At 51.9% G+C, this 49,552-nt stretch carries 57 protein-coding genes and 2 tRNA genes; 32 read left to right on the top strand and 27 right to left on the bottom strand.

The features are described from left to right. Positions 1 to 208, bottom strand: a 208-nt coding sequence (locus tag ABI361_10890; protein MEO9321169.1) for a TCP-1/cpn60 chaperonin family protein, incomplete at its 3' end; no start/stop codon positions are given. 224 nt (positions 209 to 432) lie between these two features. On the opposite strand from ABI361_10890, the gene ABI361_10885 reads away from it, so the two are divergent. The 6 genes from ABI361_10885 to ABI361_10860 all read left to right on the top strand — a co-directional run bounded on the left by ABI361_10885 (position 433) and on the right by ABI361_10860 (position 4,175). After that, positions 433 to 1,116, top strand: a complete 684-nt coding sequence (locus ABI361_10885) for a hypothetical protein (protein ID MEO9321168.1) — start codon at positions 433 to 435, stop codon at positions 1,114 to 1,116. Next, a complete protein-coding gene (locus tag ABI361_10880) occupies positions 1,117 to 2,766 on the top strand; it encodes a hypothetical protein (protein MEO9321167.1) in 1,650 nt (549 codons plus the stop codon). A gap of 47 nt (positions 2,767 to 2,813) precedes the next feature. After that, entirely contained in the window at positions 2,814 to 3,068 is a 255-nt protein-coding gene (locus ABI361_10875) for a hypothetical protein (GenBank protein ID MEO9321166.1), read from the top strand. A 3-nt stretch (positions 3,069 to 3,071) separates the two neighbouring features. Next, positions 3,072 to 3,527, top strand: a complete 456-nt coding sequence (locus ABI361_10870) for a hypothetical protein (protein ID MEO9321165.1) — start codon at positions 3,072 to 3,074, stop codon at positions 3,525 to 3,527. A gap of 55 nt (positions 3,528 to 3,582) precedes the next feature. Continuing rightward, a complete protein-coding gene (locus ABI361_10865; protein ID MEO9321164.1) occupies positions 3,583 to 3,804 on the top strand; it encodes a hypothetical protein in 222 nt (73 codons plus the stop codon). 143 nt (positions 3,805 to 3,947) lie between these two features. Continuing rightward, positions 3,948 to 4,175, top strand: coding sequence for a hypothetical protein (locus ABI361_10860; GenBank protein ID MEO9321163.1), 228 nt, complete (start codon positions 3,948 to 3,950; stop codon positions 4,173 to 4,175). Here the strand turns inward: ABI361_10860 and ABI361_10855 are convergent. The 6 genes from ABI361_10855 to ABI361_10830 form a co-directional block, all read right to left on the bottom strand. Further along, positions 4,157 to 4,231, bottom strand: a tRNA-Gly gene (locus tag ABI361_10855). The two genes, ABI361_10860 and ABI361_10855, sit on opposite strands and share 19 nt — an antisense overlap. A gap of 50 nt (positions 4,232 to 4,281) precedes the next feature. Next, positions 4,282 to 4,905, bottom strand: coding sequence for a hypothetical protein (locus ABI361_10850; GenBank protein MEO9321162.1), 624 nt, complete (start codon positions 4,903 to 4,905; stop codon positions 4,282 to 4,284). A 48-nt stretch (positions 4,906 to 4,953) separates the two neighbouring features. Beyond that, positions 4,954 to 6,048, bottom strand: a complete 1,095-nt coding sequence (gene hemB, locus ABI361_10845; protein ID MEO9321161.1) for a porphobilinogen synthase — start codon at positions 6,046 to 6,048, stop codon at positions 4,954 to 4,956. Further along, positions 6,020 to 7,354 (bottom strand): glutamyl-tRNA reductase, encoded by a 1,335-nt coding sequence (gene hemA, locus ABI361_10840; GenBank protein MEO9321160.1) that lies wholly within the window; start codon positions 7,352 to 7,354, stop codon positions 6,020 to 6,022. The genes hemB and hemA overlap by 29 nt, the downstream gene beginning before the upstream one ends. Beyond that, on the bottom strand, positions 7,351 to 8,019 hold the full coding sequence (locus tag ABI361_10835; GenBank protein MEO9321159.1) for a bifunctional precorrin-2 dehydrogenase/sirohydrochlorin ferrochelatase: 669 nt from the start codon (positions 8,017 to 8,019) through the stop codon (positions 7,351 to 7,353). Before ABI361_10835 ends, hemA begins: the two co-directional genes overlap by 4 nt. A 71-nt stretch (positions 8,020 to 8,090) precedes the next feature. Next, positions 8,091 to 8,759 carry a transcription elongation factor Spt5 gene (locus tag ABI361_10830; GenBank protein MEO9321158.1) on the bottom strand — a complete coding sequence of 223 codons (669 nt, stop codon included), beginning with the start codon at positions 8,757 to 8,759 and terminating at the stop codon, positions 8,091 to 8,093. 241 nt (positions 8,760 to 9,000) lie between these two features. Here ABI361_10830 and ABI361_10825 point away from each other — a divergent pair, with 241 nt between their 5' ends. The 3 genes from ABI361_10825 to ABI361_10815 all read left to right on the top strand — a co-directional run bounded on the left by ABI361_10825 (position 9,001) and on the right by ABI361_10815 (position 10,673). Further along, on the top strand, positions 9,001 to 9,387 hold the full coding sequence (locus ABI361_10825; GenBank protein MEO9321157.1) for a hypothetical protein: 387 nt from the start codon (positions 9,001 to 9,003) through the stop codon (positions 9,385 to 9,387). Between the two features lie 86 nt (positions 9,388 to 9,473). Continuing rightward, positions 9,474 to 10,313 (top strand): D-aminoacyl-tRNA deacylase, encoded by an 840-nt coding sequence (locus ABI361_10820; protein MEO9321156.1) that lies wholly within the window; start codon positions 9,474 to 9,476, stop codon positions 10,311 to 10,313. Between the two features lie 33 nt (positions 10,314 to 10,346). Further along, a complete protein-coding gene (locus tag ABI361_10815; GenBank protein MEO9321155.1) occupies positions 10,347 to 10,673 on the top strand; it encodes an MGMT family protein in 327 nt (108 codons plus the stop codon). Here ABI361_10815 and ABI361_10810 read toward each other — a convergent pair. From ABI361_10810 to ABI361_10800, 3 genes are read right to left on the bottom strand one after another with little or no spacing between them, the layout of a single operon-like run. Then, a complete protein-coding gene (locus ABI361_10810) occupies positions 10,670 to 11,116 on the bottom strand; it encodes a 50S ribosomal protein L19e (GenBank protein MEO9321154.1) in 447 nt (148 codons plus the stop codon). The two genes, ABI361_10815 and ABI361_10810, sit on opposite strands and share 4 nt — an antisense overlap. After that, complete coding sequence (locus ABI361_10805) at positions 11,116 to 11,577, bottom strand: 50S ribosomal protein L32e (protein MEO9321153.1); 462 nt, start codon at positions 11,575 to 11,577, stop codon at positions 11,116 to 11,118. The genes ABI361_10810 and ABI361_10805 overlap by 1 nt, the downstream gene beginning before the upstream one ends. A gap of 40 nt (positions 11,578 to 11,617) precedes the next feature. Next, positions 11,618 to 11,920 carry a hypothetical protein gene (locus ABI361_10800; GenBank protein ID MEO9321152.1) on the bottom strand — a complete coding sequence of 101 codons (303 nt, stop codon included), beginning with the start codon at positions 11,918 to 11,920 and terminating at the stop codon, positions 11,618 to 11,620. Positions 11,921 to 12,067: 147 nt separating this feature from the next. Here ABI361_10800 and gvpD point away from each other — a divergent pair, with 147 nt between their 5' ends. After that, the gene (gene gvpD, locus ABI361_10795) at positions 12,068 to 13,543 is read left to right on the top strand and encodes a gas vesicle protein GvpD P-loop domain-containing protein (GenBank protein MEO9321151.1); all 1,476 of its coding nucleotides are present in this window, start codon (positions 12,068 to 12,070) and stop codon (positions 13,541 to 13,543) included. Between the two features lie 29 nt (positions 13,544 to 13,572). Here the strand turns inward: gvpD and ABI361_10790 are convergent, their stop codons facing one another. The 4 genes from ABI361_10790 to ABI361_10775 all read right to left on the bottom strand — a co-directional run bounded on the left by ABI361_10790 (position 13,573) and on the right by ABI361_10775 (position 16,725). Beyond that, complete coding sequence (locus ABI361_10790) at positions 13,573 to 13,872, bottom strand: winged helix-turn-helix domain-containing protein (GenBank protein ID MEO9321150.1); 300 nt, start codon at positions 13,870 to 13,872, stop codon at positions 13,573 to 13,575. 70 nt (positions 13,873 to 13,942) lie between these two features. Next, positions 13,943 to 14,245 (bottom strand): winged helix-turn-helix domain-containing protein, encoded by a 303-nt coding sequence (locus tag ABI361_10785; protein ID MEO9321149.1) that lies wholly within the window; start codon positions 14,243 to 14,245, stop codon positions 13,943 to 13,945. A gap of 76 nt (positions 14,246 to 14,321) precedes the next feature. After that, positions 14,322 to 16,001 (bottom strand): hypothetical protein, encoded by a 1,680-nt coding sequence (locus ABI361_10780; GenBank protein MEO9321148.1) that lies wholly within the window; start codon positions 15,999 to 16,001, stop codon positions 14,322 to 14,324. A 22-nt stretch (positions 16,002 to 16,023) separates the two neighbouring features. Further along, positions 16,024 to 16,725, bottom strand: a complete 702-nt coding sequence (locus tag ABI361_10775; protein ID MEO9321147.1) for a PIG-L deacetylase family protein — start codon at positions 16,723 to 16,725, stop codon at positions 16,024 to 16,026. A 168-nt stretch (positions 16,726 to 16,893) separates the two neighbouring features. On the opposite strand from ABI361_10775, the gene ABI361_10770 reads away from it, so the two are divergent. The 4 genes from ABI361_10770 to pelG are packed head-to-tail and all read left to right on the top strand — an operon-like array spanning position 16,894 to position 21,657. Continuing rightward, a complete protein-coding gene (locus tag ABI361_10770) occupies positions 16,894 to 17,559 on the top strand; it encodes a hypothetical protein (GenBank protein ID MEO9321146.1) in 666 nt (221 codons plus the stop codon). Continuing rightward, the gene (gene pelF / locus ABI361_10765) at positions 17,537 to 19,024 is read left to right on the top strand and encodes a GT4 family glycosyltransferase PelF (GenBank protein ID MEO9321145.1); all 1,488 of its coding nucleotides are present in this window, start codon (positions 17,537 to 17,539) and stop codon (positions 19,022 to 19,024) included. Before ABI361_10770 ends, pelF begins: the two co-directional genes overlap by 23 nt. Next, positions 19,024 to 20,013, top strand: a complete 990-nt coding sequence (locus ABI361_10760; GenBank protein ID MEO9321144.1) for an NAD-dependent epimerase/dehydratase family protein — start codon at positions 19,024 to 19,026, stop codon at positions 20,011 to 20,013. Before pelF ends, ABI361_10760 begins: the two co-directional genes overlap by 1 nt. Continuing rightward, positions 20,014 to 21,657, top strand: coding sequence for an exopolysaccharide Pel transporter PelG (gene pelG, locus ABI361_10755; protein MEO9321143.1), 1,644 nt, complete (start codon positions 20,014 to 20,016; stop codon positions 21,655 to 21,657). A 35-nt stretch (positions 21,658 to 21,692) separates the two neighbouring features. Here the strand turns inward: pelG and ABI361_10750 are convergent, their stop codons facing one another. Beyond that, a complete protein-coding gene (locus tag ABI361_10750; GenBank protein MEO9321142.1) occupies positions 21,693 to 22,763 on the bottom strand; it encodes an ATP-grasp domain-containing protein in 1,071 nt (356 codons plus the stop codon). 122 nt (positions 22,764 to 22,885) lie between these two features. On the opposite strand from ABI361_10750, the gene ABI361_10745 reads away from it, so the two are divergent. Next, on the top strand, positions 22,886 to 23,836 hold the full coding sequence (locus tag ABI361_10745; protein MEO9321141.1) for a metallophosphoesterase family protein: 951 nt from the start codon (positions 22,886 to 22,888) through the stop codon (positions 23,834 to 23,836). On the opposite strand, the gene tfb is transcribed toward ABI361_10745, so the two are convergent. Continuing rightward, complete coding sequence (tfb, locus tag ABI361_10740; GenBank protein ID MEO9321140.1) at positions 23,825 to 24,781, bottom strand: transcription initiation factor IIB; 957 nt, start codon at positions 24,779 to 24,781, stop codon at positions 23,825 to 23,827. The genes ABI361_10745 and tfb overlap by 12 nt on opposite strands. Before the next feature lie 218 nt (positions 24,782 to 24,999). On the opposite strand from tfb, the gene ABI361_10735 reads away from it, so the two are divergent. Next, positions 25,000 to 26,364: a glycosyltransferase family 2 protein gene (locus ABI361_10735; GenBank protein ID MEO9321139.1), complete on the top strand. Its 1,365-nt coding sequence runs from the start codon at positions 25,000 to 25,002 to the stop codon at positions 26,362 to 26,364. Positions 26,365 to 26,413: 49 nt separating this feature from the next. Here the strand turns inward: ABI361_10735 and rnz are convergent, their stop codons facing one another. Both rnz and ABI361_10725 read right to left on the bottom strand, forming a co-directional pair. Next, entirely contained in the window at positions 26,414 to 27,334 is a 921-nt protein-coding gene (gene rnz / locus ABI361_10730) for a ribonuclease Z (protein ID MEO9321138.1), read from the bottom strand. Positions 27,335 to 27,374: 40 nt separating this feature from the next. Then, the gene (locus ABI361_10725; GenBank protein MEO9321137.1) at positions 27,375 to 28,313 is read right to left on the bottom strand and encodes a ribose-phosphate pyrophosphokinase; all 939 of its coding nucleotides are present in this window, start codon (positions 28,311 to 28,313) and stop codon (positions 27,375 to 27,377) included. Between the two features lie 179 nt (positions 28,314 to 28,492). Between ABI361_10725 and ABI361_10720 the strand changes: the two genes are divergently transcribed. Next, entirely contained in the window at positions 28,493 to 29,776 is a 1,284-nt protein-coding gene (locus tag ABI361_10720; GenBank protein MEO9321136.1) for a CFI-box-CTERM domain-containing protein, read from the top strand. Here ABI361_10720 and ABI361_10715 read toward each other — a convergent pair. Further along, a complete protein-coding gene (locus tag ABI361_10715; GenBank protein MEO9321135.1) occupies positions 29,760 to 30,320 on the bottom strand; it encodes a DUF309 domain-containing protein in 561 nt (186 codons plus the stop codon). The genes ABI361_10720 and ABI361_10715 overlap by 17 nt on opposite strands. Positions 30,321 to 30,469: 149 nt before the next feature. Here ABI361_10715 and ABI361_10710 point away from each other — a divergent pair, with 149 nt between their 5' ends. The 9 genes from ABI361_10710 (at position 30,470) to ABI361_10670 (ending at position 36,287) form a co-directional block, all read left to right on the top strand. Beyond that, positions 30,470 to 30,640 carry a hypothetical protein gene (locus tag ABI361_10710; protein MEO9321134.1) on the top strand — a complete coding sequence of 57 codons (171 nt, stop codon included), beginning with the start codon at positions 30,470 to 30,472 and terminating at the stop codon, positions 30,638 to 30,640. A 31-nt stretch (positions 30,641 to 30,671) separates the two neighbouring features. Next, entirely contained in the window at positions 30,672 to 31,760 is a 1,089-nt protein-coding gene (locus ABI361_10705) for a hypothetical protein (GenBank protein MEO9321133.1), read from the top strand. A 16-nt stretch (positions 31,761 to 31,776) separates the two neighbouring features. Then, positions 31,777 to 32,013: a hypothetical protein gene (locus tag ABI361_10700; protein MEO9321132.1), complete on the top strand. Its 237-nt coding sequence runs from the start codon at positions 31,777 to 31,779 to the stop codon at positions 32,011 to 32,013. Positions 32,014 to 32,392: 379 nt separating this feature from the next. After that, positions 32,393 to 33,487 carry a multicopper oxidase domain-containing protein gene (locus ABI361_10695; GenBank protein ID MEO9321131.1) on the top strand — a complete coding sequence of 365 codons (1,095 nt, stop codon included), beginning with the start codon at positions 32,393 to 32,395 and terminating at the stop codon, positions 33,485 to 33,487. Between the two features lie 73 nt (positions 33,488 to 33,560). Continuing rightward, positions 33,561 to 33,899, top strand: a complete 339-nt coding sequence (locus tag ABI361_10690; GenBank protein ID MEO9321130.1) for a hypothetical protein — start codon at positions 33,561 to 33,563, stop codon at positions 33,897 to 33,899. Between the two features lie 105 nt (positions 33,900 to 34,004). Beyond that, positions 34,005 to 34,961 (top strand): EF-Tu/IF-2/RF-3 family GTPase, encoded by a 957-nt coding sequence (locus ABI361_10685; protein ID MEO9321129.1) that lies wholly within the window; start codon positions 34,005 to 34,007, stop codon positions 34,959 to 34,961. Positions 34,962 to 34,985: 24 nt separating this feature from the next. Further along, complete coding sequence (locus tag ABI361_10680; GenBank protein ID MEO9321128.1) at positions 34,986 to 35,594, top strand: DUF99 family protein; 609 nt, start codon at positions 34,986 to 34,988, stop codon at positions 35,592 to 35,594. A gap of 51 nt (positions 35,595 to 35,645) precedes the next feature. Further along, positions 35,646 to 35,736: transfer RNA gene (locus ABI361_10675), tRNA-Cys, on the top strand. Between the two features lie 83 nt (positions 35,737 to 35,819). Then, positions 35,820 to 36,287 (top strand): SRPBCC family protein, encoded by a 468-nt coding sequence (locus ABI361_10670; protein ID MEO9321127.1) that lies wholly within the window; start codon positions 35,820 to 35,822, stop codon positions 36,285 to 36,287. On the opposite strand, the gene ABI361_10665 is transcribed toward ABI361_10670, so the two are convergent. After that, entirely contained in the window at positions 36,284 to 37,351 is a 1,068-nt protein-coding gene (locus tag ABI361_10665; GenBank protein MEO9321126.1) for an NAD(P)-dependent glycerol-1-phosphate dehydrogenase, read from the bottom strand. The genes ABI361_10670 and ABI361_10665 overlap by 4 nt on opposite strands. 724 nt (positions 37,352 to 38,075) lie before the next feature. Between ABI361_10665 and ABI361_10660 the strand changes: the two genes are divergently transcribed. Continuing rightward, the gene (locus ABI361_10660; GenBank protein ID MEO9321125.1) at positions 38,076 to 39,959 is read left to right on the top strand and encodes a beta-CASP ribonuclease aCPSF1; all 1,884 of its coding nucleotides are present in this window, start codon (positions 38,076 to 38,078) and stop codon (positions 39,957 to 39,959) included. Here ABI361_10660 and sepF read toward each other — a convergent pair. From sepF to ABI361_10640, 4 genes are all read right to left on the bottom strand, one after another. Further along, complete coding sequence (gene sepF / locus ABI361_10655) at positions 39,951 to 40,229, bottom strand: cell division protein SepF (protein ID MEO9321124.1); 279 nt, start codon at positions 40,227 to 40,229, stop codon at positions 39,951 to 39,953. The genes ABI361_10660 and sepF overlap by 9 nt on opposite strands. A 137-nt stretch (positions 40,230 to 40,366) precedes the next feature. After that, positions 40,367 to 41,404, bottom strand: a complete 1,038-nt coding sequence (locus ABI361_10650) for an asparagine synthase-related protein (protein ID MEO9321123.1) — start codon at positions 41,402 to 41,404, stop codon at positions 40,367 to 40,369. A gap of 132 nt (positions 41,405 to 41,536) precedes the next feature. Further along, positions 41,537 to 43,249: a phenylalanine--tRNA ligase subunit beta gene (pheT, locus tag ABI361_10645; protein ID MEO9321122.1), complete on the bottom strand. Its 1,713-nt coding sequence runs from the start codon at positions 43,247 to 43,249 to the stop codon at positions 41,537 to 41,539. Further along, the gene (locus tag ABI361_10640) at positions 43,237 to 44,778 is read right to left on the bottom strand and encodes a phenylalanine--tRNA ligase subunit alpha (GenBank protein MEO9321121.1); all 1,542 of its coding nucleotides are present in this window, start codon (positions 44,776 to 44,778) and stop codon (positions 43,237 to 43,239) included. Before ABI361_10640 ends, pheT begins: the two co-directional genes overlap by 13 nt. Before the next feature lie 56 nt (positions 44,779 to 44,834). On the opposite strand from ABI361_10640, the gene ABI361_10635 reads away from it, so the two are divergent. Then, positions 44,835 to 46,001, top strand: a complete 1,167-nt coding sequence (locus ABI361_10635; protein ID MEO9321120.1) for a tryptophan--tRNA ligase — start codon at positions 44,835 to 44,837, stop codon at positions 45,999 to 46,001. After that, a complete protein-coding gene (locus ABI361_10630) occupies positions 46,002 to 46,325 on the top strand; it encodes a hypothetical protein (protein MEO9321119.1) in 324 nt (107 codons plus the stop codon). Here the strand turns inward: ABI361_10630 and ABI361_10625 are convergent. Further along, positions 46,322 to 46,660 carry a hypothetical protein gene (locus tag ABI361_10625; GenBank protein ID MEO9321118.1) on the bottom strand — a complete coding sequence of 113 codons (339 nt, stop codon included), beginning with the start codon at positions 46,658 to 46,660 and terminating at the stop codon, positions 46,322 to 46,324. The two genes, ABI361_10630 and ABI361_10625, sit on opposite strands and share 4 nt — an antisense overlap. A 260-nt stretch (positions 46,661 to 46,920) precedes the next feature. Here ABI361_10625 and ABI361_10620 point away from each other — a divergent pair, with 260 nt between their 5' ends. The 3 genes from ABI361_10620 to pstS all read left to right on the top strand — a co-directional run bounded on the left by ABI361_10620 (position 46,921) and on the right by pstS (position 48,855). Continuing rightward, positions 46,921 to 47,274 (top strand): response regulator, encoded by a 354-nt coding sequence (locus ABI361_10620; protein MEO9321117.1) that lies wholly within the window; start codon positions 46,921 to 46,923, stop codon positions 47,272 to 47,274. Continuing rightward, entirely contained in the window at positions 47,267 to 47,545 is a 279-nt protein-coding gene (locus tag ABI361_10615; protein MEO9321116.1) for a hypothetical protein, read from the top strand. The genes ABI361_10620 and ABI361_10615 overlap by 8 nt, the downstream gene beginning before the upstream one ends. 167 nt (positions 47,546 to 47,712) lie before the next feature. Further along, entirely contained in the window at positions 47,713 to 48,855 is a 1,143-nt protein-coding gene (gene pstS, locus ABI361_10610) for a phosphate ABC transporter substrate-binding protein PstS (protein ID MEO9321115.1), read from the top strand. Between the two features lie 39 nt (positions 48,856 to 48,894). On the opposite strand, the gene ABI361_10605 is transcribed toward pstS, so the two are convergent. Together ABI361_10605 and ABI361_10600 are read right to left on the bottom strand one after the other, a co-directional pair. Next, entirely contained in the window at positions 48,895 to 49,383 is a 489-nt protein-coding gene (locus tag ABI361_10605; GenBank protein ID MEO9321114.1) for a pantetheine-phosphate adenylyltransferase, read from the bottom strand. A 35-nt stretch (positions 49,384 to 49,418) separates the two neighbouring features. Continuing rightward, positions 49,419 to 49,552 (bottom strand): 4Fe-4S binding protein (locus tag ABI361_10600; protein MEO9321113.1); only part of this gene is annotated, 134 nt, incomplete at its 5' end.

The raw sequence follows: 49,552 nt of genomic DNA, 5'->3' as shown, positions 1-49,552 counted from the left end.
CTCCGTCGTTTGTTATTGTCACGTCGCCCAGAGTATCCACAAGCATCTTGTCCATTCCTCTTGGTCCAAGGCTTGTCTTGACTATCTCGGCAACCAGCTTTGCGGCTGTTATGTTATTCTTTTGCGCATCGCGGCCTTTAGTTTGCGATGAGCCTTCCTTCAGAATCAAAACCGGTACTCCACCGGCGGTAGCTTGTTGTATGGACATTTTTCTTCACATTCCTCCTAAAATTGTAAAATTACTTGACTTGATCCGGATATTTTAAATTTGCCCCAATTATGATCGAAATCTCTCTTTAGCGGGAAGAAAGATACTCGCCGTGAGGGAACTCGAAGCAGAATGGGCGGTATGCGGTGAACAAATGTTCACAAAGAATTCCGTTCGTTGTCGCTTCCTTGCTTAAATACGAACTTTTGAGACCTACACCAAATATGAGTTTAGAGAAGAACCTCGTCGAGCGCACACTCGCTGCGGGTACTTATGGCATAAAAAAAACAGACCTGCGCAAGGAATTTGGCGACCAGTTCGAGGCAGCCCTTGACAGCGCCCTCCAGAAGGGAGCCGTGTTTGTAGAAAAGAGAGGAGGCGCGTACTACTGCTGGCACAGGGAATTCTATGTGCAGAGCCTTCTAAACTCTGACCCGAAATTCAAGTTGACCTACGACCTTATCACGTCGCTGCAGCAATCCATCGAGAACTCGTCTGCCCAAGTTGCCAAGAGCCTGGAAGTGCTCTCTGGCAACGTGTCCAACCTGGCAAAACTCGTGCTAGAGAGGGAGGGCTACTACTCTGCGGCAGGCCAGGCATCCGCTCAAGCGGACTCGTCTGCACAGCGCGGCGGAAATACAGCGCCTGCCCCACGGCTAAGGGCCGCTGATTTTCAGAAGGAGTTTGACACTATCCTTGCGAGCAACTCGTCTTCAATCGGATGGGTTGAGCTGGCAAAAATCAAGAACGAACTGTGCGAAAAGTATGACCTTGGGACCGACGAGTTTTACCGGCTTGTAAGCGAGATTACGCTCCAGCAGCAAAACAGGTATGAACTTTCAACTGGCGGAGGCGAAGGCGTTATGGTACGCGGCCTCCTGCACGGCTTTGTGAGGTGCATAGCCTAGATGGCTTACCCATACAGCCTTGAAAGGAATCCGTATCCCAGCAGCCCCACTCCCACGATTGCAGATGCGCAGGTTCTTGGTGGAAAAAGGCACCGGGATGCAAAGACGGCCATCGTGTCATGCGTCTCCGAACTGCATGGAAAAGTCGTTGAAAAAAGGTCGTCAACTGAGCGGGACTTTAGGCTCATTACCGTAATCCAAGATGTCGGCTCAGGGAAAACCCACCTCGCACTCCACACAAAGACCTCCAGGGAAATTTCCGAGATGACGTGCGCAGCGTATGCCGACCTGTCACAAATTTCTCCGCGAAACATTCAGAGCCTATTTGCAGGAATGATAGCCGGCTTCTCGGAGGAGCACCTCCAAGAGATTAGGAGAGCCGCGGTAAAACTTTTGCTCGCCAAGGCCGACAAGAACATCGGAATCGCCAAGAGGGTTTTCAACTACGGCTTTTTCGACGCCCTCAGGGGCAAGAGCCTCCAGGACAAGGCAAGTTTTGTCCTGGCAGGAGAAAGCGAGCCTAGTTATCAGGCCATCTCTGAATTGCTCAGCTCCGAGTACACTCCGGGCGAGATTTCCGTTATCAACCTGATAATGCAGAGAAGGTTCAACCCAGAGGGCGTCGGCACCTGTTCGACGCTCGAAGACGCAATCGATAATTTGGCAACTATCGCCTCGGTCAATCTTAAGCTGCTTGGAAAAGTCACGTTCTTCCAGCTGGACGAGTTCGAGCCGGACAAAGAGTCTACCGACTTTGTCAAGGCAGTGATTAACGCGCATCTCCCCTCAACGGTAATGATGCTTATTTTCACTCCGTCGTCATACGATGCCCTGAGCAAAGCCAACGTTTCGGTGTTTGACAGGCTGGAAAAGGCCAACTACAAGATCGACCTTGCAGGCTCAAACAGCGTCGAAGAAGTCCTTGACATCGTGCTCGAATACATCCGCCACTACGACAAGTCAGGGAGCGTTTTTTCTGAAGACGAGCAGCGCGACCTCGCCGCAAAGATTCGGGTCATTTACGACGAGTTCCCAGACTTTCGCAACGTGCGGTCAATGCTAAACATCATGTATCATGCAACAGAAAACGCCGCGAGAAGAAATCTGACGGTTATCGACGAACAGGCAGTGGACGACACGATCAAGAGCGCATATCCCGGCCTTCGCATCCGGGGAAGCGTTATGGACGTTCCGATATCTGACTTTATCCGCATTCGCAGAAACTGTGTCGACCCCCAGACGCTTGAATCCGGCGTGAGAAACGCAGTAAGGGACCTCGTCAACTATGCCCACGAGTTTGGATTGGTCGCAAGGCCGCTGGCCGCCGAAGGCAAGGGAAATGGCGTCGACGTCATATTCAGCGATCCTTACGGAACAAAGGTTGCCGTTGCCGTCGTGATAAACAAGGAGCACGCGCGGAGCTTTGAGCAAATCTCAAACACCCTAAAGTCTACCGGCTTTGTTGATAAGCTGATAATACTCACCAACGCCAACACCGCCGGAGGGGCAGGAGGGAGTACTGTGGTCAACATCGACCGCTGCAAGATGATAGACCTCATCTACTTTAGCAACAAGTACCAGAACCACGAAATGGTCCAGGACGACTCGGAAAGGGCGCTGCTGCTGGCAAAGTCCATACGACTCTGCTGAATGACGGCCCCTGCAACTCTTTTATCACAAGTTCTCCATGGGATGTCGTGGGAAGAACAGGCGTCTGGTCGCCGGGGTATCCTCCGGGCGGTCCCGTAAAGTGCAACATTTGCGGTAAAAACGCAGAGTATATCGTGCAGCTGGAACTTGTCAGGCGAAGAAACAGCTACTATGGCAACATTCTTCACTCCCATGAGATGCCTTTTTACTTGTGCACCAGGCACGAGTACCTTTACAAAAAGATGCACGGCAACATTGACCTCAAGGATTATTTCACCGAAACTATAATAGAAAACCAGTAATCGATGCCAAAGAGAAGTTTCTCTACTATCGAGGAGTTTAGAAACAACCTTCACCAGGATGGCGCCACCCTCGCAGAGGTCGAGCGAAAAAAGGTTCCCTGCATCTTGCTAAGTCCGAGGGTCTATGAAGAGCTGCTATCAAAGATTCAAGGCAAAGTCTTCAGGGCAGAAACCCTCCTTGACATATTCTATGATGGCATGGATGTATTTGTCGACGTGCAGATAAATTTTCGCGACAACAGGACGTCCGAGAGCCTGTATGAGGCAAACTATCTCTATTACGCAAACGACATGCTCGAGTTCTTTGAAGCACTGGCGGAGACCGGTCTCTTGGCGCTCGCCCCCTCCATGGGCTCGTACACCGGCCTTCCCATGATCCAATTGCCGCAGCTCGATGCTGCAAGAAAAGCCCTTCAAATAATCAAATCAAACGCCAAGCGCGCCCCTGGCCGGGTATAGCGATACTATATGAGCATTACAGTCTTTAACTTCCTGATTGGGGTGGAGCTTCGCATTGCCTTCTAAAACCTCCAAAGACCGCCTGGCGAAAAAGACCACACCGGCTGACTCGGACAAGCAGCTAGACGAGTTTGCGGGGCAGGTTCCAAAAGAAATAGATTCACACCTGCACCTCTATGGAAAACACGCCTGGGAGGTCCAGTACGGCGAGCGCTGCCCGATATGCGACAAGCGAATCGACGAATTTGGCTTCTGCGCCTGCGGAAGCACCCAATGAACTCTTGACTATAGAAATTTCACGCGAGTGTTAAATCGCTTGTTGAGCCATAGCTGACAGTATGATATGGACAATAGTATGGGCAATAATCGGGATAATCGTGCTCATAATCCTGCTCAAGGTTTTGTTTGGGTTGATATAAAATGCTCGACAAATTCATGGAAAAATTGATGCAAAATGCAGCAGCCGCCTACAAGCCTGCGCTGGAAAAAATGGCGAAGCAAAGGGCTGACGAACTGCAGGCCATGAAGGCAAAGGTCAGGACATCGCCTGAAGAGGTTGAGGCGTGGTTCGATGCGGAAATCTCCAAAGTGGGAAATGTCGACATCCAAGATACAATGAACAAATTCAATGCGACGGCCGGGATTTGAACCCGGGTTACCAGATTGGCAATCTGATGTCCTAGACCAAACTGGACGACCGTCGCTCCGCTACATGGTCGCGTTAACATCACGCCATACGACAACGTAATTTAAATTATGTCAGGACGATGAGTGTCGAAAGACCCCTGCTCTCTGTGACGTGATCTTCGTCGAATTCCTCGACGACTACTGTAAGCGAGATTACGTCGCTTCGCTTGCACTGGCTCGTATCCAGAACAAAGATGTCGTTTAGCATGTCGCCGCCCCTTTCACTTTCGGCGCTGACTGCGTACCTGACGTCTGCAGACGAATTTAACAGGACGGTCTGGTCCTTCTGGTATCTTCCCACCCTGACTTTTCTTTGATTTCTTGGAATAGCTTTGAGCATTAGCTGCAACTGGCTTGTCAGAGGCTGCTGGACGTAACGGCTGGCGCCACCGATTACAATTTCAAACGCAAACGGATACCCTGCCGTATTTTCGGCCATTTTATTGACGCCGTCGTTCATGACAATATCCACCTTCTTGATGGTTCCCGCATAATTGAATATCCAATCGCGCGTTGTCGCGGCAATTGATTTGATTAGAGACTTTCGCCTGGCCGTCTCTGTCTCGCCCAGGTTGTACCTATCAACCCAGTCCATGTAGTCCTTGCTGATGTCTGAGATGAATTCCGCGCAGGTGGTCTGGTAGTCCAGGATGCTTGTTGCCCTTTCAGACGAAGAATCAGCTGCAAACATTGTCCTTGCTACTACACAGAACAGGCGCACAAGCAAATAAAAAGTGAGTTATTTCCGCGTCTCTTCCGACAGGTATCTGGCGACCTGCTTTGCTTGGTATGTAATTATCATGTCAGCCCCGGCTCTTTTTATTGAGGTCACAAACTCAAGCGTGACGGCCCTCTCGTCAAGCCAGCCCCTCATTGCAGCCGCCTTTATCAATGCGTATTCTCCCGACACGCTGTATGCACATAGCGGCAGGTCGCTTGCTTGCCGCGTCCTGTAAATAATGTCGAGATATGGAATTGCAGGTTTTACCATGAGGATGTCTGCGCCCTCTGCAATGTCCTCCGCCACTTCGCGCATTGCCTCCCGCGCGTTTGAGTACGGCATCTGGTACGTCCTCCTATCGCCGAACTCGGGAGTCGAGTGAGCAGCGTCCCTGAAAGGGGCATAGAGCGGGGACGCCATCTTTGCAGAATAGGACATTATTGCCGTTTCAGAATTGCCCGAGTCATCCAGCGCTCTCCTTATAGTTGCCACCTGGCCGTCCATCATTGCCGATGGTGCAACGATGTCGGCGCCAGCAGAAGCATGGCTTGCAGCGACTCGGCCGAGTGTTACAATGCTGCCCTCATTGTCGATGGAATCATTGATAATCAGACCGCAGTGGCCGTGAGACGTATACTGGCATAGGCAGACGTCGGTTACGATCGCAACCTTGTCCCCGAAGCTGCTTCTAATTTCCTCAATTGATTTTTGCACTATTCCCTTGCCTGAATAGGCTGCAGACCCACTGTCATCCTTGCTTGAAGGAATTCCAAAGAGGATGACTGCCTTTATTCCAAGGCCAAGGGTCTGTTCGATCTCTCGCTGAAGGTCAGAAACAGGGATGCGGCTAATGTCCGGCATCGAGCCTATGACCTCAGGCTTTCTAATTCCTTCCTGGACGAAAATCGGGGCAATAAGATCCTTGGGCGACAGCCGGACCTCCTGTACAAGCTCCCTGATTGCCGCTGTCCTCCTGAGGCGCCTCAGCCTGACGTCGGGAAAACCCGCGTGTAAAAATCCTGAACTGTTGGTGCCTGCCTCTTTTACTGGCGGAGTTGCTGCTGGCAACCGCCCGGCGGCAGTCCTACCGTTGGCCTTGCTGCTCGTCTTCATAATTAAAGAGCCTGGCGACGAGTTGCAATATCTCTTCATTGTACTTGTCTGACTGCGAGAGTTGCCTGCGCAGGTTGTTCATAGGTCCGGAAAGGATTCCCTCCACTATCGCATAGGACAGCTGTTCAATGGTCTTTAGCTGCCTTTCGCTGAGGACCTGGTCTTTGCCGAGCATGAGGAGGGCCTTATCAAGCTCCCTCTGCCTAATCGCGTCGACTGTTTTGAAAATTGAAACGATTGACGGCTCTGCCTTCATCCGCCTCAGGTTGGAGTCTATTGATTTAAGCTCGCTTACAACAAGTTTTTCCGCCGACTCGTATTCGCTAATTCTGAGGCGAAGGTTCTTGTCCGCAAGTTCGCCTATCTGGTCCATTGTGACCAGCTTTACCCCGTGAATCTTCTCCACCCTCTCGTCGACCGTGCGCGGGTTGGAAAGATCGAAAATTAGCATTCCCCTTCCGCTATCTGACCTGCCCTGCATGGCCAGTTCAATCCGCTCATTGGTTACGAGCAGGTATGGCGCGGTAGTGGCAACAAATACGATATCCGCGTCGTGAAGAGTTTCAAGGGCCTCATCAAACTGGACGGGGGTACCCGCGATGGTCTCGGAAAACCACTTGGCGCGCTCAGCCGTCCTGCTTGTAATCATAAATTCCACGTTCTGGGTCTTTAGCAGTTTTGCAACCAGAGTAGCAGCCTCGCCTGTTCCGATGAGGATTATCCTCTTATTCTTCAGATCGTCAAAGTATTCCTCGGCGATGTTGATGGCGATAGAGGCGACTGAAACGTTGCCTTTGTTGATGCCCGTGGCGGACCTTATGCGACTTCCTGCCCTTATTGCCTTTTCAAAAATCGCTGCCAAAGCCTGGCCGGAAAACCTGTTTGTGCGCGAGAACTCGAAGGCTCTTCTAACCTGACCCAGGATCTGGTCTTCTCCGACCACAAGCGAGTCCAGACCGGATGCCAGCCTGATTAGGTGATTGACGGCATCAAGCCCCTCGCTAACCCTGACGTCTGCAAAGTCTCTCGGCTCAAGGCCGATGATCTTGCACCACGTTTCAAGCAAGTATTGGCTGTCCTGATTGCCGTTGCTTGAAACTGCATAAACTTCAACCCTGTTGCAGGTCTGGAGGAGCACGCACTCCGAATAGCCGCTTTCACGGAACATGGTGTGTGCCTCTCGCATGTCCTTGAAGCAGAACTTTTCGAGGACATGCACCGGCGCATTCTTGTATGTTATTCTCGCACTGATGACCGGAAAGCTGACGGAGTGATCGGGAGACTTAGATTTTTCCTCGACTGTCAATCTTGTTTATCACTCCACAATTGTAAAAGATTCAGCGTCGCCCTTTTAGCATCTTCAATCCTCTCTTCTTTAATAAGCTTCTGTATCGCTTCGTCGCTTATGAGCGAATAGAGGAATTCCTTTCTCCGCGCCACGGTCCTGATTCTCGGCTTTGCAGCTGTGCGGGCAAACTCCTGGAGCCTCGCATTGTCAATGTCTGTCTTGCGTATGACCCGTCTCAAAACGCGCTCGGCCCTGATCCTTACCTTTCTTGCGACAATGGGGCTCTTGCCGGATGTCGAGACGGCAACCTGCATCACGCCTTCTATGTTAATGACGGATGCATATGAAAAATCGCTGACAGCGGGGTCGTCTGCTGCATACACAAATGCGCCTTTTGAGCGGCCTTTCTCGACCAGCTGGCGGTTGAGGTGCTTGTCGTTAGTTGCAGCCAGCACGACGAACAGGTCGTCAAACCTGTCCAAGATTCCCGGTCCGTCGAGCCTTGCCTTGACCAGTTCTATGGCCCCTTTCTTCTGGGCATCAATCAGAAATCTGTTTAGTCTGTTGCTGATTACAGTTATCCTGCAATCCTGGCCAAGCAGGCCCTTGACCTTACGGGTGCCCTCGGTGCCGCCTCCTATGACAACGGCGTGCTTTCCCTTAAGGTTAAGGTCAACAATCATTTCTCATCAGTCTGCCGCTGCCTAGACTGCAGTGCCTATCAGCGCCACGGGTCGTCATGAAAATCCCAATGTCAATGAGGCACTTTCTTGAGATAGTTCGCATCAACGGTTACAGGTATCTGATATGGCGAATCAAGCAGCACCACCGTCGCTTCCTGCTTGTCATAGTCCACGCGCGTAATCTTTGCCCTCATGGCCTTGAACGGACCTGCAATTATTTCAACGGTGTCGTCGATGCTAAGCTCCGCAACCACTGGTTTCTTGATGAGGTAACCTTCAATATCCTTGAATGGAAGGTCGCCCCGAATCTGGCCCCTCACATGGCGAATGCCCGAGAGTGCCTCATAAGCCAAGTTCGCGTCTGCGGCCTCTACTATAATGTATCCCTTGAAGGAGTCGAGAACCAGGATTGACCGAATTCCTATTTTCTTGCTGCCCATCTTGCTCTGCAGCATGTTCACGACTATTCTTTCCTGTCCGCCCGTAGTCCTGATGGCAAAGAACCTTGAGTCGCTGGCGGGTTTGTCCTGAGTGATTTGGGCAGTAGCCCCTGCCGGAGGCGAGCTGGAAGTAACTGCTAATTCGGCTTGCACCGACCGGTCGGCTGTTAGCTTGGCACCCTTTTTGGACGCAACACTGCCTGACGGTTCGGACTCTGCTTCCGACTCTGCGGCCTGGTCGGAATCGAGATCCCTGATTTCGAGATTCTCTTCCTCGAAATCGTCAACCTTATCACTCATTTAATCCAGTGATGCCGGGCACCCTTCAATTTATAAATTTACTTGGTTAGGGAATGCGATCTCGGACTTCGAAGGCATTAGGTCAAGGCGACAGATTGAACAAAACAATCGTCAGGCTGAATTTATACTGTAAATCTTACCGGTTTCTACTATAGAAATGGAAGGCCAGACCATGATTTGTGAAAGTTTTTTTACTATATATAATATGTACGAGTGGTGTATATAGTTCATTTAGTCAGATTTGGTTGCATATTCTTCTGTAAGCAATCAACGAGGAATTACTGAACTAAAGATAATCGCCGTCGTCGGTGGGCTGGCATTTATGGACGTCCTTACTACCTATGCCGCCTCGTTATCGCTCGGGGCAAGGTTCGGAGAAATGGGGCTTGTCTCCGGCTATCTCATTCGCTCGTTCCCGAACACATGGCCCTATTTCACGTTCTGGTCCGAACTTGCAGTGTTCGGACTTACTGCCCTGTATTTTGCGAGAAAGGGCTCCAGTAGTTCTGTAAAGTTTGCGCGGTACTCGCTCCCGCTTGCCTATCTGCCGTCATTGGCCCTCGTCATGCTGATATCAAACAACTCGCTGGTGGTTCTGTTGTTTAACGCCGGATTTTTTGGCCGCTAAATTGAATGCGGGCAATTCCGTCTAGCGTTTATTGACCTGCAAAATCCGTCAACATTATAATTACAAGCCGCGGCTTGACGAACCGGTTGGCCTTCAGAAGGAAATCCGGCTTCGTCTTGGCGGCTTCGAATACGGATCCTGCCGGCATTACGCTTGGGCAGAGCCTGATATCGGAGGGACGGTTCGAGCTCGCCGAGGAAACGGCCGGCTCTGGCAAGATTTTCACATCGGGACTCTATGATAACGCGATACTTTACACTTCCAACAAGAGCGTTCTGTTCATGGATGATCTTGATGAGTTGTTTCCCTTGGCCGAAGCATTCCTGTTTTTGTCCAAGCACAAGTCTGACAGCGCCATCCCGACGCTTACCTGCCACAGCGTTGGAAATTTTTCCGACAATCCGTACGGGGGAAAACCCAGGGAACTGGGGATTGCGTTTCCAAGCATGCAAAAAAAATACATGCAGACGATCTTTAATGGAAGGTCGAAGGTGCCCGGCTATGACATTGTGATAGAGGCTACGCACCACGGGCCGACCTCGCTCAAAAAGCCTGCCATATTTATCGAGCTTGGCTCGTCCGAGCCCCAGTGGGTAGACGCAAAAGCCGCCGACTACGTCTGCTCGTCGCTTCTTGGTTGTATTGGTGAAAAGTCCCAAAGTTGCGGCAGAGTCGCGATAGGGTTCGGAGGGACGCATTATCCGTCAAAATTCAACAAGCTGCTTCTCGAAAGCGACATAGGGCTTGCCGCGGTGGCTTCAAAGCACAACCTGGAATCAATAGACGAGGACATGGTGGCACAGATGATAGAGCGGAGCTCCGAGCAGGTGACTCATGCTCTGGTTGACTCAAAGGGGTTAGGTGGCCAGAAGGACAGGATACTCGCCATGCTAAAGAATTCCGGCCTTGAGCAGATTAGCGCCTAGAGTTCAAATACCGCTGCGGGCTATTTGAGACCGTTGAGCAAGCCCGCTGCAAATCGAACCTTGGAAGCGCAAAAGATCTATGCTCTCTTGGCACAAATCCCTGAAGGAAGCGTTACCACTTATGGGGACCTTGCAAAAGCTGCTGGCTGCCCCGGTGGCGCCAGGGCGGTGGGCAGAATATTGAACGCAAATCCCAACCTTGTCATTGTTCCATGCCACAGGGTCGTAAAGTCCGATGGAAGCATCGGCGGTTACGCCGGCGGAATTGAAATGAAGAAAGACCTGCTGAAAAAAGAAGGAGTCAAATGCTCGTCGGACCGGATTGAGCGATTTGACGAAATCCGCGCGGTACTTTTCTAGCGGGTTGTTGCCTGTTTTACCAGTTCTCGAAGGTGTGCCAGCGTCCTCACCTGACCGCCGTTTACCTTCTTGTAAATCTGCCAATATACATCCCGGCTGATGTCGTTGCGATCCTTCATTACTTTCAGGTGGTAGCGCATTGACCTTACTCTCTTGACGTAAACCGACTTTTTGCCGACACGCGCAGTCTTTCGACCCTTTTTCGAACCCGGTCCCTTTCCGCGAATCCTTCCTGCCTCGCGCTTGTCTTCTGCCCGCCGCCTTGACGTGCCTTTTGGCTTTACTGTCCAAATGGAGCCGTTGTCAATGAGCGAGCGGATGTTCTCGCGGGTGATCGAGTCGGCCACGTCGTCAAGTTTGTCGGGCTCAAACCGTACCCTATTGGCGCCGACACCAAGAATCCTGGCGACCAGCTCTCTTTTCTTCCGAATGTTTACGACCATTAGGTTTCCTGCTCCTTCATTTCTTTACTCTTGACTTCACCGCTATCGCTAGATGCCGCCTCTGTTGCCTTTGCGACAGCTGCCCTTCCCGGGTTCAGGACCTTGAGGCCCATTTCCTTCGCCTTGGCCAGTATGTCGACTCGCTTTCTCCGTCCGACGGTCCCAGCAATCCGCACGGCATCCTTTTTCGGATCCAGGAGGCTCAAACCGTTAGTGTTGTAAACGAGGTTATCGGTATAACCGGAGGGATGAAGTCCTCTAGAGACGCGTGGACCTCTGTAGCCCACTTTGACGAGTCTTGGAACCCCAGCCTTCTGCTTTCGCATCTTGTTATCCTTGCCCTTGGGCTTCCTCCAGTTCTCAGCCAGCCTGTCGTATCTCCAGCTTTCCTGCCTTACAAACCGGGGCCGCCTCGAGGAGACTTTTTTCCTCGCAGCAAGTAATTCTTCGTTAATCACCATACCGTAGGTACGACAGTTCTCTAGTTTTACAATAAATACGTTACTTCGTGATGAAAAGGGCCACTTTGTAGCTCTTGCCCTCGTAAGACACGAAGGCACAATATTCGTCGCCCAATTCATGGTGGTAGACTGAGCCAAAAATGCCATGGTGCATCAGGTCGTCACATTGCTCGCTGTCGATCCGAATTGCCAGGTCCCATTGTGCACTGCCTGCAGCCTGATCTATCGTTTGCCTGGCCAGCTCGAAAAGTTTCTTGACAGGATCGGGTAGTCGCTGGTCATACGGTATGAGTGAACCGGACTTGGCCTCAGGCGACGGCGACAGCTCTATCCAAGCGTCCAATCCTGAAGCATCCCATCTATGCAGAATATTAACTAATAATCGACTAGAATATGAATTCAGAAACCGGTGTCGCAGCAATTACGCGTGAATTGAACGGATAGATTTACATAATCATAATTTCTACCATGGTTGCCTTTGTCTGAGCGCATGGCTGAAGAGTCTGTGGACTATTTTTCATTCATGCCAGACGAGCTTGTCAAGTTTATTAAGAGAGACACATACTCTCTTCTTATCAAGGGCCTCGCAGGCACGGGAAAAACAACACTGTCACTGACAATCCTCCGCGCGCTTGAGAGGCAAAGCAAGTTCTTTTATATTTCGACCAGGACATCGCCAAAGCAGCTCTTTCAGTATTATCCGTGGCTGGATTCGTTTGTGAACACGACTTCGTTGCCGGCAGAAGACTCAGCCGAGCATTCCACTGCCGTCCCCGCAAGCTTTGAAGACGCCCGACTCGACGAGCCTGAATCGCTCTTTGAGCGCATTACAAACCAGTTGATGGACATCAAGTCACCCGTGATTATTATCGACAGCTGGGATGCCATTGCCTCCTTCATGGATAAGGAGGCTCGCCTGAACAACGAACGCGTCCTCCAGACCTGGCGGGAAAGGGCTGGCGCGAAACTGGTCTTTATCAGCGAGCACCCAAGCGATACAACCCTCGACTTTCTGGTTGACGGGATTGTTGAACTAAAACAGGTGCATCACGATGGTGCGAGGCTCAGAGAGCTGACCTTGCTCAAGATGAGGGGCGTGAGGATAAACAGGCCGTCATATTTTTACACGCTCGAGGGCACAATGTTTCGTTGCATTTCTCCTTTTGTTCCGCTGGCATTCCTTCCCAAGGAAGCAGAAAAGACTAGACAAAAACCAAAGGCCGTTTCGCCGCAATTAAATGGCCCGACAAAAGCATCGCATCCCTCCGCAAACATACCGACATCCTACCCGGGCCTTGATGAAGCAATCGGAACCGGGTTCCCCCTTGCTGGAGTAGTGCTTGTTGAACTGCGCCAGCATGTGACAACGCGGGCAGCTCTCGAGTTTCTGGGCAGGCCAATCTCGGGTTATCTGCAAAGGGGCAATCCCGTCCTCGTCGATCCTTTTGACTCGATGGATCCAGTACTTGCATACAGGTTTCTGAGCCAATTCATACCCGCGGAGCCAGACAAGAGAAAGACCAAAAACGCACTTCGCGTGTTCGCCGCTGCCGGCCGGCCCGAAGCCAAGGACCCGCCCGATTACATCATGACCGGAAGCAAGTCGAAAGGGTCGGAGTACATTGATGCTGTCGAGAAGCTCAGCAGGGCTTTTGGCGACCGCCCACTGTTTGCTATCGCAGGCGGACAGTCGCTCCTGGAAGAAATCGGTATGGGCGCCGCCGGTGCCACTCTACCACGACAACTCACCTCTCGCATACGGTCGAACAAACATCTGCTTCTGGCAGTGGTTCGCACTTCCGACTCGCGAGCTCTTGATCACTTTTCTGAAATCTCCGACATTCATCTGCGATTGAACATGGTCAACGGAACCCTGATTCTTCAGACGATTGTCCCATCTTCTTCAGTCTTTGCAATGGTGTTTACGCCGCCGCAAAACGATCTCGTGCTACAGCAGATAGTCTAGCCAGGATGCCCGGCTCAAACCAAGCTGCGCTAGCTGCTTACATGATGAAAGTATTCGCCTGCCAGGTTCTCCTCGATACCCACAGGCAGAAGCTCTTTCATCTGGTCATAATAAGACAGGAACTTGTTTCCTTTCTGCGTGACCCTGTACACCGTCTTCTCGCCATTTGCTACCTCTTGCATCAAGCCGCTGCGCATCAACGAGTCGAGATAAAGCTTACACTGGTCGTTGCTAAGCATGGCCTTGTACATTATTTTGGTTCGCGTTTCTTCCTTACTGGCTGCCTTTAAAATTGCTGCTATAACCTCGTAGCGGCTGCGATTCTTCATTGACCTGAACGTTAAATCCATTCAGACATTTCTTTTAATTAGAGTGGAACTATCCGCTAGAAATATCGTATCAAGTGAGGGATGCGGGCGGAGGCTTGCTGAAAAGGTCTGCAAGCTCCTTGTAATGCGCGATGAACTTCTTTCCGAGCTCGGTTGTTTTGTATATGTATCTTTTCGAATTTGGTCGCTCTCGAGTCACTTCCAGCATTTTTGAGTCGAGCAGAAACTGCAGATACTGGTTGATTTGTTTTGAATTCAGGTTGCACCTGTACATGACATGGGTCTTTCTGGCTCCCCCTTCACACATCAAAAGGATAAACTCAATGATCTCAAGCCACCCTCGGTTGCTCCATCCGGCAGAATTTAATGGCAAGTTGCTACAGAAAGTCTTGTGTTATGGCTTTTAATACTAAACATACTTTGATCATCTACAAGAACCTAGAACATTTCTAAGACGCTGCCGCGACGCTGGCTGCTTGCATCATTACCGAGCCGGCAAGAGAGCCCCTTTCGACCAGGTGTTTTCTCCACTTCATTTCCGAGTGTTCGACGCCAAAGTTTACCGCGTAATCCACAAAACAAGGCGACAATGTCAGTATGTTACGCACTTTGGTTAGACCAGATAGTTCCGATCTTATCTCTCTCTGCTGCTGCTTGAGTGCAAAGATGCGGTCAAGCACGTCTTTCATGGCGCCCGGCGTTCCGACGGCTGCTGCACGCTCTTGCAGGAGCGGCCGTATGAGGTTTTCAAGCCGCTGATGCCTTCCGTTGAGCGCCGCTATTGCCGACACGATAGGGTCATTGAGCCTTGACGATACGGCAGCCGCCTCTCTCTGGCCTATGCCGATGTAATTGTCCTTGGAGGCCCACAAAAGGGTGGTGGGAAGCTTGATGCCCAGCTCCTTGGCTATCACCTGTCCATCGACAAGGTATCCTAGTCCACCGGTGCCGGAGGCATAGCCTGAAATTCCGATTTCCCTTGCCAGAAGCAACGGGATTGGGATTGCTTTTGGCGATAGCAGCCCCGCTGATTCCTTGATGTCGATGTGGTCGGCGTCTCCAAGGCCAAGCTGAAGCTGCTTGCCGCACGAAATGCACGAGCCCTCGAGGGCCATTTCTCTGCCAATTGCACGGAGTCTTGGCGAGGTCTTGCTTCCGCAGGAGCAGTGGAGCCAAAGCGGCGCGTGAAGGTGCGATGACGCGCTTATGCCCGTGTCAATGCCATGGGCCATGCAGACCCGCTCCGCCCTTCTAAGCCCTTCAGAATATTTTCTGAAATTGGCAAGCAGGAAAGTAAATCCATCGGCGAAAATCTGTGACAGCTCAGAGAGCCTGACAAACACTGTCGAATAGTTCCATCGTGCATTTACGATCCGCGACATGAAAAATGCGTTAAGGTCAGAGTAGGAGCGGGCATCCGCGTAAGCTGCCTCGTACTCGGACCAGAGGTCTTCCAGGTTGCCAAATAGCTCCCTGCGCTCCGCGATTGTCAGCGAGTTGGACCTTATCCAATTTTTCAACTGTGACTTCCAGTGAGACAAGACAGAATGCGCCGGCGGCATTACGTTGCAGACCATCTTCCATCTCTGCGACTCTTTGATGGGCAGACGCAAGTCCATGATGCCATCGGAGCTCTGCAGGCTCGGAAGCTGCGCCACGCGTATCCATGTCTCGTCCAGAAAGTCATGGTCGACAACGAGAAAGAGGTTCACGATGCTGACCTGCCCGCCTGAAAGCCTCTCTACTTCGCTCTTGAGTGCTTCGAGCAGTATTACTTTCTTGAATATCCCGCCATAGGAGAACAGATTGGGTTGATGCGTCGCAACAAGGACCAGGGTTTCGGGCTCTTGCAGGCGGGAAATGCTTTCCTGCACTCGTTGGCTATTGGTCTGTGCGCCATCGTGAAAGGAATGGGCCTTGCTGGCAAGGGCAAGCCTGTTCTGCAAAACCCTGTCAGGGGCGAAAAATTTCGCACCTGCTAGGATGGCTGCCGTCTGCTGAAAGTCATGGGGAATGCTTGAGACAAATTCCCTGATGGCCGGATCGTTTATCCCGGCAAACTTTGCGACTGGGGATTGGCCTCCGGCCATCGAGCCGGCTTCTGCTGCAGTCGTCTGTGGATTTTCCATCTGTTATCACGATCTCGCAGACTTAGACGAACTCGATTATCTCGTTGGGCCTGGTGCCTGCCCCTTCGTTCTTGGGAATTCTTTCGCTCGGAACCTTCCACAGCTTGAATTCCTTCCCAAAGCAAAGCTTTAGCACCTCGAAAGCTTCGACGTAGTTTATGGAAGTATTCAGCCTGCTCTGCAGTGCCCTGTATTCTGCCAGACCCTTTATCGCATTGGCCTTCAGATACAGCTTGCTCTGCTGGGACCAGAATATCTTGATAAGCTCGACCTTTTCGTCGACGACGTCTGAAATATCGTAGAATACCTGCGGCTTGAATTCCTTGGTCAGCGGAATTTCATATGACATTATGTTTGGGATAAACCTGCCAGCCTCAATGGTCGAGGACGCGACAGCCTTGTGATCATGGTGAACATCTCCAAGCGAATGGGTTATGATTATGTCCGGATCAGCCTTGTTTATGAAAAATTCGATGTGGTTTATCAGCTCTGTTCCTGCAGTCAGCCGCGTGTCGTCAAAATTGTCGATCCATAGGGCCTTTGCTCCGATGAACTTGGCAGATTGCATGAGTTCCTTCGAGCGCTGGGCCGGGTCTCCCGAGACTGCTCCCCTGGTAAGCGTGTACATGTACACATCATGGCCTTGCCGAGCTGCCTTGATCAAAAGCCCGCCGCAACCAAGTTCGATGTCATCCGGGTGTGCGCCAATTGCTAGAATGTTCACGCTTGCAAATCCTGCCAGTCATTATTTATCAATGAACTAATTTTGTTCTATTCGCGCTACCAGCCCGCAGGAGAATCTTGGTTTCGTCAGGCCTGATAACGAGATTGAATTTCAGTATACAAAATTGCTGTTTCCTTAAAAAGCGCCGCTTAAAGGCTTGCTTGGAACATGAAGGTTAGAACATGGCTAGAGAAGCTGACAGACGAGTCTAGTCTTTGGTTCAATGCAATAAAGGCCGAAGACGACGGAGATCTGGTTTCTGCCGTTTCTTATTATTTGAAAGACGCACAGAAATCGGCGGAGGCAAAATCGATCATAAGACATGCGCTTAGCTGCTCCTGCGCGGCGAGGTGCCTCTCACGGATTGGCAACAGCGAGCGCGCAAACAAGCTTTACGTGCATGCTGCGAACCTCTACCTGCTAAACGCGCAGCAGACGATGGCGGCGTCTGTTAGGGAAGCCATGTGGTCAATGAACGAGGCATTGGAAAATTATGTGCTTGCAGACGATTATGACTCTGCTTCAAGCATTCGAAAAAGTCTGCGCGCGCTTGAAGCCCGGGTAAACCCGTTTGCGAGCGGAGCAAAGGCCGAGGACGACTTGCAGACACTCCGGGATTATGCCAAACACGTAAAGAGCGCCGGAGTCAAAATCGAGAATGCTCCGGAGCTTGATGCCGAGGTTGATGCCTTTTTAAATAAAGCTCCATTATGGCCCGAACCAAGGTCTCTTCAGACAGACGAAGGGGACGGCCCGTTTGACGCGTCAGAGGTGACAAGGTCACTCGACCTATCAGGAGGCAATGCAATCGATGAAAAAGGTATTGTTAGTTAACTGGGACAGCTATCCCAACGTGACGAGCGGCGGAGTATACTCTTGGGAAAAGCTCCTCGTCGAAAGCCTCAGCGACTTTGACTTTACGGTAGTCAACATGCTCTCAAACCCCAACGTGAATGGCCGCTATACCGTTCCCCCCAACGTCTCCAGAGTAATCGATGTCCCTCTGTTCGGGTCCCACAGATTCGAGGAATTCTACAGCGAAAAGAATTCCGGCCTGCTGGACAAGATCGCTAGGACGGACTCCAGGGCAATCTCGCGGTCCTTCGTTCCGCTCTTTGACAAATTCCTGAGCCAAGCTCTCGAGAGCAACACCGACCCGTCGGGGCTTGCCAATACAATCCTTCAACTTCACAAGTTCCTGCGCAACCACGACAGCCGAAAATGCATGGAAAGTGCCATTGCCTGGGAGACGTTCCTGGGCCATCTTGAGCAAGACCCGCTTTACAGGGAGATGACACTTCGCGAGGCACTGACCGCGTTTCAGATAATCCAGAGAAACATGCAGATCCTTGCCATCGAAATCCCCAAAGTTGACCTTATCCATTCGTCTCTAGCATGGCTTCCCTCCATGATGGCCGTCGCGGCAAAGATGGAAACAGGCGTGCCCGTCATGATTACTGAACACGGTGTCGCGTTTCGGGAACTCCTGCTTTACTACAATGCGTACCTGAGAGACGAGCCGTCCAATATCTTTTGGAAGCAGTTCTCTCAGAACATTGTCCGGACCATCTACTGGGCCTCGGACGTAATCTCCCCTGTCTGTTATGCCAATGCCAAATGGGAAACAAGCCTCGGGGCGGATCCGTCGAAGGTTAAAGTCATCTACAATGGAGTCGATGTCTCAAAGTTCCGGCCAATCAGCATGCCCGAAAACGCCCGGCCTACAGTGGCGTGCGTGGGCAGGGTCGACATATTCAAGGACATCATTAACCTCGTCCAGTCAATCCGGCGCGTAAAGGAGAGGATCCCTGATATCCTCTGTCTCATTTACGGGTCCTCGACTGATCTGGAATACTCGCTCCGCTGCATCAACGCCGTAAAGTCGCTTAACCTGGAGGAGAATGTCCAGTTTGTAGGTAAGGTCAAGGATCCGGAAGTCGCATACAACTCTGCTGACGTGGTCGTAATCAGCAGCATAACGGAAGGATTTCCCTTTGCTATTATCGAGGCGATGGCCTGTGGGAGGGGAATTGTGGCGACGGACGTAGGCGGGATCAGGGAAGCGCTTGATGGCTGCGGGCTACTCGTGCGGAGCAGCCATCCGGTGGAACTTGCCGAAGCAATAGTCAAGTTGCTGCAGGACAAGCAATTGCGGGAGAACTTCGGCAGGGCTGCGGTTGACAAGGCAACCAAAGGGTTCACGATAGAACAATCCCTGGGGCTCTACCGGGAGCAGTATGAGCGCCTGACAGGGCAGAAGCAGAGTCTTCCAGTCCAGTTTGCGGAGGTGCACGCATAATGAGAGCAGTGAATACGGCGCTTGTAACGGGAGGGGCAGGTTTTATCGGAAGCCATATCGTCGACGAGCTTCTCTCGAGGGGAATTGAAACATACGTTATTGACAACCTGACGACCGGCTCTCTTGACAACCTCGCCGCGCACAAGGAATCTAGCATGCTGCACGTAATCGTCGGCGATGTACGCAATGCGCAGTCGCTTCTGCCCAATGTCAATATCGACATTGTTTTTCACGAAGCGGCAATCGCAAGCGTGCCTAAATCGGTAACCCACCCACTGCTGGTGCACGATGTGAACGTGAATACAACCCTTGAGCTCCTGAATTTCTGCGTTAGCAGAGGGGTAAAGAGGCTGGTGTTTGCGTCTACAGCTGCGGTGTATGGAATAATCGAAGGGTCAAGCGCTTCGGAGGCTATGTCCTGCAGGCCGAACTCGCCATACGGAGCGTCAAAACTCTCGGTAGAAAATTACCTGAACGCATACCACATGACCTACGGACTTGAGGTGGTAGCGCTAAGGTACTTTAACGTCTATGGCCGCAGACAGCGACTCAGCGACTACAGCGGCGTGATAACGACATTTGTCAACAAGATGCTTCAGGGTGAAAACCCTGTTATCTATGGAGACGGGACACAGGTGCGGGACTTTGTCCATGTCGAAGACATCGTGCAGGCCAACATGCTGGCAATGGATTCGCAGAGTGCGGTTGGCGAAGTATTCAACGTAGCTTCCGGCAGGGCAACTAGCATACTTGAACTTGTCCAGGCAATCAAGGGTCTTATCGGATACACCGACGTGACATGCCAGTTCATGCCCTCCCGGGCCGGCGACATGAAGTTCGGGGTAGCCTCAATAGACAAGATCCAGCGTGTGCTAGGCTACAAGCCCCGCTTCGCAGTCCAGGAGGGTCTCAAGAGTGTGATAGAGGCAGCCCGGCGAGAAACGCAGAGGCCTGCTGCCAGAATCACTGCCCCGGAGGAGGTGGCTTAGATGGCACAGGAAGCAGCCGGCCAGTCCGCGTCGTCTAAAGCCTTTGCCAACAGGATTGCCCGTTCAATAGCAGAGATACAGTCTAACGTGAACAACATGGCCGATGTAGTAGTACTCCTCGAGGTCCTCGGATACAACGATAATGATGCCAAGAAGCACGGTTTTGAAAACCTTGAAGCCCTTGGGAGATACGTCTATGACTTTGTCGATGCGTATGAGGAAAAAGAGATCGACTGGTCCGCCGGCAAACTCGCGGTGTCAAGCAAGACCAGGCGCCTGAAGGAAAGCCTGACAATGATGTTCCCCTGGATCGGATCGCTCGTTCTGCTCGCGGTTGCCGGCGTTTCCCTTTGGATGGCCTGGGGACTGCCTGCCGCCGTAACCACGGCATTTCTTGCCGGCGTCTTTACGGGGCTCGCAATCACCGAAGGAATGGCCCAGAATCTCCACCGGCTGTTTTCATTCTACTATTCGCAGACAAATGTCGGCGAAGTGCGCAGAAGCATCAAGAGAAACTATGCACTAGCTGGCGCGATTCTATCCGTTGCCGTAGCCCTTGTGTACCTTGCAGCAGAGAACTGGTCGCTACCCGTGCAGCTTGCCTCCATCGCCACGATAGGAATGGTCACCATCTCGCTCCACCGGCTGAGCTATGTCGTTCTCTATGCAATGAAGAAGCTTCGCCAGATCGCCATATCCTACTCGATTGCCTTCGCCGTGGTCCTGGGCCTGTTCTACTTGCTGCAACCGACAATCCCTGACGTGACTGCAAGGTACCTAGCGGCACTGGGATCTGCATTTGCCGTCCTCTCCGGCTTTGCAGCATACTATCATCACAGGCTGCTTGCAGGCAGCACTACCGCCATAGTTGCCAGAAACGCCCCCCACTTTTACAGCCCGCTTACTGTAAACGACAAAACGCTGACATCGCGATACTCAGTCCAGCTCTGGGAGTCTCTCCCGTACTTTCTTTACGGAAGCTGCTACTTCATAATAATATTCGCAGACAGGATTCTTTCATGGATCTTCAACCCGCACACAGTGACTGCAAGCAACGGAGCACAACTGCCTCTTGCCTTCAATTCCGTGTATCACGCAGGGGCGGATCTGGCGCTTCTCATAATAATACCCGTCGCCATCCTTCAATACATACTTACAGAGCCAATATACGCGATGGCTCACAACAAGGCAATACGCCTGCGGGTGCGGGAAATAAGAAAGGTTGACCGGTTCATAAGGCGCAGCTACGCCAAGACGCTGGTGTCGACCCTGGTGGTATCAATCTCCGTGGCGGCGCTGTTGAGTTTGGTCGTCGGCCCTGCTATCCTTGAGAGGATCGGAGGCAACGAGGTCAGCCACCGGATTCTGATGTATGCTTCAGCAGGCGCGGTAATGCTCTCAGTCTTTGCTGCAAACGCAATATTTATGATCTTTCTGGGCAGAACGAAGGAGCTTGCCATAATCTCAATCCTTGCAGCCGCGACAGTGATTGCCGGGGGAGTGATAATGGCCGTCTTGTTCGGCTTTGAAAAGATAACCCTGGGATACCTTGCAGGCACGACTCTCGCCGCGATTACAAGCTCGATCGTAATGTCAGAGACACTGAAAAAGGCTGCTAGCAGGCTGTTTGCCCGTTACGTATAGGCAAACAAACCCGTTACGTATAGGCAAACAAAAAATCAGAAGTAGTCGGGCACAAAAGACGCACTCTTGCCATCTTCGACGAATCCCGCAAGCTCTGCGTCTTTTACCGCCGACTCTTGCACGTATACTTCATTCCAGTAGCGCAGGCAAACTAGCTTTCTGAACCCTTCGACCTTTATCTCCTGCCCAAGGACAGCGTTGCGGAAGACAATGTCCGGCTCGTTTACACCCGCTACCGCCCTCATCGGGCAGGTGGCAGAAAACCTTGGGTTTATCTCTATTACCGCCGGCTGACCTGAGTCAATCCGCACCTGGATGTTTGCCGGTCCGACTACTCCGAGCTTGAGTGCGACTTCTTCTGCAGACTTTCGTACAGATTGGTTGTCCTCGATAAACGCCTTGTGGGTCTGGCCATGTTTTAGAAATTTTCGGATTGAAATTGAAGACATCGCGTACTTGCCGCTCCGGTCGACCGTTACGCCAGAAGTGAACTCGTCCCCTCCGATGAACTTCTGGACAATGGGTTTCCATGATGCGCCTTCGATCCGTTCGATGGCCTGGCCGACTTCCTCCTGAGACTTTGCCACGTAAACGTGCACCGACCCATACCCCTCTCTAGGCTTCACCACCAGGGGATAGCCATACTCGCTTGCCAGGCTCGCAGCATCTTCCGGCAACGCCGTCGGGGCAACCGGGAGCGATTTTTCCCTGCAGAACTCAAAAGTGCGCCATTTATCGCGCGCTATTGAAAGCGCCTGGCTGGAGCATACAAGCAGCTTCGCATCCGACTCATTCTCAATCCGCTTTCTGGATTCTGCGAGTTTTTGTAGTTCGTCGTCTGAGCCGATGAATATCGCGTCCACAGCATTCTTTCTGCACAAACTGACAACTGCATCAATAAATCCCTCCGAACTGGCCGGCGGAACAATATGCCCAGAGTCGCTCCTGTACAGCCCTGCGGCCGTTGGGCTCATGTCTGTGGCGACTATCGAGTAGTTGACGGCATTTGTTTCATGAACCGTCTTGTTGGCTAGCCTCAACGCCTTGATTATGCCCTGCGAGACGATGCTCCCGGCGGCAGTGACAAGTACTGTTTTATTTACCACGGAATTTTCAGGAAACCGCGCCTTTTCACGTTAGGCAGCAGATCGTCCTAGAAGAGTTATACCTTATATAATCAGAGTCGGCATAAATGAGGCGCCATTCTGGTAATAATCCCGACTTGCAATTGAATACTCGCGTCGCCGACAGCCCAGACTCGACTGAAGAGTTCCGGACAAAACTAATTGACGCTCTGTCTTCCGCCTCGCTGGTATTGAAAAATGAGCGGACTTGTGGCCGTCAGGCAGACTCGAGGGTCTGCGGCGAACTCGTCCAGATCTCCTCCGCGCAACGCGTCGCGGTCATAGGAGACATTCACGGCGACCGCGCGAGCCTTGCAAGGATTCTGGAAAGCCTGAACCGCACGGACTTTTTCGCCGAACCGCGCAACAAGCTGGTCTTTCTCGGGGATTATGTGGACCGGGGGAGCGACTCTCTCGGAGTGCTCTATACTGTTGCGTCCCTAAAAGCGCAGTACCCTGATTCCATAGTCCTGCTCAGAGGAAACCATGAAAGCCCTGTCGAACTGCCTTTTGCCTCCCACGATCTCCCTTATCAGGTCATGACACGTTTTGGAGCCCGCGATTCACATTCTGTATACCGGGAAATTCTGGCCTTTTTCGACCTTCTGAGTCTTGGGGCAATAGTGGAAGGGTTTGCGCTGCTTGTCCACGGCGGATTGCCGGTGGCATCCGTCCATGATCCAATCAAGACCATTTCGCAGGCAAGGGAGAATCACAACAGCGACAGCTGCTATGAAGAAATTCTCTGGAACGATCCCAGAGACCTGCCTGCCGGCATGAACTGGGAGCGCTCAAGGCGCGGATACGGCAAGCACTTCGGACAGGCCGTCACGGACAGCTGGATCGCGGAGACGGGCACAAAGGTGTTGATACGAGGCCATGAGCCATGCCTTGGCTACAGGACTGACCACAAGTCGAAGGTCTTGACCCTGTTTTCGACTGTTGAGGCATACCCGAGGTTCAAGGCAGCCTACCTGGACATCGGCTCGAAAGAGATCGAAAAGGTGTCAGACTGCGAGAGCCTCCTGAAGTATGTCCACGTGCTAGATACCTAGTGCCCCTTTGATTTCCTTGCAGCGCTTGCGGAGCGACACAGTTGAAATGTCGGCAACCTGACAGATTTCAACCTGCCGCAAGAATTCGTTGCAGTTCTGTGATGCAAGGTAAATCACGGCCCCTGCCAAAGCCCGTGGATTCTTTCCAAGAGAAATTCCGTTTTGCTGCACCCGAGCGTAGATGCCCAGCGCTTCCCTCTTTGTCTTCTCTGACAGACGCAGACGGTTTGCAATAAGCGTGACGTAATCCGGCCCGTTTAGGACAGGCATCTGAAGCGACAGCTCCCTCAGTATCAGCTTGTAATGCGACATCACGTCCTTGCTGGTAAGGTTGCAGACCCCCGCAATATCCGCAATGGTCTTGGGTGTGGCAGTTTCGCGGCAGGCTGCATAAAGCGAGGCTCCGACCAGGCCGAGAGTCGACCTGCCCTTGGCCAGCCTTTTGCCGGCGGCCTTTCTATAGATGTATGCAGCGCTTTCCATTACCGCTTGGCTGAGATACAGCTTGTCGCCAAAGTTCGTGAGGAACTTGAGCGCCTTTTCCAGGTTGCGCGAAATTGAATCGTTCAGCTGGGACCTGTTATTCCAGGTCCGGAGCCTCTGCATGTTGAGCCGCTGCGCGGGTTCGAGTGATTTTCCGCGCGCGTCGGTATCGTCCAGGCCAATGAGCGTCGAAAGGCCCCTGTGGTACACTGCCAGAGAATCCGGCATTCCCGTCCTTGACCTGTCCCCATACTCGGGCGAAGCAAAAGCCTCGGCAGTGCTCTGCACGTCTTCATGCTTTTCGGAAACGCAACCACATGATGAGCATACAAATTCGTAAGATGAGGTGTCAAGTATTATTGCCTGATTGCCGCAGTGATCGCAAGCGGGACTGTCGCCTTTCCGTCCGCCAAGCTCCAGTCCGGGCCTGTCTGATTGTATTTGTTGGTCAGCTGCATCCATAGATTGCAAGTCGCCGAATGTTTTATTATCTATAGTTTTTCTAGAATTCAGAGAATCGCAGGAACGGCGCTCTTATCCTTTGATTTTCTAGCAAACATGAATATTCTCTTGTATGCGCTCTGGACTAATCTTACAAGACATTATTCTGTCAATATTAGAGAATTTCACCGTCAACGTCTATGCACCTCTTATTAAAGCATCGTGCTCATTAAGACTTGTTGCTTGACCTGATTCTGATTTCTATCGCGACTTTTTTTTGGCTCTCCTACGTCCCCATCGCAGCCATTTCGGTCCATCGCATAATTCAAAACAGAAGGATATTCGTAGAGAAGGACCTAACTCGGGTCCACAACGACCCTGTGATTATTTTCCAGATTACGACCAGGTCTGCGACAAAAACTCCGGTAGTAGTCCGTGGCATAAACTCGGTAAAGTCCGCGGCAGCCAGGCTCAATTACCACTCGTATCAGGTCTGCGTGGTGTCTGACGACCCGGAAGATATTCGCACGCTATCCGGCATGTGCGAGGTCGTGGTGGTAAACAAGCAATTTCGGACGAATGCCGTCAAGAAGGGACGGGCGCTCCAGTACGCGGTCGAGCATCGCCGAAAGAACGCCAAAGCATCCGACAAGTACTGGATTTTTCACATGGACGATGAAAGCTATGTGGTTCCGCAGACCCTGCTTGCATTACTGAAATTCATCCGCGAACGCAGGGGCGTTGCAGCCGAGGGGCCCATATTCTATCCGCTAAAGTTTGAAAGCGCTAACAGGATGACTGCCATTGCCGAGTCAATCCGTCCTTTCACGTGCTATGACTGCGTGTCACAGATGACCAACCCGCCGCCGTTGCACATGCACGGAAGCAATCTTCTTGTGAGGTCGGATGTTGAGGATACAATCGAGTGGAAGTTCGGCCCAACTCTCGCCGAGGACCAGATGTTCGGCTACAAAGTCTACGAGCGTTACGGCCGGGATTCAATGGGCTGGCACGGCGGAATGCTGCTCGAGCAGCCGCCCCTGAACCTGAAAGACCACTTTTTCCAGCGGAGAAGGTGGGTCCTTGGAACGATGCAGAACATGGCCCGCTTTCCTGCATGGCACAGATTCAAACTGATGTTCAAATCGGTCACTTACTTCATGGGCTTTGCTTCCGCAGTCGCCTCGGTGGCAATTTCAATTAACAATTACGCGCCCTTCCTCCTCGAACTGCCCCGGACCAATTATCAATTCGGCTCTGCACTACTGTCATTTTCCTCAAATGCAATAACTTCGATATCACTGGAATCAATGCTCCAGTCCGTGGTAAAACTAGGGCCCGTGGACGTTGCAGTGGGGATCCTGCTCTTGTTCACTTCGCTGGTCTGGCTATCATCGTACCAGGTCGGGTTATTCCTGAATCTCCGGCATTCTGAAGTGCGTTTGGCAAAGAGGCTTTTGATTCATGTGCAGACTCTTGTTCTGAGTCCCATAATCGGCCTGGTGGAGACGTTTCCCGCATTTTACGCAATGATAGAATACCAGGTGAGGAAGAACAGCTCCAAAAAGGCTCCAGTGTACGACTTTTACGTGATTCGCAAGTAGACAGAGCCTTCAAAAACCGCAGAAGAGGAGGGAATGAATTAAGTGCTGACTATTCGCTGTAGGGCACGGTGACTTCCATCAAGTCATCTGCAGCAGTTACGTCTGGATGGACTGACAGCGCCTCCTTCAGAAGCAGTTCCGTTTCGTCGTAGCGTGCGCTAAAGTGAGTGAGAAACAATTTCTTGACGTTCGCTCTCTTGGCGATTGCTGCGGCCTCGCGGGCTGTCGAGTGAAAGTATTCTATCGCCTTGTCCTGCTTTTCGGTGCTGTAAGTAGACTCGTGAACAAGGACGTCAGCGGCATCGAAAAAAGCGGCCAGCTCATCGGTGGGCCTTGTGTCTCCTGAAATGCAGATCTTCCTGCCTCGCCTGGGCGGACCGAGCATGTCAGCCGACCTTACTTTCCTTCCCTGATACTCGACGTCCTCGCCGCGCTGGAGCCTGGAATACAGCTCGCCCTCAGGCAGGGCGAGCTCCTTGGCCCTTTCGACCCTGAAGACTCCCGGCCGTTCGAATTCTTCCAAACAAAATGAAAGTGCAGGAATTGAATGCGACGCGCTTTGGCATGATATCCTGTAATCCGGCTCGGTCGCGATGACGCCCTCTTTTTCTATTGTATGTACATTGACGTCAAACCCCAGTCCAAAACGGATTATCCTCATGTTCTCTACTATAAACTCCCTCAGAGCCGGCTGGCCGTAAACATCAAGTGGATTTGTGCGGCCCTGCAGCGACATGGTCTGCATGAGACCAAGCAGCCCTATGCAGTGGTCTGAATGCATGTGACTGATAAAGACCTTCATTTTGCGGTTCATTCCAAGTCCGGCCTTTATGAAGTTCCGCTGCATGCCCTCGCCGGTGTCAAAAAGCAGCAATTCGCTTCCCCGCGTTATCGCGATGGAAGAGAGGCCGCGTTCCGGCGTTGGAACAGCCGATGACGTTCCCAGGAAGGTGATTGTCAGGTTTACCATCGGGGCCAACCTGCTTTGGAGAGTCGTGTCATACGAAGCGTCAAGATAGCCTTCCGCCCATCGAGCTGTTGATTACCGGATAATTGATTATGGCATCGGCCAGTAAGGGAGCTAGGTTTACTCGCTCAAAAATGTTCGGGACAGAATTGGTCGCGATTATTTCAGAAACGCCGGCCTCCTTCATCCTGGACGTGGCGTCGTCCATCAAGAGCGCATGCGTGCATGCTGCATAAATCGCAGACGCGCGGTTGCGAAGCAGGACCCGCGCCGCCTTGGCGATGCTGTGGCCACTGCTTATCATGTCGTCAACAAGTACCACGTCTCTTCCTACCACGTCAAAATCTATCTTTTCGTCAATGGAGACGTCGCCGGTCTGCCTGTCGCGAGTCTTTTTCAGCGCGCCAAAATCAGCCTGCATCAGCCGGGCAAATTCCTTGGCCCTTGCGACGCCTCCGGTATCCGGCGAAACAGCAACGGGATTCTTGAGCCCCATATCCAAGATGCTGCTTGCCAGCTGGGGCACGGCCGATACCGCCTGAACGGGAATCTGGAAAAGAGATTCTGCCTGCTTGCTATGGATATCCACGGTAATCAGCCGCGATATGCCTGACGTTTGCATCAGGTCTGCCACCAGCTCAATACTGACCACCTCTCCGGGCAGGAAAGACTTGTCCTGCCGGGCATAGCCGAGATAAGGTACAACCGCGATTACTTCGGCAGCTCCGAGCCGCCTGCAGCCCTGCGCCATCATGAGCAGGAGCATAAGGTTTCTGTCAACCGGCGGATGGGTGGACTGGACTATTACGCACCGCTTGTCCCGTGCCGAAAGCGGGGGCTGCTCGCCCAGCCGGACCTTGCTCTCCCCGTCTGAAAAAACTCTGACATCAACAGGCAAAGTCGGGGCCTCGAGTTGGGATGCAATCCTGCCGGCCAGCTCGTGCGATGACGGTCCGGGCAGGACCATAAGTGGAGGGTCCATCGGGGTTTCTTGAAGGGAAGCGAGTGGCTCTTAATATCTATTATTTCGCCAACTGGTTTCCGTGACTCCCGCGGCTTTCAAGATACACTCAAAAGTGACCAAAAGTCGCTCCGGTGTGATTGCTTGCAGGATGGCGCTCTATTCGCGTGCCTATGTCCGGTGCAATGTGCCTTCTCGTATTGGCACAATTTCAATTCGTGCCGGCGAGTGCCGAGGGCGCACAGGTTCAGTCTCTGCAACTAATGAACAAGTCATCGTTTGTTGATGAAAGCAAAATCCTGCACGTCTACGCGGATATCAAGAACAATCTGCAGGTGTCTCGCAAGAATATTGTCGTGACAGCGAATTTTTTTGACAGGTCAGGGGCCAGAATCGGGTCGAGCAACACGTCATCCGCACTGAGCCAGTTGGACCCCGGTGACGTGTCCCCGGTTGAGATTCAGCTATTGAGCACCGGCAACGCATCGCGAGTCGCAAACTACACCCTGACCGTTTCATCAGATCCCGCGCAGTCTCCGCTTGCGAACCTGCTCAGAGTTCTTTCATCTGATTCAAGGCTGGATCTCTTGGGTACGTTTTACGTCAACCTGGTTGCGCAGAACCAGGCGAACGTGACTGCAACCGATGCGCTGGCAGTTGCGACCCTGTATGACAAGGATGGCAACGTGATTGCAATTGGCAAGGCCCTTGCCGAGTCTGTGCCTGGCAGCGCCGACATACCAGCGAATACCACAGGCGCGTTTGGCATAGCCGTAACGGAGAAATCGCAGACTTACAAGGCGGTCCGCTATACAGTGGTTCTGCAGTCGGATCAGTTCAAGTCCTCTCCTGTTGACCTGGATGCAAAATCTGGTTCCTACAGCGTTACCCCTGCACCTGGCAAAACCGTACCTAGGTGCCTGATAGCTACCGCTGCGTTTGGAAGCGACTTTGCGCCGCAGGTACAGACGCTCAGAGAATTTCGAGATGACATCGCGCTTAGAACTTTTGCAGGCAGTAATTTCATGCTGGTCTTCAACCAGTGGTATTACTCATTCAGCCCTGCTGTCGCGGATTATGAGAGATCTGCCCCATGGATGCAGCAGTCTGTCCGTATTGCAATTCAGCCGCTGCTCTTTGCCCTTGAGATCAGCAGGGGCATTGACATCAGCGTACAGGGTTATGCGTCGCCGGAACTTGCGATAATTGTCAGCGGTTTGGCTGCCTCTTTGCTCATAGGAGCCCTCTATTTAGCGCCGGTTGCCGCCTCGATCGCACTTGCAACGCGATGCCGACCGGGCCCGAGGTCAGGGCTTGTCATTAGAACCGTGCTAATTGCCTCTTGCTCAGGTGCAGCCGCCGTTCTATTCGGAGTGCTATTTTCGAATCCGTTTCTTGCTATGTTGGGCTCGTCTATCCTTGTTATCAGCGCCCTGAGTGCGAGTCCGGTGGCGGCTTACCGATATGTCAGATTGAAAACCTGAGTATGGTCCCTGACTGAAGGATATCCTGGACCTGCGACTTTATCAAATCAATATCTAGTCCGTGGTACGACCCTGATATCCCGGCAAACTTGGCCGCAGCCCTCGACAGTATGGACCTGCAGATATCTGCCTCGCCTTTCTCGTCGTGGACAAAGGCCGCTGCAATCAATATTAATCCGTTGAGAAGCGCCTTCTCGCTACCGGACGTATTCTTCCAGACTTGTTCCAATGCCTCGTGGGCGCTCCAGTACTTTTCGTCATTAAATAGGCGGACTGCCCTTGAAATAGCCTCTTCCTTTGTCATGTGGCGTTCGATTACCTGTTCAAATTCCACAACCGGTGAAATATTTTCAAGGCCCCGGAGAACGGCTTCAAGTGAAGCCTCTTCGGGAAGGCTTACGTCAAACTCTACGTATTTCTTTGAAACCCTTGCGTCGCGAACAATGACCCCGTTCGCCACAAGATCCGACGCCAGTTTCAATAGTTCCTGTGCCTCCCTCGGCGAGTACGAGACGTTCTTCAAATGAACCATGTATCGCTCCAATGTAGCCGTTCTCCGATATTGTGCCACGCCGGTTAAAAGTCCGTCGAGTACCTTTGGAGTAACGGTGCTTCATTCTGCAGGGACTTTGGGACAGTCTTTCAGAGCGGAGCTTCTAAGCAATAAATAGCGTTACCGCTTCAGAAGCCCCGATGGCCCATACCATCTCCCTTGACGATCAGACATTCAAGCGGCTTACCAGCATAGTGCGCGACCTTTCAAGCGAGAAAAAGGCTGACGTCGATTATGTTCACGCCATTAATATTCTCATAGACGCCTATCTTGACAGCCTGGCTTTTACTGGCGAAAATGCCGGGGGATGAGACTTAAATTGCTCTTCCGCAAAGCAGCGTTGTGCTCGCACGAGCGCTAATCGCGCTTACGGCTAGTATTGTAATGCTCTGCTCGATGGTGTGCGCAGCCTCTGCTTCATCTGGGGAAATACAACCTGGCGGCAAGACGGGAATGCCTACCGCCTCCGGTCATCCGAGCATAAAGTTCCTCGAACAATCGACATTTACTGACTCTGCAGGCAGACTAAACGTAATGGGTACTGTCCGGAACACCGATACTGTACCCTTGAGCGTGCAGATTGGAGTGAATGTATCAGACGGCAAGCAAAGCGGCTCTATTTCTAACAGCACATATGGCCACGTGATCTGGCCATCGACTGATTCTCCATTCAAGCTGACTTTGCCCGCAAACCAAAAGCCAGTAGGAGCCGCATTTATTGCAGACGCCAGGCCGGTTGACCAACCAAATATCGGCGTCTTGACGCTGAACTACACCAACATGGCTGTAGGCGAATCAAGGTCCCTTACGGGAACGGTTCGAAATGACGGCCAATTTCCCGTTTACGATGTGAGGATCTTTGCCTCGGTGCATGATATCAACATGACACAGCTTGACAGCGTTGAAAGCAACGTGATTCCTGTACTGAAGCCCGGCCAGATTGCCGCGTTCGTGGCTTCTCCTGACCCTGCAATAAGGTCCAAAGTGCTCTACTACAGCTGCGCCGGAGTTGACCTCCGGGACCCGATAACCACACTTGACCTGGGCGGCGGCAAGTTCTTGGCCTTCGATCTGAGGGCGCTTGCAAAAGTCTCCTCTCTCAGGTATGACAACTCTAGCAACAGTATTGTTTTTGACGTGGTTCACTATAATCCGGACGGCGGACCGATAGGCCTCAAGATTCCACAGTTATCCAAGGATCAGCACGTGCAGGTGCTGATGGATGGCTCTCCCGTTGGCTCAAATTCGACTGTTTCAGATGGCAGCACCGTTTCAATCAACCTCTTTATTCCAAAGGGCGAACACCATGTCCAGGTTGAAAATGTCGCGGTGGTCCCGGAATATCCAATTGCACCACTTGCCCTTGCCGCTTCGATTGTACTAGCCGTTGTCGCGATAAGGTCAAAGTCGGCCCTTGCGGGCCGCCTGTAATAGGGGGCTTTGTGCCATGCACGTGATAAAGATAACCAAAGCCCCAGACACAATTTCAATGGAGGTATACAAGTCGGATCTTTCCCTTGTCTCTTCAAGGACATTTGAGGACATGCAGACGCTGAATTTTTATTTGCAGGCAATTGGGGAGCAGAACAAGATCGGTGAAGCCGTTGCGGTCATACACGACCGCCAAATGAACTCCGTGGCTCTTCGTCTCTTGCCCAGTTCTGATTCACTGTATATCGACTAGAGAGGAGATACTCCTTACGAGCCGCCGAGACCTTCATTGAACAATGGCAGGCGGGACACTCCGCCCATCTGTGGCCTCCAAAGTATTCCCACTGGTAGCCGCATTTAGCATATGTGCACTTGATCCATGTTCCTCTGGATATCTTGACCCAGCCGTCCTGGAGAGGCTTTCTTGCTCGCCTGGCGGACCGGGGCTTGCGGCCTTTCGGGGCAAAATGCGACATCCTTACGATATCCGCACATGTTCCAGTTAAATCTAACTGGAGTGCCGGGGGCCTTTTCCTGAAATTCTGCCCCGGACGCCAATAGTGTTCTAGAATTCAGATATGCTACTAACTAAGCGAAAATTTTTATATATTACCCCTCTCGCCATGTACCTGATGAACAAGGCAATCCTTGCAGGACTGGCTGCCGGCGTTCTCGTAGTAGGACTACTTTTGAGCCCACTTCTTTCGGGTTCCTCGCTATCGAATGCCACTGCTCAGTCTATGATGGGCGGAACTAGGCACGTAACGCTGATCGCAATTGAGAAACAAGTGCAGGTAGCTCCAGATAACATTCTGCACCCTGGCGGCATCATGTACAACGCCATGACTTTTAATGGCACAATCCCGGGTCCGGTAATCTCTGTGGACCAAGGCGACAAGGTCATGATCACCCTGATAAACCAGGGCAAGAACATTCACAGTCTTGACTTCCACGCAGGCGTCGGTCCAACTCATGCTCTCTCTGGCTCTGTAAAGCCAAATCAGAGCAAGACATGGGAACTTGATGCAGTAAGCGCAGGAGCATTCCTATATCACTGCGGTGCTGACGGCCTCAACGGCGTATGGGAGCACATGGCAAACGGCATGTATGGCGGAATCGTAGTGCACCCACGGTACGAAAAGCCAGCAAAGGAATTCTACATGGTATTCAGTGACCTCTACAACACTGCAGACCAGGGTCTCTTCAAGGGCACAAACGGAGTAGTTGGCTCATTTGACGTAGGCAAACTAGTCAACGAGCAACCAGACCTCATACTGACCAACGGCATGGCACACAAGTACGTACCAAGCATTGGAACAGTGTCCAAGATTACACTGAACAAGAATGCGACAGTCTTCAAAGTCAAGCCGGGTGAACTGACAAGATGGTATGTCGTCAACCCAGGTACAGACAGCTATGTCGCGTTCCACTTCATCGCAGGCCAACTTGATGTCAAGGACGGCTCTGTCATGAACCGCTATGGTACAATCGTAAGGAACGACGAGACATGGACCATTCCACCAGGCTCCGCATCAGTAATCGAGGCAACATTCCCAGATCCGGGCGTGTACGTAGGTGTTGACCACAACATGTCGCACGTGCTCAAGGGCGCTGCGTTTGCTGTAGTGGCCGACCCAGCTTCAACCGATGGCGACCAGCCAGACGGGACCAGACCATCCTCAATGTCTGAAAACATGAAGATGGCTGGCATGTCGATGAGCGGCTAAGCTCCCCCTCCTTTTTCCTTTTTTTGATTTGTGCCGCAAAGCTTTTCTATTCTTATAATTGAAAAAAAACGGATTGACCAAGCGGCAATTCATAATTGATATCGGTGCCGAAAAGATCCCAGTCGAGGGCCAGGTGCACAGGAACGTGGCAGTAAAGTACCTCATGAGGCGCAGGCGATCCCTGCTCATGACAAAAAACCCTGAAAAAGTTGAAAAGTTGTACGCGGAAGCCCCAAAGTCCGTGAAAATAATAGGCAAGCAGCTTACCAAGGAATACAAAGTTAACTGGCAAAAGGAAGGCACCGAAGATTTTGTCGGCTCAAGGTTTGTCTTTACACTCGACGAAGCCGGGTCCAGTTCGACGAGTCCTGAGCTTCGAGAAGAAGCGTTCATCCCGGTAGCAAAGCCTTAGTCCGCATCTGGCCCGTCAATAGAATCCCGATGGCTTTCGGTAATAGGACATTCCTTCAATATAGAGTTAGGATTTTATCAACGAAGAGCCACACGCATCAGAGTATTGAACAGCGTTAACTTTGTCTTGCTTGGCGACTCTTCCCTAGGCGCCCAATTAGGAAAAAAGGGGACAGCCACTGACCTTGTCATTTATGATAGGAAAACTGCTGATACCGTTTACACATGGACGTCTCCGGTCACCTATCCTGACAAGATTCAGCCGCTGATGCAGGCCGTTAGCATCGGCGAATATGCCATTTTAAACGTCGACAAGCTCGACAAGTTTCTAGGCGAACAAGTGATGTCACTTGACGCTGCTGGTCCTAGGGCCGGATTCGTCCTCCACGGATACTCAGTTGACAGAGAAAAACTGAAGAGTTTACTCAAGTCTACCGAGATTTCAAACTACGAGTTTCTCGACAACATTGACTCGCTAAAAGCGGAGATGGCGGCGCTCAAGCCCATCGCGGGAGCGGGCAAAGCAGTGGTTGTGATTGACCACGCATTCGACGTAAAGGGCGTGGGTACCGTAGCATTGGGAGTCGTAAGGAAAGGAGCCATCAAGGCGTACGACAATCTTGTGCTGCTACCCTCTGGCAAGAGCGCGATGATAAAATCGATACAAATGCACGACGACCCTGTCCAGGAAGCGTCAAGTCCTGCCCGCGTCGGACTCGCTCTTAAGGGGGTAACTGCAGACGAAATCTCTCGGGGCGATGTGCTGGCGCAACCAGAAGGTGCCGAGCCAGGCGTCAAGGCGTCTGGAAATTCTATATCAATAGATTTCGTCAAGAGCCCTTTTTTTAAGGGAGACCTTCCTGATACTCATACTTATTTGATATCCGTAGGGGCGCAAATCCGCTCTGCGAAGATCAAGCATACGGGCGTGAAAGGAGAAAAAGGCGAACTGCTTGAAATTTCAATTGAGAAGCCTATTGCTGTCGAGTCTGCGCAGAACTGCGTATTGCTAAAGCCCGACAGTCCGTCAACAAGGATTGTGGGCCGTGGCCCGATTCGCTAGCAGCTCCGCGCCGCCAGTAGTCTTATATCGCTTTATCAAGCTAAACTTCGCATCGAGAACAGCAAGCGGCTTCACCTTGAAAAGAAGGGCATCAGGGTTTTTGCAGTAGCTGAAAGTTGTGCCCGGGGAAGAGCACACTCTGCGCTTGCTGGCATTGTGATGCGTAAGGACTGGGTAATAGATGGCGTTGTTCTTGGCAAAGCGACTCGGGAAGGACTCGATGCCACCGATGTTATCTTGTCAATGTACCAAGCGCTAGATAGGACCGACATTAATTTCGTAATGCTTGACGGGCTGATAATCAGCATGTACAACATTATTGAGCCAGCGCGAATCGTATCAAGCGCCAGAATTCCGGTTGTAGCAGTCACCTTTAGACCCTCAAAGGGACTCGAGAAAATCATACGCGACAGATTTCCCGATTCGGACAGGCGGCTTGAAATTTACCACACCCTTGGCGTGCGCGATAAAATCACTCTTGACACTGGAAAGCAGGTCTACATCCGCTACTGGGGCCTTGACCTGAAACAGGCACAAAAAGTCACAAACAGATTCAACCTCCAAGGCGCCCTACCAGAGCCAATAAGAGTTGCAAAACTCGTCGCGCGCTCGTATTCCCATGCTTTAAAATAGTACTCGCTTGCGATCAAGGCTTGCCAAAGTCCACCAAGGGCTTCGGCAAGTGGTGGGGTGGCAGAGCGGCCATGCGTTCGCCTGCAGTGGGATTGCCCTTGCAGTCAGCGGATTTATAGGGGTTCGAATCCCCTCCCCACCTTTTGCTGTCTCGCACAAGGCCAATGGGAGATTCAAATACTGGCTCCTTCTAGTGCTCGATCGATTGCGGGCGGCTGCCTTGACTTGAAGAACTTTTCATTTACCTTTGAAGTTCGCGCGGACCTTCCGGCTGTCTGGAACTTTTACACTGACCTGAGGCACCTGGACGTCATAACACCAAAGGCGCTCAGGCTAAGGGTTGTAAGGTCAAGCTGCGGTCACGCCATGGTCGAGGGGGCGGACGTCTGGCTAGATGCAAGACCTATGATTTTTCATTTGCGATGGCATACAAAAATCACTTTGCTGCGTCCCTACAGGTATGAAGACGAGATGATAAGTGGCCCTTTCAAGACATGGAAACATATCCACGATTTCAGGACGGTCGAGCCCGGTGTCACCCTGGTCGCTGACAGCGGCCTGTTTGAGCTGCCGTATGGCCCGCTCGGAGGGTTATTCGAAGGCTATGCCTACTCTACAATTTCCAAGATATTTCAGGCCCGCAAGCAGGCAACCATTTCGGCCCTTGAAACTGGTAATCCGCTGGAAGGCTAAATTACACCGACCGAGTGCGCCAGCTGTCTTGCCGCGCTAGAGTCTATTTTTTCTCTAGCGAGGATGGTATAGCGCTCCGGTCGCAGACCCTGGGCAGCGACTAGTGATTTTACAACCTGCTCGTCGCCAATTCCTATATCTCTTGCCCTGACAGGGGCTCCGACTTTCTGAAGCGCATTTACTATCTTCTGCCAGTCAAGGCCGTGCAACTTTGCCATCATGATTGTGCCAAGGCCAACTCTTTCGCCATGAAGGCCGCATTCCGCGCCCACAACGTATTCGAGCGCGTGGCTGAATAGGTGCTCCGCGCCGGAGCAAGGCCTACTACTACCTGCGATACATGCCGCCACGCCTGCAGAAATCAAGGCCTCTACCACAGTCCGGATACCAAATCCCTGCCTGTCAACAATTCTGTCGGCATTGTCGAGAATGATCTCTGCGCTCATGGAAGCAAGATTCGCGGCGTAACTTCCAAAATACTCTCCTACGCTGTCACGCGCAAGTTCCCAGTCCTTCACCGCCGTAAGCTTGGCAACCAGGTCGCCGCACCCCCCGGCAAGCAGCCTTGGAGGAGCTTGCGAAAGGAGCGTCGTGTCTGCCAGCACCCCTATGGGCGTGTTTGCCTTTATGGAATGTGGTTTGTCTGTGCCCCGTACAGAGACAAAGGGGCTTGAAATGCCATCGTGCGAAGCCGAGGTAGGGACGCTGACAAACGGTCTTGAGATTTTGAAGGCGGTCATTTTTGCAATGTCCACCGAGCGTCCGCCACCAAACCCAATTACGATGTCGGGCGCGTTGCCATCGCCTATTTTTTCCCGCAGCTTCAGCACCGTATCCATCGACGCATCGGTTACTATGTACCATGAGCATGAAAGCGACTCGCTTGCGAGCGACTGCTCCAGCTGCGCCCCTGCCCTCGATTTTACGGTTCTTCCTGAAATTATCGCAATGTTCCGGACGCCAGACTCAATCGAGCGTACAAAAGAGCCTGCCTGTGACACGACTCCGTCTCCGATCAGAATCTTGCGCGGGAGCTCCATGAGATGTACCGGCGAAGATTCCAACGGAGCAAAAAGGGCCATGGCAACTAATTAATCTTGAGCAAGTCTCTACTTGCAGAGTACCCTGACTTTTCTTAACTGGCGGGCACCTTTCACTTTAATTCTCGGCTTCTGGCTGCCTATAGCGAGCGCGGGCACACTTCCGTATGTCCGGCGAGCGGCGAATGATTCACCGGGAAAGTTCAGGCAAAGCCGGAATGGTTGTGATTCGGATGGTGGTGGATCATTTCCGTACAGCACGAGCACTCATTCTGTATGCATTCCTCGTCAGAATTACATTTGCACGAAACACAGTGCATCTGGGTCGACATAGGTTAACTCCGCTTTGGAAAGACAAAGGAATTAAGAGTTACGCCGATGGCGCCCGGATTCTTTATAGCGATGATTTTGGCGCAGAGGGATTGGGCGAAATAGCAACAAGACGTTTCGCTGTTGTCCATGTGCAGTCACCTAACGGCTAACCGGGCCGTAGGCCCGTTTCCTGACAAAGTGAAAAGTCGATGTCCCGTCTTGTGACCATCAATCTTTTGAAAGGTTTTGATAGTATTGCTGTCAGAATTGCAGGCTGGGGACTGTCGGCCCGAGCCAAATGCTTAATTAAGGCACCGGAGGAGCTAAGAATACACGGGCCCAGCTGAGCGTATCACAAAGGCCGCTCCACACGGGAATATGCATTGATTCAGAAAACAAAAAAACACATTGAAACACTACAGTGGAGATTAGATTCATGAGTTTCATGGCAGTTATCCTGCAGAGCCTGCCGCAGGAGGCTGGCCTTACCAAAATTGAATACGAAGGTCCTCGAATAGCACTGTACACCAGAAACCCTTCGTACTTGGTCCAGAACCACCAGCTGGTTTCCAACATTGTAAACGCGATAAAAAAGAGGATAGTTGTCAGGACAGACGAATCCATTCGAAGCTCCGAAAAGGAGTGTGCGTCAATCATTTCAAAATCACTTTCGTCCGAAGTCGGGCTTGTTGAGACATTCTTTGATTCTGTGACCGGCGAGGCAATCGCATTCGTAAAGAAACCGTGGCTGGTAGCTCAGGCAGGGGACGACTATGACAGCATAGAGCTATTGGAAAAGACGGGATGGAGGGTAAAAATCAAACGAGCGCCGGTGGACACCTCTGTCCTACGCACGGTTTATGATTTGCTAACAGCCCATGCGCCAGAGCGCATGCGGTTTTATCGCGATGTGGGCGAAAAGATCTTTCGCGAAAGATTGACAAACGAAGCAGAGGCCAGCGTCGTCGCGCTGGGCGGGTTTGCAGAAGTCGGGAGATCGTGCATCCTGCTCCTGACGTCAGAGAGCAAGATTCTTCTTGACTGTGGAATCAACACCGCAGCACACGACTCGTTGAGCGCTCTGCCTCGATTCGACGTTTCGGGCCTGCTCATGGAGCAAATCGATGGAGTCGTGCTTACACACGCCCATATGGACCACGCAGGATTTCTGCCTGCTCTTTTCAAATACGGCTATCGTGGACCTGTCTATTGCACAGACCCTACGCTTGGATTGATGTATCTTCTCCAGCATGATTATGTCGAGCGCAAAGGCTCAAACGCACTTTATTCTGCTACAGACATTGCCGAAGAGGTCATTCGGACAATCACCCTGACTTACGGTACGGTGACGGACATCTCGCCTGACGTCCGTCTGGTGCTTTCTAACACGGGACACATTATCGGATCCTCGTCAGTACACCTTCACATCGGAAACGGGGATCACAATCTGGTCTATACCGGAGACCTGAAGTTCGGCAAGACCATTGCACTCGAGAACGCCTCCTGGAATTTTGCACGCGTTGAAACCCTGATAATAGAAAGCACGTATGGCGGCCGAGACGATGTATTTGAGCCCCGTGAAAGGGCAGAAGCCTTGTTCGCGCAGTTTATCAACTCTGTTGCGGGCGCAGGGGGGAACATCCTTGTCCCTGCACCGGTCGCCGGTGTATCACAGGAACTTGTCCTTCTGCTTGACTCTTTGATCCAGTCAGGCAAGGTTTCCCCTCAGGTCGACGTCGTTGTCGACGGCTTGATAGCCAAGGCCTCGTCGCTTTACGAGGCGTTTCCGGAATACCTTGACAGAGACCTGCGAAGTCGAATACTCAGGTCCGAATCCACGCAATTTGGGTTCAGCGATAACTTCGTACGCTCTGATACCGTCGTCAGCCTGAAAAAGCCGACGGTCGTGATATCCTCCTCTGCTTTTCTTTCAGGAAGCAATTCACTTGAATATCTGCGCCAAATCGCAGGCGACCCGAAAAATATGTTGTTATTCGTATCCTACCAACCGCTTGACACTCTAGGGAGGGCAATTCTGGAAGGCCGGGCAAAAAGCTTGTCATTCCCTCAAGAGTCATCCGAACATGCCGGCCAGCAGGTCGAGCTCAGGTGTAGGATAGAAAGACTGCATGGGCTTGATAGCCATAGCGACTACAACCAGCTCATGGCCTATGTCGCCAGGCTGAGACCAAAGCTCCGAAGGGTGCTTGTCAACCACGGCGAAAAGCCAAAGGCACAAAACCTTGCAAGCTCCATAAGCAAAAGCCTAAAGATACAAACGCAGCATCCTCTTGTCCAAGAGGCCGTCAAGCTACTTTAGGTCGTATGCGCCTCGCCAGATTTTGACGCCCGGCGGCGTAATCACGACCCTCTCTTCGCCCAGACGCGCGATGTCGCCTCCGACAGATTGCGCATAGGAATACAGGTCTTCGACTACTTTCCGAAGCTCCTCGACGTCCTTCTGTGCCAGAGGAGTGACCCTGAGGATCAGTATCATGTGCTTCTTAATGTCGTCTTTGACGGCAGCCACGTCGCTCGCGTCGCGAAGCGTAATTGCCTTCAAGTAAACAGGTGTTTTTTGGGTCTGCATCTGATTCCTTCTGCTTCAGCTTGGGTGAGGTGAAAGGTGATCCTACATCTCAATAGTCATGCTGGTCAGCTCCGGTTTACCTCAAAGTCTAGGATTTCTTACCAAGGGCGAACTAGCATGTCGGCGCGACGGCCCGCTTAGATGCGGAGTTCCTGAAACCCGTCGTCAATTGCAGGGGAGCACTGGATTTCAGAAGTTGAGCCGCCAGTCGATACTCGTACAAACGATTGGCTTTCCTTGGGGGCGTCCGAATACCTCAGCGCGATGCCCGCGGCAAGCTCTACTGTTTCCTGAACTGGGAAGCTTGACCTCAGCAGGCAAGTGGGCCCGACGTAGTCGCGTGCTTCAATCACGATATCGGAAGGGGCCGAGAGCGACGAAATTATCTCGTTTTCGTCCTTGTTCCTTCCGATTATCAGCTTTGACCTTTCGTCTAGCCGGAAATGCCTGCCGACCTTTAGCAGCTCAATGTCATTTAGTGACGGAATATCCTCTGCGTGATCTATCGCGTCTTCGACCCTCTTGGAAAAAGCTGGGTCTGTCAGGAGGCAACCCCCAGCTGCATTGGGTGGGTCTTCAATGCCAAACTCTTTCGCCAATTGCAGCTGGCCCTTGCGCGACCTTCCCTTGATGTCGCCAAGCGACTGGCGGTTGACTAGGCCGATTTTCTCTGCTTCGGTAGGAGGAAGGTGCTTGGCAGATAGTGGCCTGAGTACCTTTCCTGCCATGCCTGTTTCATCCTCTATGATATGAAGGGCCCTGTTGTTCTGGCTCATGGGGCGCTGAAACAAAACCTCGCCGGTGATCACAAAGTCGGCGCCGATATTATCCATGTGATCTTTGGCTGCCCGGTACATCATTGCCCTGCAGTCAATGCAAGGGTTCATCCCTGACCCATAGCCATGTTTTGGTTTCTTTAACATCCTCAGGTATTCTTCGCCAAAGTAAACCGTCTTGAGCTTGATTCCCAGCTCGTCTGCTACCTCTTTTACGCGGTGGCCGCATCCCTTGCCACAGTCAAAGTCACAAAAAGGCGTCTTGATGGCAACGGCTTCGACATCAATGCCCTGTTCCAACATCATTCGAACGGCAAGGCTGCTGTCCAGCCCACCAGATAGTAGCGCCACAGCCAGCGGCTTCTTGGGCTCGCTCTTTGCCGGTTCTGGGAGTGCCATCTAGTTGAGGCGCGCCTGGTCGTAATAAAAATTAATGTGCCCCGCCTCTGACCCACATGCTTTCACAGGTTAGCCATCAATTTGATTGCCCTCAACATGCTCTTTGACGGGGTTCACACAAAGATGCCCCTTCTAGGTATTTGTCTTTTCCTGTACGGCTGAGAGGTCAAGTTCAAAGACGGACGCCGGCATTCGAAGCCGAAGAGCCTCCAGGACTGCAGGGGCTATTTCGCCTACATGACCCGAATTTTTGCCGCCAACGACCAGCTCTGCGTGGCGGCCATTTATGTAGAGACTCGACTGCGAAGGGAGGGTTTCCATGTTGCCCGCCCCGTCCTGCAATCGGCGAGTAACAAGGCCGTTCAATCCCAGAGACAATTCGAGCACCGCCCGCGCCGATGATAAAGCCTCGACAAAGTCAGCGTCGGGATGGCAGATGGCTGCTGCTACCATCCATTTCTCGGACACTGCGTTTGACTCTGACAGTGTAAACACCCTTCCTATTTCAAACAGCCTCTGCGGATAGTGTTCGTGCACGTTTCTCGAGAGCGCCTGAAGCAGGGAGGGAACTAGCGAGCTTCGCAAAAGCACATGCTCGGCGCTTTTTGAAGAATCCACCGAGATCCTTGCGCCGGCTTGCTGCGTATCTGAGACCGGGCCGTCGCCAGAGCCCTGTCCTGTAAGCGAGAAACTCAAGTTCTCTATCATTCCCAGGCCTACCAATGCAGACCTGATCGCGTCAAAACGCATTGACTGAAGGCTCCTGCTGCCAGCCGAAAAAACCGATGGCAGAGAAGGGAGCAGGTTTTGTATACCGTATCCTATTGAAAGCTCTTCCGCAAGGTCGATTTCTGACTGGATGTCGGTACGGTACCTCGGGATGGTGCAGACGATTCGCTTCCCGCTCAAAGACGCACCGAGTCTACACTTCTTCAAGCAGTGCAAAACCTGCCGCGGCGATAAGGAAGTGCCGACTATTTGATTCAGAAAGGTGGGAGTCGTAAAAATTTTCTTTGCCCGAAATTCGGGAGTGATCTCAGCCTTTGATCTTTCGATGACCTTGACGCTTCTTATCTTAAACCCTGCATCCGAAAGGTTCATGCCTATTACCGCGAGAATATCAAGGGCTGTTACCCTGCTTGTTGCCGTGACCTCGACTAGCAGGTTGCGGCAGGTAACGTCTACCTGGGTATCTGCGCCGTTTATGATTGGAGGGAAGGACAAAACCGTGCCTCTGGAATCACAAATGATAGGAAACGAGCCGCGCTCTTTCCAATCCGACGCGAGCGGCGCATACGTAATGCCGGTGTCGGTCTTTTCCAGGACCTCGAGCATGCTCATTTTCTTGGTTTCTCCAAGAGGCACAAAAGAAAATCCGCTGTCAACCGCCTTGTACAACAATGGCGGCCTAATTCGGTCCATGTTGTGAACCCCGATTGAAGCCTTTCTTCTTTTACGACCTAGGCCGTTGTGCAGGTCCTCCTGCATGGCGACCAGTTGCCTGATGTCGTCGTCGTCAAGTCTTCCTCCGGTAGCCGCGAGCGCGACGACAAAGGGCCGAAGAGCAGCTGCAGCCGGTTCGACCTTTATTGAAACTCCGCTTGAACCGGATATTGCCAGTTTTGGCATACCAATCTCGATCTCAAGCAGTCCCTTGAGCGCGCGCACGATACCGTACTGGGAAGAGTAATCCGGCCTGTTCGGGTTGTATTCCACCCTGATTGCAGTTTCGTCTTCGCCTTCGATGTCCAGACCGATAAATGGCAGAGCCTCTAACAGTCTATCAAGGGGGATTTCCGGCAGCTGTTCTTCCAGCCGGCTCTTTGTCAGGTTTACAACTGGCATTCGGGAACATGCCTCAGCCAAGAAAGCCTGCTACTGTACAAATCGCGCACATCATTGAGCCCGAAGCGCAGCATCGCAATGCGTTCTAACCCTCCGCCCCAAGCCAAGACCGGATTTTTTATGCCAAGCGGCCGTGTGACCTCGGGCCGAAAGATCCCCATACCAAACAGCTCGACCCATTTGCCGAGCGAATCGTTATAGACCATGCTCTGAAGCGAAGGCTCTGTGTAGGGAAAGAACGTCGGCCAAAACTTGATCTTGCTGATGCCCATCTTTTTGTAAAATTCAGTCTGCAGCCCTACAAGGTCGCGCAGGGTCGCGCCCTCGTATGTGGCTACACCCTCTACTTGGTGAAATTCGGCAAGATGCTTGTAGGACACCTTTTCATTCCTAAAGACTCTGCCGACCGAAAAATACCGGGCACTTTCTGGTTTCGCCTGCGCCAATGTCTGAAGGGTGACAGGGGTCGTATGCGTGCGCAGGACAAGACGCTCGGCTTCCTCCCTGCTCCACCTGGGGCCCCATCCCTTCTCATGAACCTTTGAAATCTTTGAAATCTGATCAGCGCTTGCTGGGATTGACCGGCCTGGCAGCGATAGATAGAACGTGTCCTGCATTTCCCTAGCCGGGTGGTCCTGGGGAGTGTAGAGGGCGTCGAAATTCCAGAAGGCTGACTGTACAAAGTCTCCGTCTATTTCCGCAAAGCCAAGACCGACAAATATTTCCTTTATCTCGTCTATAATCAGGGTCAGCGGATGAACTCTGCCCGGGTAGGCTTCGGGAGCGGGAGCCTCGACATCAATCGGGCTTACCGATACCTCCTTCCACTTGCCTGTCGCAATTAACTCAGGCGTCAGCTTTCGGACTTGATGCTCGTCAGAGCCTCCTTTAGAAAGGCTCACCTGCGAAGCTGCCTGCCTGCCTGTCTCTGTGAGAGTTATTTGCGCATTCTTTCTTTCAACCAGGACGATGTATTTGGGTCTGACTCTAAGCAGGTCTACGCCTTTCTTTTCTTGCTCTGACAGCTGCGCTTCATTCAGGGGCGAGCGATTTCTCAGGGTTTCAATCGCGCGCTCCTCGGCCGACAATTCTGCCACGGCAGTGTCCACACAGACGAGCGTGCCCTGATCGAACTTGACCCAGCCGGAGCGCTTGGCAGCTGCCACGGCAGCATTGGCTTCTTCCTTTTCAAGAAACCCTCTAGCTATTGCTTCGCCGATTGTTCTCGCCCCTGCTTTTACGGCGTATACCAGCCTGCGCTCAGGCAGCCCCTTTTCAGAGGCTATGGCGCCCAGTTCTCCCAAGACGAGTTCCGATTGTACTACCTCAGAGACAGAGACAAGATTTTTGAGCCGCAGCCATTCTATGCCGCGTCTAATCTGGTCTATGACTCTGCCGGTACTGGCAGCGAGTGATTCTGCAGAGGCCATTTCAGCGGAGGCAAGATGGCGGAGGATGTCTTTTTCAATCGGATGAAGATCGGAAATGGACAGAGATTTGGAAGTATGATCATTTGAAAAATCACTCATAAAACTTGCTTGCAAAAGAATACTTTTTAAACGTTTAACAGAAAGCTGAGAAACCATTGGAAAAAGATGAAAACGGCGAGCGAGCCGGCGGCGAGCCAGGTGATTTCGTCGTCACTCCCTGGGAGGTCGAGGGACAGGTCGATTACACGCGCCTGGTGGAAAAATTCGGCACACAGCCAATTACTTCCGAAATTCTCGCCAAGGTTCGACACATGACCGGTGAAATTCATCCGATGCTCAAGATGTCTTATTTTTTTTCACACCGTGATTTTGACTGGATACTGGACAGGTCCGAGAAGGGCGAGGATTTCTACCTCTATACCGGCAGAGGGCCTTCCGGGCCCGTGCACATGGGTCACATTCTGCCTTGGATTTTCACAAAGTATCTACAGGACAAGTTCGGCTCAAAACTCCTGTTTCAGTTCACGGACGATGAAAAGTATCTTTACGGAGCCGACAGGACTCGCGAGGAGATAAGGCGGTATACATATGAAAATATCTTGGACGTAATTGCGACCGGTTTTGACCATGAGAAGACCAAAATAATAATTGACACAAAGCATATCGCAAGCCTCTACCCCCTCGCAACGGAAATTGCCAAGAAAATCACTTTTTCCACTGCCAAGTCCGTGTTTGGATTTACAAACTCTACAAACATTGGGATGATAGGCTTCCCGCCGGTCCAGGCTGCGCCATGCTTTCTTCCATCAGTACTTGAAAGCAAAAAGGTGCCAGTCTTGATTCCCGCCGCAATCGACCAGGATCCGTACTGGCGCATGACCCGCGATGTCGCGGACCGGCTGGGGTACTACAAGCCCGCGCAAATCCACAGCAAGTTCCTGCCTGCTCTCGGCATCGGTGGCAAGATGTCGTCTTCAAAACCGGAAACTGCCGTATTTACGACCGACGATCCGGAGGTCATTGACAAAAAGGTATCCACTGCGCTTACTGGTGGCCAGCCTACTGTGGCGCTCCAGAGGGAGCTGGGCGCAAATGCGCTCGGTTGCCCCGTCTTTTGGTACCTGCGATATTTCTTTGACAACGAAAGGCAGTCGGACGAGCGGATGCTCAAATGCAAGAGCGGGGGCCTCCTGTGTGGCGAGTGCAAATCGGATCTTTCCAAGGGTGCCAAACCTTTTATCGCGGCCTTCAAAAAGAGGCGCGAGCGCGCCAAAGACCTGGTGACGAAATTCATGTTCGACGACAAACCGTTTGAGGCCTGAATGGTTCCGATGATATTTTCAATCGAGTGCGAGGACGACTACGAGGCGGAAAAACTAGCAGGCATGACAGCGGTCCAAAAAGACGGCTCGACATTTATCGCGGGGTTGAGCACGCTATTGGGAAGTGAGATTATTCTCAAACTACGGGACGGCTCATCGCACTCGGTGGTCCTGGCGAGCGAGGAGGACGCGGTAAAGTTGCAAAAGCTCATCCAGGCCGTTGCCGGCGGTAAATATGCTGTCTCGTCCAGCAGCTGTTTTGGCCGGAGGGCCTTGATCGAGCTTGTCGCCCGGCCGGCGTCTGCCGACGGCATATCCGGCTAACGCAGGTCTTTGTTCAGTTCATCTGTGAGTATTTCCTGAATTTTTCGAAAGTACAGGCCGGTCGAATACGGCATCATTGGAATATAGTCCTCGATTACCTGCATGACATAGGGAACCGCGCGCTTTGACACATTCATTTTGAACTTCATCCAAAGTATCCTGTCCTGCTCAAAGTGAACCTTATCCTTGAGGTGGTCCGGAACAAGTTCTATTGACCTGTCCTCTATTCGCCTAAACCAGTAAGCAAGAACCTCGGGGTCTAGGCCCTCTTTGAGGTTCTTTACGCCTTGTCCGATTCTGCCTGACGCCAGGTCAAGGGGGTCGTCTGCTATCACGAGGCCCAATTTCAGCTAGAAAATAAAAGATTGATAATCAATGTTTATTGCACTATGCATAAACGATGATTAAAGCATTTTACCGACTCGTCAAAGAAGCAGTCTGGTAGCCAATCTTGTAATTTGAGAAAAATAGCGGGTCTAATCTATATACTAGAACACGTAATAAAGTGCGAGGCAAGATAGACTGTATATCATCAAAATGGTGGGACCGTTGAAGTCCAACGCCCGATTACGGTACCGATAAGACACTTTCTATAATGATTGTTGCCCACGACGGCGACGCATTAGCGACCCTTGAAAAAGAGCTGGAGAATCAGGGATTTAATGTCCTTGTCTTTACAGACCCCAATAAGGCATTGCAGGATCTGTGGAAAAATCCCAAGATTGCAGATCTGGTTGTCTCGGACTCTAGGATGGAGAATATGACAGGCTTTGAGCTTGCAAGAATAGTAAAGGAGATACGAGAAGACCTAAGTGTTATCCTGACCTCTGCATTCGAAATAAATAGTGACGAGTTTGACAAAGTACTGCCTTCCACACGCATTGACGGCTTTTTGACCAAGCCGTTCCACGTAAATCAGCTAATAGATGTGATACGCCAGCTTGATTAGACGCGATGGCAGAGACGAGTTTATGCAGACTCTTGAGAACTGGATGAATGAAATCGTCGCCAAATATGCCGACGGCCATAATGAGGCTATCCCCGGAAAGCTAAAAGACGCATTTCAGAGTACCATGAAGGCAAATGTCGTCTATCATGCGGAAATGGCTACGATGCTCAAAACAAGCGACGACAAGTCACTTGTCAATTATCACTGCCTGATGTCTGATATGTACAGGACGTTTCTGTGTCCTGAACCTAATGCGAGCGATGCAGGTTAGCTGACCTGTTCGCCTAGACTGCTCGCTTGCTTGTGCTGTGCAGGTTGTCATGCAGCCTTCATTGGCTTTTTGCAAAAGTCAAGGTTGTCAACACATGTGACCGAAAATAGATAGATCGTAGAGATCATGTATTGAACCGCTTTATCGGATGTTTGACCTATGCGGGCATGTCGAAACTCTCTACCAAAAAGGCATCCGGATTTGCAGCAGTCTTTTTTCTGGCTGCAGCGGCCTTTGCAATGACAAGCATGTCAGCGGCGAATGCCCAAGTTCTGGCGCCTTCACAACTAGGACAACAGAGCGGTTCCTCCGTTACCATCAACGGCGCAGGTGCAACGTTTCCTGCCCCGATTATCAACGAATGGAGGTTGAACTATACCAAGAGCAATCCTTCGGTCAACATCAACTACCAGCCGATTGGAAGCGGTGCTGGCATCAAGCAACTGATGGCAAAGACAATTGATTTCGGTGCATCAGATGCACCGTTGAGCGCTTCACAGACATCGAACTTTTCGGCACCAGTGGTGCACATTCCAGAAACGATAGGTTCAGTAGTTGCAGCATACAACTTGCCCGAGTTTGCACACAAGGGACTTAACTTCACAGGTGCTGTACTTGCCGACATTTTCCAGGGCAAGGTGAAGAACTGGAACGACCCGGAAATCAAGGCACTCAACCCGACTGCCAACCTGCCAAACCAGCCGATAGTAGTCGTCCACAGGTCTGACGGCTCTGGAACAACATTTGTCTGGACAAGTTACCTCTCGAAAGCAAGCACTGACTGGAACACGACTGTAGGCCACGGAACTTCCGTCTCATGGCCGACAGGCCTGGGTGAGAACGGTAATCCCGGCGTCGCCAACACGGTCTCTTCAACACCCTATGCCATCGGATATGTCGAGCTGGCTTATGCGCTGACCTCACATCTCAACTACGGCTTTATCAAAAATGCAGCCGGTAACTTTGTCGAGCCTACCCTAAATTCAACACTGGCCGCAGTCACGGCAGCCGCAACGCAACTTCCTGCAGGCAATGAGTCATGGGCCCACGTCTCGCTACTCAACGCGACGGGAAGCGATTCGTATCCAATCGCAACTTTCACCTATCTTCTTGTCTACAAGGACATGAGCACGAACATCAACAGCATAGACAAGGCAAAGGCGGTGGCGAACTTTATCCAGTGGATAATCACCAACGGCCAGCAGATCTCTCAGACGCTGTCATACGTGCCTCTGCCAAGTGGCGTCGTGCAGGTTGACAACGCGACACTGCACTCGCTGACTTACAAGGGCCAGCCTGTCCTAGGTTAAAGCCACAGCCGCGCACGCGGCCCCCTCTTTTTTTGTTTTTCACGATGGCCGTTCTGAATATTTCAGGATTTTCCCCTGTGCGTCTATCTCGCCCCGCCGGATTCTCGTCGACGATATGGGGTTGCCGTCCTCCGCCAGTACAAGATCTACTGATATGACAGCGACGGGCTTTAGGCCCCTGGTTTTTCTTGTCGCGTTGAGCTCCTCGCCTCTAACCGCGGTTTCGGAGCTTGCGACAAGGACGTCGACGTGCCCGGTGGTGACGGCCGGCCCAAATTCGCCCTCCAGCCTTGCGATTGTATAGTCCGGGGTACCAAATTTCTGCGCTATCAGCCTCTTTAGGTTTGAAACTCTGGTATCGTAATCGTGGTTGAGCTTTTTGCCGCGCTTGGCTGCAAACTTGTCGCTTGACACTCCGATGATTACGTGGTCTGCTACTTCAAAGGCCTTTGAAAGAAGAGCAATGTGGCCTGCATGAATCTCGTCAAAGGTGCCTCCGGTGGCAGCAACTTTGAACTGCTGAGCCATCTCTCAGACGAGTCCTAGGCCTGCGACAAGCGCAACTATCCTTTCTTGAATATCTTGATTGCCTGAGGCGGGCAGACGTTCTCGCATGCCAGGCAGAATATGCAGTCCTTCTCCCTCTTCATAAACGGCTTTTTCTCCGACGACGCGTGGCCGGGAGTATCCAGCCATT

It is taken from the genome of Nitrososphaera sp. (assembly GCA_039938515.1).
Classification (GTDB): domain Archaea; phylum Thermoproteota; class Nitrososphaeria; order Nitrososphaerales; family Nitrososphaeraceae; genus Nitrososphaera.
This window is presented reverse-complemented; position numbering and strand designations above follow the sequence as displayed.

Excerpts from the sequence above, each read along its gene's own strand:
- ABI361_10725 (MEO9321137.1), bottom strand. The coding sequence starts at position 28,313 with ATGGACCCTCCACTTATGGTCCTGCCCGGACCGTCATCGCACGAGCTG.
- ABI361_10760 (MEO9321144.1), top strand. The coding sequence starts at position 19,024 with ATGAGAGCAGTGAATACGGCGCTTGTAACGGGAGGGGCAGGTTTTATC.
- ABI361_10770 (MEO9321146.1), top strand. The coding sequence starts at position 16,894 with ATGAAGGTTAGAACATGGCTAGAGAAGCTGACAGACGAGTCTAGTCTT.
- pelG (MEO9321143.1), top strand. The coding sequence starts at position 20,014 with ATGGCACAGGAAGCAGCCGGCCAGTCCGCGTCGTCTAAAGCCTTTGCC.
- ABI361_10700 (MEO9321132.1), top strand. The coding sequence starts at position 31,777 with ATGCACGTGATAAAGATAACCAAAGCCCCAGACACAATTTCAATGGAG.
- ABI361_10810 (MEO9321154.1), bottom strand. The coding sequence starts at position 11,116 with ATGGTCGTAAACATTCGGAAGAAAAGAGAGCTGGTCGCCAGGATTCTT.
- ABI361_10860 (MEO9321163.1), top strand. The coding sequence starts at position 3,948 with ATGCTCGACAAATTCATGGAAAAATTGATGCAAAATGCAGCAGCCGCC.
- tfb (MEO9321140.1), bottom strand. The coding sequence starts at position 24,781 with ATGGATGCAGCTGACCAACAAATACAATCAGACAGGCCCGGACTGGAG.
- rnz (MEO9321138.1), bottom strand. The coding sequence starts at position 27,334 with ATGGTAAACCTGACAATCACCTTCCTGGGAACGTCATCGGCTGTTCCA.
- ABI361_10835 (MEO9321159.1), bottom strand. The coding sequence starts at position 8,019 with ATGATTGTTGACCTTAACCTTAAGGGAAAGCACGCCGTTGTCATAGGA.
- ABI361_10850 (MEO9321162.1), bottom strand. The coding sequence starts at position 4,905 with ATGTTTGCAGCTGATTCTTCGTCTGAAAGGGCAACAAGCATCCTGGAC.
- ABI361_10885 (MEO9321168.1), top strand. The coding sequence starts at position 433 with ATGAGTTTAGAGAAGAACCTCGTCGAGCGCACACTCGCTGCGGGTACT.
- gvpD (MEO9321151.1), top strand. The coding sequence starts at position 12,068 with ATGGCTGAAGAGTCTGTGGACTATTTTTCATTCATGCCAGACGAGCTT.
- ABI361_10880 (MEO9321167.1), top strand. The coding sequence starts at position 1,117 with ATGGCTTACCCATACAGCCTTGAAAGGAATCCGTATCCCAGCAGCCCC.
- ABI361_10605 (MEO9321114.1), bottom strand. The coding sequence starts at position 49,383 with ATGGCTCAGCAGTTCAAAGTTGCTGCCACCGGAGGCACCTTTGACGAG.
- ABI361_10640 (MEO9321121.1), bottom strand. The coding sequence starts at position 44,778 with ATGAGTGATTTTTCAAATGATCATACTTCCAAATCTCTGTCCATTTCC.
- hemB (MEO9321161.1), bottom strand. The coding sequence starts at position 6,048 with ATGAAGACGAGCAGCAAGGCCAACGGTAGGACTGCCGCCGGGCGGTTG.
- sepF (MEO9321124.1), bottom strand. The coding sequence starts at position 40,229 with ATGCAGACCCAAAAAACACCTGTTTACTTGAAGGCAATTACGCTTCGC.
- pelF (MEO9321145.1), top strand. The coding sequence starts at position 17,537 with ATGAAAAAGGTATTGTTAGTTAACTGGGACAGCTATCCCAACGTGACG.
- ABI361_10630 (MEO9321119.1), top strand. The coding sequence starts at position 46,002 with ATGGTTCCGATGATATTTTCAATCGAGTGCGAGGACGACTACGAGGCG.
- ABI361_10650 (MEO9321123.1), bottom strand. The coding sequence starts at position 41,404 with ATGGCACTCCCAGAACCGGCAAAGAGCGAGCCCAAGAAGCCGCTGGCT.
- ABI361_10620 (MEO9321117.1), top strand. The coding sequence starts at position 46,921 with ATGATTGTTGCCCACGACGGCGACGCATTAGCGACCCTTGAAAAAGAG.
- ABI361_10830 (MEO9321158.1), bottom strand. The coding sequence starts at position 8,759 with ATGAGTGATAAGGTTGACGATTTCGAGGAAGAGAATCTCGAAATCAGG.
- pstS (MEO9321115.1), top strand. The coding sequence starts at position 47,713 with ATGTCGAAACTCTCTACCAAAAAGGCATCCGGATTTGCAGCAGTCTTT.
- ABI361_10870 (MEO9321165.1), top strand. The coding sequence starts at position 3,072 with ATGCCAAAGAGAAGTTTCTCTACTATCGAGGAGTTTAGAAACAACCTT.
- ABI361_10660 (MEO9321125.1), top strand. The coding sequence starts at position 38,076 with ATGAGTTTCATGGCAGTTATCCTGCAGAGCCTGCCGCAGGAGGCTGGC.
- ABI361_10710 (MEO9321134.1), top strand. The coding sequence starts at position 30,470 with ATGGCCCATACCATCTCCCTTGACGATCAGACATTCAAGCGGCTTACC.
- ABI361_10780 (MEO9321148.1), bottom strand. The coding sequence starts at position 16,001 with ATGGAAAATCCACAGACGACTGCAGCAGAAGCCGGCTCGATGGCCGGA.
- ABI361_10790 (MEO9321150.1), bottom strand. The coding sequence starts at position 13,872 with ATGAAGAATCGCAGCCGCTACGAGGTTATAGCAGCAATTTTAAAGGCA.
- ABI361_10805 (MEO9321153.1), bottom strand. The coding sequence starts at position 11,577 with ATGGTGATTAACGAAGAATTACTTGCTGCGAGGAAAAAAGTCTCCTCG.
- ABI361_10695 (MEO9321131.1), top strand. The coding sequence starts at position 32,393 with ATGAACAAGGCAATCCTTGCAGGACTGGCTGCCGGCGTTCTCGTAGTA.
- pheT (MEO9321122.1), bottom strand. The coding sequence starts at position 43,249 with ATGCCAGTTGTAAACCTGACAAAGAGCCGGCTGGAAGAACAGCTGCCG.